This is a genomic window from Rhodococcus sp. H-CA8f (assembly GCF_002501585.1).
Taxonomy (GTDB): domain Bacteria; phylum Actinomycetota; class Actinomycetes; order Mycobacteriales; family Mycobacteriaceae; genus Rhodococcus_F; species Rhodococcus_F erythropolis.
Map to the genome: position 1 here is coordinate 4078261 of NZ_CP023720.1, position 56893 is coordinate 4135153.

The window sequence follows — 56893 nt, forward strand, 5'->3', positions numbered from 1 at the left end:
TCGAGAAGGACCTGGTTGTCGACATGGAACCCTTCTTCGACGCATTCCGCGCCGTGAAGCCGTTCCTCATCACCAGTGGCAACGAGCCCACGCGTGAGCGCATCCAGAGCCAGCACGACCGTGCTCGTTTCGACGACACCACCAAGTGCATCCTCTGCGCATGCTGCACCACGTCGTGCCCCGTGTACTGGAGCGACGGCAGCTACTTCGGTCCCGCTGCCATCGTGAACGCACACCGGTTCATCTTCGACAGCCGTGACGAGGCCGCTTCCGAGCGTCTCGACATCCTGAACGACAAGGACGGCGTGTGGCGTTGCCGCACCACGTTCAACTGCACCGACGCATGCCCCCGCGGCATCCAGGTGACAAAGGCAATTCAGGAAGTCAAGCGAGCTCTGCTCTTCGCTCGATAGTCAGGCCTTCGGCCCTGTGCGCGGTTAGGGAGTCTCCGGACTCCTTAACCGCGCACAGCTATGTCGGGGGCATGTTGAGCGGTGTCACGACTTGAACCGGTGACGTCGTAAAGCCGAAGTGAGCGCCCATGGCGCCGTGTTCTTTCATGACCACCTGACAGGCAGTGCGAACATCCGCCCGCAGATCGTGGTGGAGCACCGCTGATATTCGCCTCTCCCCCAGCAGCTTTCGATTGTCACCGTCGAGATCGTGCGCGATGAAGACACTGCACTCCCGGTTCAGTTCTTCGAACGCGTCGACAGTGGCCAGGTTGCCACCACCGATCGAATACACGGCACGGATCTGCGGATCGGATTCGAGTGCAACTCGCACCAGTTTCCTACTCGTCTGATCCAGACCATCACTGTTCGGAATGTCGATCAACCGTCGATGCGGAGCCGCGACGCGCATGGCGGATCGAAATCCCATCTCCCGTTCTTCCTCCCCGCGAAAGAATCCGCTACTCATGCTGACCAGCACGTTGCCGTCCCGATCCCCCAGCCACTGATCGATCAAGTACGCGGCGGTGGCTCCGGCGGCTCGGTTGTCGATGCCGATGTAGGCGGCTCGCCTGCTACCGGGAACATCGGTCACCAACGTGACGACCGGAATCTTTGCCGCCACCAACCGGTCGATCGCCGCCACGACTTCCGGAGTGTCGGGAGCCTTGACGATGACTCCGTGGGATCCGCGTCGGCGAATCTTGTCGAGCGTCGACGTCATCGCTTCGACCGAACCGGTTTCACGAAAGTGGAACCGGGAACGAACGACAGCAGGCGCAAGGGTCGGCAGTTCAGCCTCGAGCGCGTCACGGACGGCGTCGGAAAACCTTGCGGGGGTTTGCAACACGACGTCGACGATGAACGTGCGACCGACCAGTTTCAGTTGCGAGCGTTGACGTTCCAGGTCCGTGATCGCTTGGCGAACCTCCGATCGTGTGCCCTCCCGAACTCCAGGACGGTCGTTGAGCACCCGGTCGACGGTGGCCTCACTCAGGCCCGACTGCTGAGCGATCTCCCGTACTTTGAATCGATGCGCCACAACTACCTCACGATGATGGATATTTGATGGTTTTTCGCTGTTGCTCGAGGTCTTCGTCACAGCCAGACTAAACCCATGACTTCTCCGCCGGGCGTAACCAGGCCCGCACTCCTCGCCGACACCGTCTTACTGGTCAGTGGCGGCTCGCAAGGCGTCGGCGCCGGCGTCGTACGCGCCGCAGTCCGTGAGGGCGCTCAGGTGGCTTTCACTGGCAGACGCCCGGACGTCGGAAAAGCTCTCGAGGCAGAACTTCCGGGAACCCACTTCATCGAAGCCGATGTGGCGCAGACCGATTCCGCGCTCGCCAGCGTGGCCGAGACGATCTCACATTTCGGCCGTGTGGATGCCCTCGTCAATTCCGCCGGACTCACCTCGCGCGGCACGCTGCTCGACACCACCGAGGAACTCTTCGACCAGCACATCGCGGTGAACCTTCGCGGTCCGTTCTTCACGATGCAGGCAGCCGTCAAGGACATGCGCGAGCGTGCGGTCCCCGGGTCCATCGTCAACATCATCTCCACGTCCGAACTCGGCGGGCAACCGTATCTCGCGCCGTACGTCGCAGCGAAGGCCGGGCTGGCGGGGCTGACCCGCAACGCCGCCCATGCGCATCGCTGGGATCGTATCCGGATCAACGGTCTCGACATCGGGTGGACACAGACCGAGGGAGAAGACCTCACGCAGAGAGCTTTTCACGACGCTGGTGACGACTGGCAGGAACGTGCGGGCAGCACCCTCCCCATGGGCAAGCTCGGACAGGTCGACGAAATCGCCGACTTCGTCGTCTTCCTGCTCTCCGATCGCAGCGGAGTCGTGACAGGCTCGATCATCGACTGGGACCAGAACGTCTTCGGAGGGCTGGACTGATGGGCGCTCGTATCGGAATCATCGGCCTCGGACGAATCGGCAGCTACCACGCCCGAAACCTGCTGACGACGGACGGCGTCGACGCACTGGTTGTCACCGACGTCGACGCACGTCGAACCTCGGACGTGGCAAGCGAACTCGACGTGGAGTCCGCTGCCGATCCCGACGCGCTTTTAGCGTCAGGCATCGACGGCGTTCTGATCGCCGCGTCGTCGAGTTCGCACGCCGACCTGATCGAAGCCGCTGTCCGCCGAGACATCCCGACGTTCTGCGAAAAGCCGGTAGCCGACTCGATCGAATCCTCGGTTCGTGTACTCGCGACTGCCGAGCAGACGTCGGTACCAGTCCAGATCGGATTTCAGCGCCGATTCGACCCGTCATTTGTGGCGGCGTACGACGCAGTTCGATCTGGAGAACTCGGTTGGATCCACACTCTCCGATCGACCACCCTCGACCCCGCTCCCCCGCCGATCTCGTACATCGAACACTCCGGCGGCATCTTCCGCGACTGCTCGATCCACGATTTCGACATCGTCAGGTGGGTCAGCGGCCGCGAAGTCACCACGGTTTTTGCCACCGGCTCGAATCAGGGTGATCGCGGGATCGCCGATGCCGGTGACGTCGACACCGCCGCAACGGTTCTCACTTTCGAAGGCGGAACCATCGCGGTCGTGTCAAATACCCGCTACAACGGCCGCGGCTACGACTGCCGACTCGAGGTACTCGGCTCGGCGGACTCCGTCGTTGCCGGGCTGGACGACCGCTTGCCACTCCGCTCTCTCGACCCCGGAACATCGTTCCCCTCGAAGGAGCCGTACACGTTCTTCATGGACCGCTTCACGTCCGCCTACCGTGCGGAACTCGAAGCATTCCTCGGCGTTGTCGCCGGGCGTCGGGAATCACCGTGCACGCCCACAGATGCGGTCGAGTCGGCCTGGATCTCCGAAGCTGCAACGCACTCTCTGCGCGAGGGTCGGCCCGTCACGATCACCGAAGTCAAAGATCTGTTCCTTCACGACAAGAATGAGGCACACACATGAGCACTCCTCGCATCGCCGGCGCACCGATCTCCTGGGGCGTGTGCGAAGTCCCGGGCTGGGGCTACCAACTCGACCCTGCGCAAGTCCTCCGGGAAATGCGCGAAGTCGGTCTGGCTGCAACGGAAATCGGACCGGAGGGCTTTCTGCCGACAGCACCCGCCGAAATGGCCAAGGTGCTCGCGGATCATGATCTGAGCGCAGTCGGCGGGTTTGCACCAGTACTGCTGCACGATGACGATCATGATCCGGTGCCCGGCATCTCCCCCATCCTCGACGGTTTTGTCGCCTCGGGTGCCGAGGTTTTGGTTCTGGCCGCCGCGACGGGTTCCGACGGCTACGATTCACGCCCAGAACTGGACGAGCAGAGTTGGAAAACCCTGCTGCACAATCTCGATCGCCTCACCGACGCCGCCGCCGAGCGTGGAATCAGGGCAGTTGTCCACCCTCACGTCGGAACGATGATCGAGCAGCGCGACGAGGTCCTGCGAGTGCTCGACGGCTCGGCCATCCCACTGTGCCTGGACACCGGCCACCTGTTGATCGGCGGCACCGATCCGGTCGACCTGGCGCGTCAAGCTCCCGAGCGCATCACCCACGTGCATCTCAAGGACGTCGACGATGCCCTCGCATCACGCGTTCGCAGTGGTGAGCTCACCTACACCGACGGCGTGAAGGCGGGAATGTACCGTCCACTCGGTGGCGGCGACGTCGACATCGCCGGTGTCACAGCCATATTGCAGCGCCACGGTTTCGACGGATGGTACGTGCTCGAGCAGGACACCATTCTGACCGAGGCTCCGTCCGACGAGGGACCGGTGCGTGATGTGCGAGCGAGCGTCGAGTATCTGCGGTCGGTTCTGTGACACCTACCCCGCTGCGGATAGGCATTCTGGGAGCCTCACGCATCGCCGAGAACGCGATGATCAAACCTGCAACGGCCACCGGGCACCGCCTGGTGGCCGTTGCCGCACGCAGCCCCGAGCGGGCCAGAGCCTATGCGGCCCAGCATGGGATCGAACGGGTGGTCGGTTCGTACGCCGAGCTGATCTCGGATCCGGAGGTGGACGTCGTCTACAACGCGCTGCCCAACAGCCTGCACGGACCGTGGAATCTCGCCGCCGTTCAGGCCGGCAAGCACGTGCTGACGGAGAAACCGTTTTCGAGCAACGCGGTGGAAGCGCGTGCTGTAGCCGAGGCAGCGCGCGTGAGCGGAGTGACGCTGCTCGAGGGGTTCCACTACCTCTTTCATCCGGTGAACCGGCGCCTGCTGGATGTGGTTCGGAGCGGCACAGTCGGCGCGGTCACTCGGGTGGAAACCGTACTGCGGATGCCCAAACCATCCGAGAATGACCCGCGGTGGGAGCTCGCCTTGGCAGGCGGGTCACTGATGGACCTGGGCTGCTACGGGTTACATGCTTCCCGGATGCTGAGTGACGTCTGTGGTGGTGCGCCAGTGGTGACCGGGACCCGCCACGAGGAATACGCTTCGGGGGTCGATTCGTGGTTCGACATCGAACTCGAGTATCCCGGCGGAGCGCGGGCATCCGTTGTGACAACGATGTTGGACGAGAAGTACCACTTCACTTTCCGGGTCTTCGGAACCAACGGAGACGTCCTGGTGCACAACTTCCTCCAGCCGGACGTCGACGACCGTGTCTCCGTCACTGTCGATGGGCGCACGAGTATCGAGCATCTGGGCACGAAGTCGTCGTACACCTGTCAACTCGAAGCGTTCGCCGATCATCTGTCCGGGGTCTCGGCGCTGCCGATCGGACCGGGCGACGCGGTAGCCAACATGACGATGATCGACGAGGCGTACATGCATTCCGGCCTCGGGGTTCGGCCGACGACCATCCTCTGACGAAACGACTACAGCCTCGGTTCGATTCGAACCGAGGCTGTAGTCGCGAGGTTTTGATCTAGCGGCGAAGCTCGTGGGTCAGTGTCTCGAGCTCGTCACCGCCCGCCATCTCCTTGGTCAGTTCTTCGAGTGAGATGTCGTCGTACTTGGCGTCGAGCTTCTGCCTGCCTCGGTTGAGGAGCACGAAGTGATCGCCGACCATGTACGCGTGGTGCGGATTGTGCGTGATGAAGATGACGCCGAATCCCTGTTCCTTGGCAGCGGTGATGTAGCGCAACACCATTCCCGACTGCTTGACGCCGAGCGCTGCTGTCGGCTCGTCGAGAATCAGCACGCGGGCACCGAAGAAGATGGCGCGGGCGATGGCAACACACTGACGCTGACCGCCCGAGAGACTACCGATCGGTGCGTCGACGTCAGGCAGTTCGATGCCCATCTTCGACAGTTCCGAAAGAGTCGTCGCGCGCATGGCGTTGGCGTCGAGCGACTTGATCAGACCACCCTTGCGCAGTTCCTGCCCGAGGAAGAAGTTGCGCCACACCGGCATCAACGCAACAACGGCGAGGTCCTGATAGACCGTCGCAATGCCTTTGCCAAGCGCCTCTTTAGGCGAGTGGAACGTTGTCGGTTCGCCGTCGACGAGTAGTTCACCTTCGCTCTGCTGGTGCAGACCGGCGATGATCTTGATCAGCGTGGACTTGCCTGCGCCGTTGTCACCGAGCACACCGGTCACTTCACCCGCGCCGACGCGCAGGTTGATTCCCTTGAGCGCGATGATGTTTCCGTATTGCTTACCGACGTCCTTGAGCTCGATCAGTGGCACGTTGCCGCCCGAGTTCGAGAGAGCGGGAACTTCAGCTGTGGTACTCATGTGTCACCTTTTCGCAGCGTAGTTGCGGAATGCGTTGTTGGCGATGACCGCGAACAGCAGCATGGCGCCGAGGAAGAACTTGAACCAGTCCGGGTTCCAGCCTGCGTAGACGATGCCCTGGTTGGTCATACCGAAGATGAATGCGCCGATCGCAGCGCCGATCGCGGTTCCGTAACCACCGGTGAGCAAACAACCGCCGATGACTGCGGCGATGATGTACAGGAACTCGTTACCGACACCCTGACCGGACTGAACGGTGTTGAACGAGAACAGCAGATGCATGCCCACGAACCAGGCAGCAAAGCCGACGGTCATGAACAGGCCGATCTTGACTGCGGTCACCGGCACACCGATCGCGCGGGCGCTGTCCTGATTGCCGCCGACCGCGAAGATCCAGTTGCCGATCTTGGTCTTGAACAAAACAAATGTTGCAATCGCGGTGAACAGCAGCCACCACATGACCGTGATCTTGACGGACACCCCGAAGACCGAGAACGACGACGCGAATACCTTTTTCGCAGAATCGAATCCGGCCATGTCGGAGACGCTGGGTGTGGCAACCTGACCACTCACGAGCTTGGTGACGGCCAGGTTGATTCCGGTCAGCATCAGGAACGAGCTCAGGGTGATGAGGAAGCTGGGAATCTTCGTCTTCATGACGAGGTAGCCGTTGAAGAATCCGACTGCGAGCGAAACGACGAGCGCCAGAATCGCACCCACCCACAGATTGAGGTGCAGGTTGTAGGCGATCATCGACGCGGCGAGCGAGGACGTGGTGACTGCGACGCCGGCGGAGAGGTCGAACTCGCCGCCGATCATGAGCAGGGCGACCGCGCAAGCCATGATGCCGATCGTGGAGCTGGAGTAGAGCACTGTCGCAAGCGCTTCCGGCGTACGGAACGGTGCCGCGACGATACAGAAGAAGATGAAGATGGCGATGGCGCCGACAAGTGAACCCATCTCCGGGCGGAGCAGTAGGCGCTGAATGCGCTTTTGCTCCTTCACCCGTTCATCGGTCACGACTTTGTGGGCGGCAAGGTCGAGATCTGCCTGAGTGGACATGATTTCCCTTCCGTGCTGGACAGGCGCACGGAGGGCGGACTCTCAGCCCTCCGTGCGCCTGGATCAGCGAGTTCCGTTCTTGGCGTACTCGGCGACCGAGTCGATGTTGGTGTTGTCGATGAACGCGGGTCCGGTCAGGGTCGGCAAGCCGCCACCGATCACGTTGCCGTTGTTGAGGTAAAGCCACAGCGAATCGATGGCGAGGTAGCCCTGCAGGAAGGGTTGCTGGTCCACTGCCCACTGCACGTCACCGGATTTGATGGCGTCGACGAGCGCCGCGTTGGTGTCGAAGGTGACGACCTTCGCCTTGCTGCCCGCATTGCCGACCGACGTCACGGACGTCAAAGCAAATGGAGCACCGAGTGCGAGAACTCGATCGATTGCCGGGTCCTGTTGAAGTTTCGCGGTGATGGTCGATTCCACCGACGGCATGTCCTTGCCGTTGACGTTGAGAATCTCCGTCGTTCCCTTGAACGACTTCTTCACTCCGGCACAACGTGATTCGAGGCTCACGTTGCCCTGCTCCTGAATGACGCACAACACCTTGGTGGCACCTTCGGTGTTGAGTCGCTCGCCGGCAGCTTCACCGGCAATCGACTCGTCCTGACCGAAGTACTCCTTGACGCCCATGTCCTTCCAGGTTTCGAGGCCCGAGTTGAGGGCGACCACCGGAATGCCCGCGGCGGTGGCACTTTGGACCGCGGCAACCATGGCGTCAGGCTTCGCGAGGGTCACGGCAATCCCGTCGACCTTGCTGTCGATCGCACTCTGAACCAAGTTGGCCTGATTCGGCGCCTCGGGATCGGCGGAGTACCGAAGCTCGATGTTGTCCTTGGCCGCTGCGGTTTCGGCTCCCTTGCGCACCAGATCCCAGAACGTGTCACCGGGAACTTCGTGAGTGATCATCGCAATGGTGGCGCGGGGCGTGTCCGCCGTACCCGCGCCCATTCCGGATCCGGAAGAATCCGGCTTTCCGCCGGTGCTTGAACAGGCGGCCAGACCCAAGACCACGACTGAGGCTCCGGCCAGTACGGCAACGCTCTTGCGTCCCGTGAGAAACGACATGTGAACTCCCTCTCGACATCAACCAACGGCCCGCGAACGGATGGTGCTCGGTTGTATGTGAAAGATGTAATACCCGTCACAGTCGAATGTCAATAGTTTGTTCTGACATTAGGACTGCTTATCAAAGACCGAACAAACTGATTGAAGTCGAAACTGCAGGTCAATGCCCTGCGGGTCCAGTTGAACCTCGAACCACCAGTTGTGGCTGCGCGACAATGTCCTTGCCCAATGGCCCACTTCCGCCGTCGAGGCGTTCGGAGATCCGCTCCACCGCGGCGCCGCCCAGAAACGCCGTGTCCTGCCCGACACTGGTCAGATCGATGTGCGCCAAACCTGCCAATGCACTGTTGTCGAATCCGATCACGGAAACGTCGCCAGGCACCGAGATCCCGGCACGCAGGAAGACGTCGAGAACTCCGAGCGCGCAGCGATCGTTGAAAGCGAAGACCGCCCCGGGTAACCCACCCTCGACCATCGACCTGGCGGCAGCTGCGCCGAACTCCTCCGTGAGACCGCCGGGAAGAATTCTCGGCTCCAGACCTGCCGCTCGCATGGCCTTGCGGTAGCCCTGACGCCGTTCCTGGGCGCCAGGGCCTCGCCCGCCGTCGACGTGGGCGATCGAGCGGTGCCCGAGTTCGACAAGGTGATTCACGGCCATCACCGCGCCCGCCTCGTCATCTGTTCGGACAACATCCACGTGCACTGACGACATCTTCCGCGCGATTACGACAACGGGAACCTTGTCGGCCAGGTCGACGATCTCTGCTTCCGGCGCCTGTGAACCCAACAGCAAGATCGCCTCACACCGGTCGTCGAGCAGGGTCCGCGTTGCACGAGAATCCGGCCGTCGCTCCGAGACCGCACTGAGGACGACGTCGTAGCGCGACCGTTCGGCGGCCACATAGATTTCGTCGAGCAGCTCCGCGTGAAATGTTTGCGCCGCAACGTAACTGACACCGATCAGGCGGCTGCGATGTTGGCGCAGCAGTCGCGCCGCGTTGTCGGGTCGATAGCCGAGTTCGTCCGCGGCCGCCTTGACCCGTACCCGCGTCGCATCGCTGGCACCTGGGACATCACGAATGACGATGGACACCAGGGCGCGTGACACACCGGCCAGGTCTGCTACGTCTTGCAAGGTGGGGCGTCGACTGTTCACCTCCACAGACTAGATCGTTCCAGCGAATACGCACCGAAGCATTGACGCGCGCCGCAACCAGCGCTTTACTGGCATGGACTAGAACGATCTAGTTCCTCATTCTCACTCCGAACGGAGCCCCCATGTCTGCCTCTGTTGCAGTCGGTCTCATCGGCGCCGGATGGATCGGCCGCTTCCACGGCGAGTCCGTCGCGCTGCGTATCTCCGGCACCCGTCTCGTCGCCGTCGCCGATCCTGCGCCCGGCGCTGCGGCGTCGTTGATCGAACGTGTCAGTCCCGACGCCCGCGCGTACACCGACGCCCTTGAGCTGATTACCGATCCGACCGTCGAAGCGGTGCTCATCAGCACGCCCGCATCAACTCACACCGATCTCGTGGTGGCCGCCGCGGAGGCCGGCAAACATGTCTTCTGCGAAAAGCCGATGGCCTTGACACTCGAGGACGCCGATCGCGCGATCGGCGCATGTGCCGCGAACAACGTTGCGCTGCAAGTCGGTTTCAACCGGCGCTTCGCCGCCGACTTCACCGCGGCCCACGACGTGATCACCGCCGGCGGGATCGGAACCCCACAGCTACTTCGTTCTCTGACCCGCGACCCAGGAATCACCGCCGACGTCGCCTCCCGAGTCAAGCCGTGGACCATCTTCAACGAGACGCTGATTCATGACTTCGACGCTCTGCTCTGGCTCAACCCCGGGGCACGCGTCGTCGAGGTGTTCGCGCAGGCCGATGCTCTCATCCATCCGCAGTACAAGGAGCAGGGGTACCTCGACACGTCGATGGTTCAGTTGCGCTTCGACAACGGCGCCCTCGCGTCGGCCGAGGCCAACTTCCAAGCCACCTACGGTTACGACGTGCGCGGCGAAGTTTTCGGTTCCGGTGGAATGGTGAGTGCAGGCGAGGTCACGCGGACCGCGATGCGTCATTACAGCTCACCGGGCGTTCTGGCCGACACACCTCGGGTGAACATCGAACTGTTTCACGACGCCTATGTTGCCCAGCTGGTGCACTTCGCAGACTGCATCCTCTCCGGCAGTGCGCCGTCGGTCGACGGTCTCGATGCTCGCAACGCCCTGGAAATCGCACTGGCCGCAAAAGAATCCGTGGAAACCGGACTGCCCGTCTCGTTGCTGGCGGTGCCGCAGTGAGCCCCTTCGACTTGGCGGTCTCTGCCGAGATGACGTTCACCGAACTCCCTGTCGTCGAGCGTGTTCGGCGGATCTCGGAGGCGGGGTTCGCAGCTGAGATCTGGAGTTGGCAAGACAAAGACCTCGAAGCTCTGGTCGCCACCGGAGCTCGGTTCTCCTCGATGACCGGCTATCTCCACGGCGATTTGTTCGACGAAGCCGGCAGCGCCGAACTGGTACGCACAGCGGCGCTATGCCTCGCTCCGGCAGCGAAACTCGGCGTTCCCCGGCTGAACTTCCATACCGGCGAGCTGATCGACGGACAGGCTGCGCGCCCGCAGTATCGAACTACGGGAGCGATGTGGCTGACCGCCCAACGCGCTCTCGAGAAGATCGCGAGACTGGGCGAAGAAGCCGGAGTCGTCTTCTGCCTCGAGAATCTCAATACGATCGTCGATCACCCCGGCGTACCGATGGCCCGCGCCAAAGACACTCTGGCACTGGTGGAATCCGTCTCACACCCCAACCTCAAGATGATGCTCGACCTCTACCACGCACAGATCGGCGAAGGAAACCTCATCGAACTCGTGCGGCGTTGTGGTGACAACATCGGCGAGATTCAGGTGGCCGACGTACCCGGCCGATGCGAACCCGGAACCGGCGAGATCAACTACCCCGCCATCGCACGCGTGCTCGCCGACCAGGGTTACACCGGCACGATCGGTTTGGAGGGCTGGGCATCCGGAGACAGTGACACCGCACTCACTGCTTTCCGGAAGGCCTTTACGCTCTAGCCCTCACCCGGGAACGTGATCCCCACCTGACGCCGGATCTCGTCGAGGATGTCGAGCGTCGCAATGGCCGCGTCGAGCGGATGGACCGGCGACTCGATATCCCCGGCGGTGATCCGCCGCGCCGCCTCGGCCGCCTCGAACGCGAGACCTCCGACGTATCCGTCGACCGGATCGTCGTAGCGCGCAGATCTTCCGTCACCTAGCCGGACAGTGAAGGCCCCGGGCCGGTAGAACGTCGAGTCCAGAACGATCATCCCCTTGTCGCCGCAGATCGAGGCCGTGTTGGGCGTGTCAGCAAGGATCGTGGTGTTCAGACTGGCCTGAGCAATGCCTGCCCAGGACAGAACCGCTGAGATCTGGCCGTTCACCATGTCATTCGCCGGCTCGCCCAGGGCAGCAACCGCAGTAGGAACACCCAATACCCGATACGCGAGACTGACCGGATAGGTCCCGAGGTCGAGAAGTGGCCCACCCGCAAGCACTGGATCGTAGATACGATGATCGGTCTCGAACCGTTCGCCGTGATCGGCCAGAACCGTACGTATGGTTCCCAGCAGTCCAGCCTCGAGGATCTGGTCGATCACGTCGAACTTGGGCAGAAACGACGTCCACATCGCCTCCATGCAAAACAGTCCGAGCGCAGTCGCCCGCTCCTGAATCGCCCGTCCCTGCGCTGCGTTCAAAGCCAGCGGCTTTTCGATCACGACATGCTTGCCGTGATCCAATGCCGCCATCGCGCAATCGAAATGAGCAGTGTGCGGCGTTGCGACATAGACGACGTCCACATCCTCGGAGGCAAGCAAAGCGTCGTAGCTACCGTGAGCGCGTCCGATCCCCCAATTGTCCGCGAAGGCCTGAGCGCGGGTGAGTCCGCGCGAAGCGACGGCCGTGACTTCCTGCGCTGTATTTCTCTGCAGTGACTCCACGAAGCGCTGTGCAATCCAGCCAGGCCCGAGGATCCCCCAGCGCAAAGTCGGAGCGTCGACCGGATCGGGGACCCGGGTGCGAGGGAGTTCCAGAACTGTAGAAGAAGTCATGCCTCGAACTGTAGAGTCGAATCTCGAAATATGTAAGGACATTAGGTTGTCCGTTTCAATCCTCTGGAAGTAGGAACCTCATGTCGATTCGTGTCGGTGTGATCGGAACCGGCGTCATGGGCGCCGACCACGTCCGCAATCTCCACTCCACGGTCTCCGGGGCAACGGTCTCTGTGGTTGCAGACCTCGATCAAGAGCGAGCAAAGTCCGTAGCGTCCGCAGTCGGCGCACGGTGGGTGACCGATCCGTTGAAACTGATCAACGACGCCGGTGTGGACGCCGTAGTCATCGCTTCCCATGATTCAACGCATGCCGACCTCACGCTTGCTGCTGTCGAAGCCGGAATACCGGTTCTGTGTGAAAAGCCCCTCGCAGTGACAGCAGAGGACTGCCGACGCGTCGCTGCGGCCGAGAACCCCGAAAGCCCCCTTGTGAGCGTCGGATTCATGCGCCGCTTCGATCCGGGATACGTGGCGCTGAAGGCCGAAACACATTCCGGCCGTATCGGTGACCCACTGATCGTGCACTGCTCGAGTCGCACTGTCAGCGCCTACCCGGGTGGCAGCTCGGAATCCACGGTGACCAACTCCGCGATTCACGAACTCGACATCGTGCCGTGGATCTTGAACTCCCCCGTCGTCGCAGCCAGCTGGCACTGCGGGCGCTCGAGTTCGCTGGTGACCGATCGCCAGGATCCGCAGATAATCATGCTGCGCACCGCCGGCGGCGTTCTCACCACGGTCGAGGTCTTTCTCAACGCGCGGTACGGCTACGACACTCGGCGCGAGGTCGTGGGCGAAATCGGCGCCGCTCGTCTCGCCGAACCGGTGGTCATCCACACCGACGCGGATCGATCCCACTCGTACGGCTATGCGGCGGATTGGATTCCGCGTTTTGCCGAGTCGTATCGCCGCCAACTTCAAGAGTGGCTCGACGCATTGAGCACCGGAAGACCGTCGACGTTGGCCACAGCCGCGGACGGCCTGCGGGCAAATCTCGTGGCAGCTGCCGTGATCAAGTCGATGCACTCCGCAGGAGCAACTGTCTCGGTCGAGCCCGTGGTGGAAAGTTTCTGAGGTCTTTTTGATGGATTTCAGGGGTAGTTTCGATGGGTTCTCCTTGGCAGTCTTTGAGGTACAGCGCATCTTGAACACCGCAGGAAAGGCCCCGAATGACTCCAGCACTGACCAACCACACCGTGCCGTCCGCAGGTAGGTTGCACCGAGAAGACTGCAACATCGACGACTTCGCCGCTTTGGTCGCGCACGACACCGACCTTGCCGATTACCCGTACGCCGATTCAGTGGCCGACGGGGTTCTTCTGTACCGCTCGGAAGCATTGGTAGAGCAATCGTCGAATCCTGAAACCCGGGCCGAGATCCAAGACGAGATCGCCCGGGCGTTACTCACCGGCCCCGGCATCACAGTCTTTCAAGGCGCATTCGACGCGGAGATACTGGATCGCGCCAGCGCGGTCTTCCGTGAACTCATTGCACGCCAACACGAATCCGGTGCAGCGTCCGGAGATCACTTCGCCAAACCTGGTGCCAATGACCGAATCTGGGGCGCACAACTGAAGTTGGCGCTCGAAGATCCCAAGGCTTACGTCGACTACTTCGCAAACAGCATTGTCGCTTTGGCTTCGGAAGCGTGGCTCGGCCCCATGTATCAGGTGACGTCGGACGTCAACGTCGTCAATCCCGGTGGCGCCGCACAGAATCCACATCGCGACTACCACCTCGGTTTCATGTCGAGCGACGTAGCCGCGAAGTTTCGGGCGCATGTGCACCGCTTGACCCCTGCCCTCACCTTGCAAGGTGCAGTCGCCCACGTGGATATGCCGGCCGAGACGGGGCCGACGAAGTATCTGCCGTACTCGCAGCAATTCGAATCCGGATACCTCGCGTTCGAGCGTCCCGAGTTCAAGGAGTTCTTCGAAGCCAACTACGTCCAATTACCTTTGAAGAAGGGAGATGCCGTCTTCTTCAACCCAGCGCTGTTCCACGCGGCAGGCCACAACAAGTCCGCGGACGTCCTGCGTATGGCAAATCTTCTCCAGGTGTCGTCGGCCTTCGGTCGAGCCCTCGGAACCATCGACCGGGAGGCACTCGTCAACGCGATCTATCCGGCACTGCTCGCTCTCAGCGAGGCGGGGTCCGACGAGGCAGTTCGGTGCGCCGTCGCCGCCTCGGCCGAGGGCTACGCCTTCCCGACCAATCTGGACCGAGACCAACCGATCGACGGCCTCGCGCCTCAGACGCAGGCCGAACTCGTGACGGAAGCGGTTCGCGAGCGGATCTCACCTGATCGACTGGCCGATCTACTGAAGGCACAGTCAGCGAGACGAATGAGCTGAGGGACGGCAGCGCTGAAGAGACTTGGGCCGCTTAATGCCGATCGGTCGGTACGCTCGAAGCATGGGGTGGGACTTGTTAGTGCTGTTCGCCATGATCGGCCCGTTGGCGACGTTCGGGTGGGCGGCTGTTCGGGCGAAGCGCCGCGGACTCGGTGGCTCGTTCGTGGGGCCGTTTCAGGAAATGTTCGATCCTGGTGCGGCGCGAGCACAGACGGTCATCGAACAGATCGCGGAACTGCCGGATCCTGCGGACTCCGGCGACCCGGACAACGATGACGATGTGCCGTACACAGTCACCTATGAGGGTGTTCGGCTCCACATCAATCCCGGTAGGGCTCGGCAGCGTGGAGGCGAAGGGACCGCCAAGCACGCTGACTGAAAGTCGCGCCGGATACAACATGCTGTATGGGTTTTTTCGACGTGCAGTACAGGGATCGCTACTGTTCGAGAATTCGGGTGAGGGAGAACTGGTTCGGTCAGGGCCGGCGCAGTTGATAGGTGACACCGTTTTCCAACTCGTCCGAGCTGAACGACTTCGGGGAAAAGCGGCCCAAGCTCACCTCGTAGTTTTTCTGGTTTGCGGGGACGGCATCAAAATGTGCGGTGTAGGAGCACGTGCTCATTCCGTCAGGAAGTTGATCGATTGCCTCGACCTCGAGTGTCGACCTGACGGACGCAGCGCCACTGCCCCCGAAAATTTGAATCTGGTCGTTCGGAGCGACACGGATCGAGTCGATCACGCACTCTCCAGAGCCGGCCTCGACTTGCTCTGCCTGACCGGTCACCGTCAATGTGGCAGCAAATGTCTTCGGCACATCGACATTGGTCGTGCAGCCCGTGAGTATCAGCACTCCGACGGCGATCAAGGCCGCGGGCGCGATCTGCCCCAATCCTTGTCCCATAAACGGCAACGGTAGTGCACCCGAGGTGTCACGGTGCTCGGTTACCGAAATCGAAGCGTCACGCGCGGTCCCTCGCCGACCGGCCGAACCATGTGGACAGCTGAGTATCCAACTCCGCCTGCGCATCCCCGATCCATGCCACATGACCGTCCGGCCGAAGCAGGACAGCCGGAGCTTCCAATTCAGTGCTTGTGTCAACGATATGGTCGGCGCGATCGCTCCAACCATCGACGGACAGTTGGCCACCCTGGTCGAGAAGAAGTCCGCGGCCGGATCGCATCAGGTCGTACAGGTTGCCGCGCGTCAACGCGATGTTCCGCAGCCGCCGACCGAGTAGGTCGTCGCCTTCGCCGAAATCGTAGCGAATCGAGATCGCAGTGATCTTCTCGGTCAGATAGCGCTTGACGTCTTCGAATTCCATCAGCTCGGAGATCAAGCGCCGCACCGCTTGTGGTCCGGCAGCGGTGGAGATCAACTCGGCCTGGGCGCGCGTGTTGTCCAGCACGTCGACAGCCACCGGACGCCGTTCCGATTCGTACGTGTCGAGCAGGCCCTCCGGTGCCCAGCCGTTGATCTCGGCGGCGAGCTTCCAGCCGAGGTTGAAGGCGTCCTGCACACCGAGATTGAGACCTTGACCGCCCATCGGTGGGTGGATGTGTGCGGCGTCGCCGGCGAGAAACACCCGGTCGCGCCGGTAGTGCTCCGCCAGACGGGTGGCGTCGCCGAAGCGCGAGAGCCACCGCGGCGAGTGCACACCGAAGTCGGTACCGGCAATGGCCAGTAGCTGTTGTTTGATGTCGTCGAGGGTGGTCGGTGTTGCGCGACCGTCGGCAACTTCGGCTGCAGGGACCACGACACGAAAAGCACCATTGCCGGCGGGACCGACTCCGAATCGTTTGTGCGTTTCCCGGATTTCGGCGACAACGGCGGCCAGTTCATCAGCCGGCATGGTCACGTCCATTTCGCCGATCAACGTGTCGGCGCTCGACGGCTCGCCGGGAAACCCGACGTCGATCAGCTTCCGAACAGTGCTGCGGCCGCCGTCGCAGCCCACGAGGTAACGCGCGTGAAGTGTTGTGCCGTCGGACAATTCCGCTGTGACGTTGTCGGTATCTTGACGGATCGCGACGACGCGCTTCCCTCGCTGAATGTCCGCGCCGACTTCGGTGGCATGTTCGGCAAGAATCCTGTCGATCTCGGGCTGAGGTATTCCCAGTACGTACCCGTGCGCAGTATCGAGGTGCGCGGGTGCCGGTTTGCTGATCCCCGCGAAGAATCCACCGAGCGGATACTTGCGGCCGTGCGCGAGGAACTTGTCCAGCAACCCGCGCTGCTCCATGATTTCGATGCTGCGCACATGGATGCCGAGGGCACGGACGAACTGAGTCGGCTCCTCGTCCTTGTCCACGACGACGACATCGACGCCCTGTAGCCGGAGCTCACCTGCCAGCATCAATCCAGTTGGTCCAGCACCGACAATGATGACGTCACTCATGCGATCCCCTCCTTCGGGCAAGGCTTTTGCTTGCTCGCAGCAGACGAGTGTGCACCATCACCGGGGCCTTGCCGCAAGCCCCGGGTCCCGCGTTATGATGAAGGTGGCGGAAGACGCTTCATCATCGGCGCACCAACACCACAGCACCTGTATCGCGTGGGAGCCGCCAACTCTCGATCACCGTCGGCACCAGCATGGCCCCGAGAACACCCAGCGTCAGAGAAAACGGCACTCCGCCGCTCAGATCCTCCGACTCCGCCAACGGTGTGCAGAGCGTGATCACCAACGCGGACAGTGCAATACCTAGACCGGATGCCAACTCTTGCAGCGTTGCATGCAGAGTATTGGCATCGGTCAGCTCACCCGAGTCGACGTCGGCGAACGCCAAGCTGTTGTACGCGGTGAACCCGATGGATCGCAACGCGCCACTGACAAACAGTGCGACAGCGATAACGACGTCCGGTGTCGTCGACGAGATCAGTACCAGCGCACCGAAGCACACCACCGACAGAACTCCGTTTCCCACCAGAACTCGTCTGATCCCGAATCTGCGCATGAGCGGAGTGGTGAGCGGTTTGATCGCGATATTCCCCGCGAACAGAACCATCACCAGCAGACCGGCCTTGAACGCCGACATTCCGAATCCCACTTGGAACAACAACGGCAGCACAAACGGCACGCCCATGATCACGAGCCGGTACAGCGAGCCGCTCGACGCGACGAGCCGAAACGATCGAAGTCGGAGGACGCCGAGCGCGATGAGCGGGTGATCCGACCGGACGAGGTGAATGACGGCCAAGCTCAACAAGATCAGAGCCGCAATGATCCCGAGGCCCACTCGTAGCCAGTCGGTTCCGGCACTGTGCACGCTGTCGAGCGCCACCACAAGCACTGCGACGCCTGCTCCGATCACCACCAATCCCAGCCAGTCAAGGCTCCGTTTCTGCGTTTGCCGAATGTCGGGCACCATGCGCAATGCCAGCAGAAACCCGACGATCCCGATCGGAACGTTGATCAGAAAGATCCAGCGCCACGAAGCGATCGACACGATGGCTCCACCCACAGCGGGCGCAAGAACCGGCGCTGTGAGCGCCGGCCACGTCAAGTAAGCGATAGCCCGTACGAGTTCCGCCTTCGACGTCACCCGCAATACTGCGAGCCGCCCTACCGGCACCATCATGGCGCCGCCTACCCCTTGTAGTGCGCGCATTCCCACCAGCATCGGGAGGGACGTGCTCAGTGCACATCCCACCGACGCCACCGTGAAAACGGCTATGGCAGAGATGAAGACACGTCGCGTTCCGAACCTGTCGGCCATCCATCCGCTCGCCGGGATCAGGACGGCCAACACCAGGAGATACGAAGAAACGGCGACATTGACGTCGACGGCGTCAACTCCGAAGGATTGGGCGATCGACGGCAGTGCGGTTGCGAGAATCGTCGCATCGAGCATCTCCATGAACAGCGCTGCTGCCACCAGCAACGCCAGTCCGCGGGGAAATGTCACTGCACCAGAGCCTTTCGGAGCAATTCTCGATCAGCCGAGAGAAATCCAGCCACCGGAGGAGACCGAGGCAACCATCGCGTCCAGAGCCTGCGCCGACGCGACAGCATCAGCGATGGTCGCGCCCTGCGGCGCTCCGTCCACGATCGAGGAGACGAAATTGCGAGCCTCGATGACCTTCAGGTCGTCATAACCCATGGCGTTGGCCGCGCCGGGTTGGAAGCGTCCGAACTCACCCGACTCGGGGCCGACCAAAACCGTCGTGACGGATTGGTCCTGGTACTTCGAGCCGAGGCTGGTGCCCAGTTCACCCATCCGGCGGTAATCCCAGAACACGGCACCTTTCGTACCGTGAATCTCGAATCCGTAGTTGTTCTGCTCTCCCACGGCGACTCGGCACGCTTCGAGGGTGCAGCGGCCGCCCGAGCCGAGCCGCAGCAGTGCGCTGACGAAGTCTTCGTTCTCGACAGCTCCCATCTCCCCGCCGCTGGCTCGGGCATGTCCACTGGTAGCGGCGGACGGACGCGCACGCTCCGGGATGAAGATCGCAGTATCAGCAACGAGAGCGTCGACGTCACCGAGAAGATGACGAATCAGATCGATGCCGTGCGAAGCCAAGTCGCCCAGGACGCCGGCGCCGCCGCGCTCACGCTCGTATCGCCAACTCAAAGCGCCTTCAGGGTGGGCCGCGTAGTCGCTGAGGAAACGAAACCTCGAGTGCGTGATCGTGCCCAACTCCCCTGAGTCGATCAGGCTCTTTGCCAGGGCTACAGCCGGCGCGTTTCGGTAGTTGAAGCCGACGGTCGACTGCACACCGGCCTTCGAGACTGCTGCGGCAACCGCTTTGGCGTCTTCCGTGGACAATCCGACGGGCTTCTCGATCCAGATGTGTTTGCCGGCTTCTGCCATTGCGACGCCGATTTCACGGTGCAAGAAGTTCGGGGCCGTGATGCTCACCGCGTCGATGGCCGGATCGGCTGCGATATCGCGCCAGTCCTGGGTGAAAGCTTCGAAACCGAATTGGTCCGCTGCTTCCTCCCCTCGGCCAGGCACCTCGTCGGCGACGGCGGCCAGGCGGATCACGGGAAGCTGGGGATAGTGCTGCCGCAGACGCAGATACGCCTGCGTGTGTACGCGGCCCATCCATCCGAATCCGGCAACTGCTACTGAAATGCCTGTCATGAGGCTCCGTTCGGGTCAAATGATCGAAGGATCGCAGAAATGCTGGGATCACAAATCACCCCCACTGACTCGGTCAGGCGGGTACTCGTGTCACCGGGATCGAGGTCTAGCGGTCGACCACGGTGGTGTCGAAGTAGTAACGCGACGCTCGGTAGCAGTGGCTGCCGTACTCGACGGCACTACCTGAATCGTCAAATGCAGTGCGGCTCATGGTCAAGAGGGCAGCACCCACTTTCTCGTCGAGCAATCCTGCCTCTTCGCGAGTCGCCGCCCGAGCGCCGATTCGCTGCCGCGCCACACGGATGTGAACGCCGCGAGTTCGCAAGGTTTGGTACAGCCCTTGCGTCTCCAACTCCTCGGGATCGGGTGCGATGTCCACCGGAATGTAGTTGGTCATCACTGCAAGCGGTTCGCCGTTGGTGCTTCGCAGACGCCTGATGGTGGCCACTTCGGCGTCAGGTTCGAGGTTGAGTTCCGCGGCAACGTCCTCGGCGGGAACTCCCACCGTGAACTCGAGCAGCTTGGTCGTCGGTGCCTGGCCGGCCCTCGCAAGGTCGTCGAACAGGCTGGTGAGCTCGACCGGGCGGTGTACCGGACTTTGCACCACCTGAGTTCCGACTCCCCGCTTACGAACAAGTAGGCCCTTGTCCACCAGTTCCTGGATCGCACGTCGAGTGGTCGGACGTGAGAGATTGAGCCGTTTGGCCAACGCCAGTTCGTTCTCGAAGCGATCACCTGGGGCAAGTTCGCCACCGAGAATAGCGCCCTCGATTGCCTGGGCCAGCTGAAAATACAGCGGCACCGGGCTCGAGCGGTCCAACTCGACGGCGAGTGCTGCGACCACGGTCAACTCCGATCTGTCTTGGGAAGGCGCCGTATCGACGCTACTTCTCTCGGCAGTGTATGCGAACACTAACATTCACTTGACCGCAAGTCATAATGTCCAGACAAACTATTGACAATCGCTGTGTCGCGGCGCACAGTTTCAGTCATACAACGGTGCCCTGCGCGGGCAGCCCACCACGAACTCTCGGGAGTCAGTCTTGACAAGCATCAACACTCACCAGAGCGGGTCACACATCCCTGACGCACCATTCGACGTGCTTGCCATCGGCCGATCGGGGGTGGACATCTACCCACTTCAAACCGGTGTCGGACTCGAAGACGTCGAGACCTTCGGCAAGTTTCTCGGCGGCAGCGCGGCAAACGTCTCGGTGGCGGCTGCACGCCTCGGCCGGCGAGCAGCACTGATCTCCGGCGTAGGCAGCGATCCCTTCGGAAAGTTCGTCACACGCGAGTTGGCACGTCTGGGCGTCGACAACAGGTTTGTCGTCACCAATTCCGAGTACCCGACACCGGTGACGTTCTGCGAGATCTTCCCCCCTGACGACTTCCCGCTGTACTTCTACCGCAAGCCGCATGCGCCCGATCTTCGGATCACCCCGGAAGATATCGACCTCGACGCCGTTCGAACAGCGTCCCTCTACTGGTCGACTGTGACAGGGCTGTCCGAAGAACCGAGTCGCAGTGCACACTTCGCTGCCTGGGAAGCCCGCGAACGACGCCCGCTGACGGTCCTCGATCTGGACTACCGCCCGATGTTCTGGTCGACACCCCAAGAAGCGACCACTCAGGTGCAGCGCGCTCTCGCGCACGTGACGGTAGCCGTCGGAAACCGCGAAGAGTGCGAGATCGCGGTCGGTGAGACCAATCCGAACAAGGCCGCCGACGCGCTTCTCGACCTCGGAGTCGAACTGGCCATCGTGAAGCAGGGCCCGAAGGGTGTCCTCGGCAAAACACGAAAGCAATCGATCACCGTGCCGCCCAACGCCGTCGACGTGGTCAACGGGCTGGGTGCGGGCGACAGCTTCGGCGGATCACTGTGCCACGGACTGTTGGCCGGGTGGCCACTGGAGAAGGTACTGCGCTATGCCAACGCGGCCGGTGCGATAGTCGCATCTCGGCTCGAATGCTCCACTGCGATGCCAACCGCTGAAGAAGTCCACGATCTCGCCGAAGCCACAGCCACGGAGGCAGTCAATGTCTGACAAGCTCGCCGCCCGCCCCCTCGCCACCACCTACGCCGACGTGACGGAACTGCGTGCGAGCGATCCGCAGATCATCGAAAAGGCCTGGGCAGCACGCACTCCTCGCGCCACCGTTCGAGGCAACGGACGACTGATGATCGTCGCTGCCGATCACCCAGCGCGTGGGGCACTCTCTGTCGGCGGCAAGCCGACAGCGATGAACAGTCGTACCGATCTGCTCGACAGATTACGCACGGCGCTCGACAATCCCGGAGTCGACGGCGTTCTCGGTACCGCGGACATTCTCGACGATCTGCTCCTCCTCGGGGCCCTCGAGGACAAGGTCGTCTTCTCGTCGATGAACCGCGGCGGCCTGGCAGGTGCGAGCTTCGAACTCGACGACCGCATGACCGGATATACCGCCGCGGGCACCGCGAAGTTCGGAATGAACGGCGGAAAGATGCTGCTGCGCATCGCCCTCGACGACGCGGGCACCCTGCCCACCATGACGGCATGTGCCGAAGCCGTTGACGAACTGGCCGCGGCCGGACTGATCGCGATGCTCGAGCCGTTTCTCTCCAGCCGCGTGAACGGCAAGGTCGTCAACGATCTCAGCCCCGACGCCGTCATCAAGTCCATCCACATCTCCCAAGGTCTCGGCTCCACCTCGGCGTACACGTGGATGAAACTACCGGTCGTCGACGAGATGGAACGCGTCATGGATGCGACCACCCTCCCGACGCTCCTCCTGGGCGGCGATCCGCAGATCGCGCCGGAAGAAACGTACGCAAAGTGGGACGCTGCCCTTCAGCTGCCGTCCGTGCGCGGATTGATAGTCGGGCGCGCGCTGCTCTACCCACCGGACGGCGACGTGACCGCGGCCGTCGACACCGCAGTCAAGCTCGTCCACTAGAACCGACCTGGCAGGAGCAAGATGTTCAGCAAGTACTACGTCCCCGCCGGATCGTCCGCCGACGGTGATTTCACGACAGTGGTCACGCCGGAGTCCGCGGGTTGGACCGAATCCAGCTTGTGGACACTCGAACTCGCCCCTGGCGCGAGCGTCCGCTTGCAGTCCGGCGAGAACGAGATAGTCGTCGTTCCACTGTCGGGTTCGGCCGTGATCGTTGCCGAGGGGACGGAGATCGCCCTGACCGGCCGCGCGTCGGTCTTCGACGGACCGAGCGACTTCGCCTACGTAGGACGCGATTCCGACTACACAGTGGCCAGCGCAGGTGGAGGCCGCTTCGCCCTGTGCGGAGCGCGCGCCGGAGCCAAGCTGCCCCATCGCTACGGCCCGGTGTCGGGAGTTGCCGTCGAACTCCGAGGTGCCGGTAACTGCAGCCGGCAGGTTCACAACTTCGCCACCGCAGACACCTTCGAGGCCGACTCCATCATCGCGTGTGAGGTCATCACGCCCGGTGGAAACTGGTCGTCGTACCCCAGCCACAAGCACGATGAAGACAGCGACGTCGAATCGGCTCTGGAGGAGATCTACTACTTCGAGATCGACCGAAGCCCCACCGGGACCGAAGGTTTCGGCTACCACCGCGTGTACGGAACCGCCGAGAGACCTATCGAGGTGCTCGAGGAAGTCCGCTCCGGCGACGTCGTCCTCGTGCCGCACGGCTATCACGGCCCGTCCATCGCAGCGCCGGGCCACCACATGTACTACCTCAACGTCATGGCAGGTTCGGGCGAGATCCGGGCGTGGAACATCTGTGACGATCCGCAACACACCTGGCTGCGTGGAAGCTGGGATCACCAGGACATCGACCCTCGACTGCCGTTGCAGTCCCACAACTGACGGAAGTGAAAGCTGTGGCACCCACCAACAACGCAACCGGCAATCGTCTACCTCGCGACGAGCCGACCGTATACCTCACCGTTTCTCAAGCTGTCGTCCGCTTCCTCGCCAACCAGTACACCGAACGCGACGGCCAGCGCACCAAGCTGTTTGCCGGCTGCTTCGGAATCTTCGGGCACGGCAACGTCGCCGGACTGGGGCAGGCACTCTTGCAGGCCGAGATCCAGGATCTCGACGCCGGCCGTGAGCCGACACTCCCCTACGTGCTCGGCCGCAATGAACAGGCGATGGTGCACTCGGCTGTCGCGCACGCCCGCATGAAGGACCGCCTGCAGACGTGGGCAGTCTCGTCCAGCGTCGGCCCCGGTGCCACCAATATGATCACCGGCGCGGCGCTGGCCACCATCAACCGTCTACCTGTATTACTACTTCCCGCAGACACTTTCGCGACCCGCGCCAGTGCCCCCGTCTTGCAGGAACTCGAACTCCCGTCGAGCGGCGACGTCACAGTCAACGACGCTTTCAAGCCGGTCTCACGATACTTCGATCGGGTATGGCGCCCGGAGCAGTTGCCGAGCGCTCTGCTCGCCGGGATGCGCGTTCTCACTGATCCCGTCGAGACCGGCGCAGTCACCATCGCCATCCCGCAGGACGTGCAGGCCGAGGCTTTCGACTGGCCCGAGTCCTTCTTCGCCGAACGGGTGTGGCACGTGGCCCGCCCGCTCCCCGAGCGATCGGTGATCGAACGCGCCGCCGCGATCATCCGCTCGGCTCGCAAGCCACTGATCGTCGCCGGCGGCGGAGTGATCTACAGCCAGGCCACCGACTCTCTGGCAGCGTTCTGCGCGCAGACCGGAATCCCCGTGGGGCAGAGCCAGGCCGGCAAGGGTTCATTGGTCTACGACCATCCACAATCCGTCGGGGCGGTGGGGTCCACCGGCAGTACGGCTGCAAACGCACTGGCTACCGAGGCGGACGTCGTCATCGGAATCGGCACGCGGTACAGCGATTTCACGAGCGCGTCCCGCACCGCATTCACCAATCCCGACGTTCGCTTCGTCAACATCAACGTCGCTTCACTGGACTCCGTGAAGCAGGGCGGAGTCAGTGTTGTCGCCGACGCACGTGAGGCACTCGACGCGCTGGCACTTGCCCTGAACGACTACCGGGTGGACGACGAATACGCGTCCAGGATCGGTGAACTCGCTCGCGATTGGGATGCGATCGTCGAATCCGTCTACAACCCAGCCGAACCCGCTGCCGACGGGTCACTGAATCAGAATCAGGTGATCGGCCTGGTCAACACTCTGTCCGATCCACGTGACGTCGTCGTGTGCGCTGCCGGGTCCATGCCGGGTGACCTCCACAAGCTGTGGCGAACCCGTGATCCCAAGGGGTATCACGTCGAATACGGGTACTCGTGCATGGGATACGAAGTTGCCGGCGGTCTTGGCGTCCGCATGGCGTGCCCCGATCGCGACGTGTTCGTGATGGTCGGCGACGGTTCCTATCTGATGATGGCCACCGAATTGGTCACCGCCGTACAGGAACGCCTCAAGGTCATCGTCGTCCTGGTGCAGAATCACGGATTTGCCTCCATCGGTTCGCTGTCCGAGTCGCTGGGTTCCCAGCGCTTCGGCACGCAGTACCGCTACCGCTCGAATGACGGACGTCTCGACGGAGGTGTTCTCCCGGTCGATCTGGCCGCGAACGCCGCCAGCCTCGGTGTCGACGTCATCCGCGCCAACACCGCCGCCGAGTTCGCCGACGCGATCAAAGTCGCCAAAGCAAGCGACACCAGCACGGTCATCCACGTCGAAACCGATCCGCTGATCGGCGCCCCGGACAGCGAATCCTGGTGGGATGTACCGGTATCGGCTACCTCCGAACTGGAATCGACCAAGAACGCCCGGACAACCTACGAGTCCTGGAAGAAGATCCAGCGACCGTACCTCCGTCCATCCGAATGAAAATTCCGCACGACCACGCCCCAAGAAACTTGCCCTCGAAAGGAATCTAGACATGAGCGCGATTCGCGTCGGATCAGCCCCCGACTCCTGGGGTGTGTGGTTTCCGGACGACCCTCAGCAGACCCCGTACACACGATTCCTCGACGAGGTGTCCGCGTCGGGATACGAATGGATCGAACTCGGCCCCTTCGGATACCTTCCGACCGAACCAGCCAAGTTGACTGACGAACTCGGAGCACGCGGCCTGAGGCTTTCGGCCGGTACCGTTTTCGAACACCTGCACCAGGACGATTCCTGGGATGCCGTCTGGAATCAGATCAAGGACGTCGCCAAGTTGACCGCAGCCGTCGGCGGCAAGCACGTAGTGGTCATACCCGAGATGTGGCGCGATCCTTCCACCGGAGTGGTACTCGAGGATCGAAATCTGACTCCCGAGCAGTGGCGCAAGAAGACCGACGGCATGAACGCTCTCGGCAAGGCGATGCTCGAGGAGTACGGCGTCATGGCGCAGTACCACCCTCATGCCGACAGCCATGTCGACATCGAGGACAACGTCTACAAGTTCCTCGAAGGTACAGACGAGCGTTTCGTGAACCTGTGCCTCGATACCGGCCACATCAGCTACTGCGGCGGCGACAATCTCGCCATCATCAACAAGCATCCGGAGCGCATCGGGTACCTGCACCTCAAGCAGGTGGATCCGGCGATCGTCGCCAAGGTGGAGGCGGAGGACCTGCCGTTCGGCGAAGCCGTCAAACTCGGCGCGATGATCGAACCACCGCGTGGAATCCCGGACATGCCGCCGCTTCTGGAGGCCATCGAGAAGCTCGGCATCGACGTGTTCGCGATCGTCGAGCAGGACATGTATCCCTGCCATCCCGACACACCGCTGCCCATCGCACAGCGCACTCAGAAATACCTGTCCACCTGTGGCGTCCCCGCCGTCCGTTTCAGCTGAGCAACACAATCGAGGAGTACCACCGCATGTCTGACAACCAGGATCTCCGGATCGCAGTGCTCGGCGTCGGCATCATGGGGGCCGATCACGTCGACCGCATCACCAACAAAATCGGCGGTGCCCGAGTCACTGTCGTCAACGACTACTCTCTTGCCCGCGCCGAGGAAATCGCAGCATTGACGCCGGGGTCACGCGTCGTCGTCGATCCGTTCGATGCCATCGCAGCCGAGGACGTCGACGCCGTTGTGCTCGCAACCCCGGGCCCGACCCATGAGAAGCAGGTACTTGCCTGCCTCGAAGCAGGCAAGCCGGTTCTCTGCGAGAAGCCGCTGACCACCGACGCAGACAGTTCGCTGGCGATCGTCAAAGCCGAAGCAGCGCTGGGAAAGAAACTGATCCAGGTTGGTTTCATGCGCCGGTTCGACCACGAATACACCCAGCTCAAGGATTTGATCGACAGCGGCGATCTCGGTCGCCCTCTCGTTGTGCACTGCGCGCACCGCAATCCTGCGGTTCCGAACGGCTTCGACAGCGCGATGATCGTCAAGGACTCACTCGTCCACGAGGTCGACGTGACGCGATTCCTGCTCGACGAAGAGATCACCTCGGTGCAGATAATTCGGCCGTCTGCGAATTCGCTTGCTCCCGAGGGCATTCAAGACCCACAGATCGCGATATTCGAGACCGAGTCCGGTAGACACGTCGACGCCGAGGTGTTTGTCACCACCGGAGTTGCCTACGAAGTGCGCACCGAAGTTGTCGGCGAACTCGGAAGCGCGATGATCGGACTCGACGTGGGACTGATCCGAAAGACCAAGCCCGGCAACTGGGGTGGGCAGATCACCCCAGGATTCCGCGAACGCTTCGGGCAGGCATACGACACCGAGTTCGCCCGGTGGATCAAGGCAGTGAAGACGGGCGCCGGCACCGGCAACTACATCGACGGACCAGGTGCCTGGGACGGGTACGCCGCGGCCGCTGTCTGCGCCGCTGGCGTGAAGTCTCTGGAGACGGGTCAACGCGTCGTCGTGGACATGGTTGCGCGCGACTCTGTGGCCGGAGCGTAGCGATGAAGGTCGCACTCGATCCCACTCCGTTCCATCACGATTACTCGCTGCTGGAGCTTCCCCGAGTTGTTGCCGATCTCGGGTACGAGTACCTGCAGCTCACACCGCACGTCGACATGATCCCGTTCTTCAATCACCCGAAAGCCGACGACGCGCTCGTCGCCGAGTTCCGGAAGGCCTGCGCGAGTGCGGGAGTCGGCATCGCGTCGGTGCTCCCGGTCCTTCGGTGGTCCGGCCCGGACGAGGACGCTCGCGAAGCAGCAGTGCGTTACTGGAAGCGGGCCATCCAGATCACGGTCGATCTCGGTGTCAACGTCATGAACACCGAATTCTCCGGCCGCCCCGAGAAGGCCGAAGAGTCCGAGCGTGCGTTCTATCGTTCGATGGAGGAACTGCTTCCGATCATCGAACGCGAGGGGATCGACGTCCTGATCGACCCGCACCCGGACGATTTCGTCGAAGACGGACTTGCCGCGATCCGCACGATCCGTGGCGTGAACTCCAAGAACCTCGGCATGGTGATCGTGGCGTGCCACCAATTCCACATGGGTGGGGACCTTCCCGCCATCATGGAGGCCGCCGGCGACATGGTCCGTCTCGTACATGTGGCAGACACCATGGATCATCACCGTTCCCACGGACTTCGCTACATCACCAATCCGCCAGGCAATGCCGTTCGAGTGCATCAACACCTCAAAATGGGGGACGGAGACGTCAACTGGGACGAATTCTTCGGCGGCCTCGGCAAACTCGGCTTCTACGATCGTGACAACACCGTGATGGTGTCGAGCGTCTTCGCCGAGAACGAAAACGCACACGAGGTTTCCCGGTACCAGCGCGAGACGATGAACGACTATGTCGCCAAGTACACCTCCCCGAACTCCTGAGCCACCAGACCACTAGGAAATACCATGACCAGCACTGATACTCGTGTCATCGCGCACTGGTTGGACGGCAAGTCGTTCGCCGGAACATCCGAGAACACCGCCCCCGTCACCAACCCCGCCACCGGACAGATCACCGGCCGACTCGCCCTGGCGAACCTCGAGGACGCTCGCACCGTCATCGACGCTGCTGCGGCGGCCTTCCCCGCCTGGCGTGACACCTCCCTGGCCCGGCGCACACAGATACTGTTCAGCTTCCGCGAACTCCTCAACGCTCGCAAAGGTGAACTCGCCGAGATCATCACAGCCGAGCACGGCAAGGTTCTCTCCGACGCCCTCGGCGAAATCAGCCGCGGACAAGAAGTAGTCGAATTCGCCTGCGGAATACCGCATCTCCTCAAGGGCGGATACACCGAGAATGCATCGACCAAGGTCGACGTCTACTCCATCCGCCAACCCCTCGGCCCCGTAGGCATCATCTCCCCCTTCAACTTTCCCGCGATGGTCCCGATGTGGTTCTTCCCGGTCGCCATCGCCGCCGGGAACACCGTGATTCTCAAACCCTCGGAGAAGGACCCCACCGCGGCGATCTGGCTCGCCGAACTCTGGGCCGAAGCCGGTCTGCCCCCCGGCGTCTTCAACGTCCTCCAAGGTGACAAGCTCGCCGTCGACGAACTTCTGGAAAACAAAGCAGTCAAAGCGATTTCGTTTGTCGGATCCACCCCCATCGCCCAGTACGTCTATGCCACCGGCACCGCCAACGGCAAACGCGTGCAAGCACTCGGCGGCGCCAAGAACCACGCCATCGTTCTGCCGGACGCCGACCTCGACCTCGCCGCCGACGCAATGGTCAACGCGGGATTCGGCTCCGCGGGCGAACGATGCATGGCGATCTCCGCCCTGGTCGCAGTCGGCGACATCGCCGACGAACTGGTCGCCAAGATCGTCGAGCGCACCACTCCCCTCGTCACCGGTGACGGCACCAAGAACTCCGACATGGGTCCGCTCGTCACCAAGGCCCACCGCGACAAGGTCGCCTCATACGTCGATGCAGGCGAGAAGGGCGGCGCCACCATCGTGGTCGACGGACGTACAGTCCAGGCCGATGGTGGACCGGACGGCTTCTGGCTTGGACCCACCCTCATCGACCACGTCACCACCGACATGTCGATCTACACCGACGAAATCTTCGGGCCTGTTCTCTCCGTCGTGCGCGTCGATACCTACGACCAAGCCCTCGAACTGATCAACAACAACCCGTACGGAAACGGCACCGCCATCTTCACCAACGACGGCGGCGCTGCCCGACGCTTCCAGAACGAGGTGGAGGTCGGCATGATCGGCATCAACGTCCCCATCCCGGTTCCCATGGCCTACTACAGCTTCGGCGGCTGGAAGAACAGCCTCTTCGGTGACACCCACGCTCACGGGACAGAAGGTGTTCATTTCTTCACGCGAGGTAAAGCCGTCACCAGTCGCTGGCTCGACCCCAGCCACGGCGGCATCAACCTCGGCTTCCCCGAGAACAGTTAGCCGGCAAAACATCTGTGGCCGAGACTCTCGAAGAGGCTCGGCCACAGATGTTTTCGAGAGTTCTACGCGACCGTGGGGTGGTACGTCAGCACCTGAACTCCGGATTCGTACCGACGATCGTCCTTCAACTCGAGGTCGATCTTGTCGGCCGATTCGGGGAACACTCTCCCGCCGGACCCGAGAATGACCGGGAAGACCATCAGTCGTAGCTCGTCGACCAGACCGGCCAGCAACAACGCGTGGACGAGCGTCCGACTTCCCGCGACCAGGATTTCGCCGTCGATCTGTTCCTTAAGCTTCGGAACGGATTCCTCGATGGGACCGTCGAGCGCCGTCGAGTTGTTCCATTCGAGCGGCTCCGTCGAACTCGTGACGACGTACTTGGGCATCTCGTTCATCTTGTCCGCAAAGCCTTGGTCGTCCTCGCGCTCAGGCCAGGCACCGGCGAAGCTCTCGTAGGTCCGTCGACCGAGTAGAAGCACGTCCGCGGCGAGGGTTTCATCGAGTTTGAACTTCATCTGATCGCCCTCCTGGTACGGAAAGACCCATCCAGTGTGCGCATAACCCGGTTCGCCACCGGGCGCTTCCATGACCATGTCCAAAGACACGAATTCTGTCACCACGATCTTGCCCATACCGATCCCCTGTCGTCAGTGCGTGTGCGCCATTCGAGTAGTCGACTACCCCACTGTTACAGACTCTGCGTGGTGGTGGAACTCATCAGCGGCGATCGTCCACTATGACCGATGTACAAACCGAATCGCCTGTTTTCGATCCCTCTGCTTGCGTGGCGATTCGGACGTTCCCTCAGGTTCGCATACCCTCGTATATCGATGATGTGGCGTCGAAAGTGTGCAGTGGCAGTGGCCGGAACAGTGCTCTCAGGGAGCATTGCGTTTACCGGTGTCGTAGGGACCTCGGGAGTGGCCGGCGCCCAACCGGCCCCGCCGCCGCCCACCACCACCACCGAGGCACCGTTCACAACACCCAACACCGACAGCTGCCCGTTCACGAGTAGCCCGGCGCCGGCGATCGATCTCTCCGAAGCACCCGCGCCCGGATCCACGGCCCCGACTGCCGTCCCGATTCCGGAAAGCCCCGTCGGTGGAGACAAGCTCGGCGAGTGTGGCGTCGTACTTCCTGACGGCGCTCCCCCGCTCCCGGCCGACATCGCGGCATCCGGATGGGTACTCGCGGACGCCGAAACCGGTGAGGTCCTCGCCGCGAAAGATCCGCACGGTCGCTACCGACCGGCCAGCACCATCAAGATGCTGTTGGCTCTCGTCGCGCTCGACGAACTCGATCTCGACACCGAAATCACCGCAACTGCCGAAGACGCGGACGCTGAAGGTAGCGCTGTCGGCATCGGCAAGGGCGGCAAGTACACCAACCGGCAACTGATGCAGGGTCTGGTCATGGCATCGGGAAACGATGCCGCGCACGCTCTTGCCCGCCAACTCGGCGGTGACGCCGCAGCCGTGTCGAAAATGAACGCACTCGCGGCCGAACTCGGCGCCCTCGACACCCGCACGGCAACTCCATCCGGACTCGACGGCCCAGGGATGAGCAGCTCACCGTACGACCTGGCCGTAATCTTCCATACAGCCCTCCAGAATCCGACGTTTGCCGGACTGATCCATACCGAAACCGTCGAGTTTCCCGGCTTCCCCAAAGATCCGACGATTCCTGACGATCAGGACCGCCCCGGATTCACTCTCGCGAACGACAATCAGTTGCTCTACAACTACGACGGCGCATTGGGCGGCAAGACCGGCTTCACCGACGACGCCCGCCACACGTACGTCGGTGCTGCGGAGCGCAACGGCCGGAAACTACTGGTGACATTGATGGGCGGCGAAGCCAAGCCGATCCGTCCGTGGGAGCAGGCTGCCCGTCTACTCGACTACGGATATGCACTCCCCGCGAGCACAACCGTCGGCTCGTTGACGGACCGATCGACCGACGATGCCACGCCCGATGTCACTCGCACACCGTCTGCCGCTGCACCAGGCTCGATTTCGGCAGCACCCACCGCTACCGACACCGAGTCGGACACCACTGACCGCATCCTCATCGGTGCTGTCGGCGGAGTTGTGGTGATCGCGCTGGTGGCGGGAGCCGTTGCCCTGAACCGTCGAAGGCGCTAGCGCGGCCGACGGCGCATGAAGCCCGAAAGACCCAGGCCGGCAACCGCACCCGTGGCGATCAACGCAGCCACGCGAGACGGTGAAGCTCCGTCACTGACAACGATTCGCGGCGAGATCACGGCCGGATCCGGCGGCGGAACGAAGGCGAGAGCCATACTTTCCTTTGTCGTCGCCGCCCACGCCGTGCAGAACAGCAGCATCCTCGACGCAGTGAACACGAACACGAGCAAACCGATGATCGGGCCGAATGCCACGCCCGCCGGGCCACTGGTGACGGCCGCGAGGTAGATCGCACCTACCTGCTTGAAGATTTCGAACACGACCGCGGCGATAAGCGCTGCCTGCGCGGCGCTGCGCAGCGTGACAGGCTCGCGCGGTAGCCGGGCAATCACCCACAGGAACACCGCCCACGTCGCCAGGAGTGAGAGCAACAGTGAAACGACTCTGAGCCCCACGCCGACACCGGTGATGTTCTCGAGGTTGAGCCATTTCACGATCTGAGTCGCAACCGGCCCGCTGCTCAGCGCCGACATTCCCAGTGAGACGACCATGGCGAGAGCCAGACCGATGAGGGCCCCTGCGTCACCGAGTTTGGTACGAACGAAACCCTTCGGCTCGCGCTTGCTCTCCCACATCGCCGTCAGCGCGTCGCGAACATTTGCCATCCAACCGAGACCCGCGTACGCGGCACCCAGGAGACCGAAGATTCCGACGCTCGCGCGCGAGTCGATAGCCGAATCGATCAGCGTGTTGATGGTGTCACCCAAGCTGCCCGGAATGCTCTTGGTGATCTGCTCCTGAATCGACTCCAGGTACTCGGGATGCCCGGCCAATACGAAACCGGCCACTGCAAACGCGACCATCATGATCGGAATCAATGCGAGAACACTGAAGTACGTGATTCCCGCAGCGTAGTAATCGCCCTTTTGCTCTTGGAAACGTCCTGCGGCGCGAACCAGATGATCGAGCCAGGGTCGCGCTGCTCGTTGCTTCTCGAGAAAGCTCGGTGCGTCGTCGTCCGTGTCAGCCATTGCCGTCCCCCTCATGTTCGGTCAGGCGTCGTGAGTCCGAATTCGCGTAAGTCAGCCCTTCGGTGCCAGGAATCCGACCTTGTCATAGACAGCGGCGAGAGTGCGTGAAGACACCTCACGGGCGCGGTGCGCTCCAGCCGCGATGATGCGATCCAGCTCTGCCTCGTCGGCAAGGTAACCGTCGACCTTCGCCTTGAGTGGGGTGACGAACTCGGTCAGCACATCAGCGGTATCGGTCTTGAGGTCGCCGTACCCCTTGCCCTCGTAACCGGCCACCAGAGTCTCGATCGGTACTCCCGAGAGAGCCGACTGAATGGTGAGCAGGTTGCTGACGCCCGGCTTGGCCTGCGGGTCGAAACGAATCTCGCGCTCGTTGTCGGTGACGGCCGACTTGATCTTCTTTGCCGACACCTTCGGATCGTCGAGCAGATTGATCAGTCCGGCCGCACTGGCGGCGGACTTGCTCATCTTCGCGGTCGGATCCTGCAGGTCGTAGATCTTTGCCGTGCCCTTGATGATCTGCGGCTCGGGAACGACGAACGCCTTGCCGTAGCGGGTGTTGAACCGGCCGGCCAGATCGCGTGCGAGTTCGAGGTGCTGACGCTGATCCTCACCCACCGGAACTCGCTGCGGGCGGTACAGAAGGATGTCCGCGGCCATCAGAACCGGATACGTGAACAAACCGACACTGGCGTTGTCGCTGCCTTGCTTGGCGGACTTGTCCTTGAACTGCGTCATACGGCTGGCTTCACCGAAACCGGTGATGCAGTTCAGGACCCACGCCAACTGTGCGTGCTCGGGAACCTGACTCTGTACGAACAGCGTCGCCCGATCCGGATCGATACCCACCGCAAGGAGCTGAGCCACCGCAACCTTGGTGCGACGACGCAATTCCTTCGGGTCCTGCGTCACCGTGATGGCATGAAGATCCGGAATGAAGTAGAAAGCGTCGAAATCGTCCTGCAACGGAACCCACTGCTGCAGCGCACCCAGGTAGTTGCCGAGGTGGAAAGAATCCGACGTCGGCTGGATTCCGGAAAGCACGCGAGGCTTTGCGGTGGGCTTCTGTTCTGCAGGGGTCGACATGGTTCCGATCTTTTCACGAGTGGAAATCAGTGCAGTGGCGTGGTGCCCGGGTAGTCGAGTTCGACGAGGTCTTCACCGTGGGCGGTGAGGTCCTCCGCACCGAACTGGTAGACGGTCCGGAAAACGACGGGTTCCCATTCTTCGGTGTAGAAGTCCATCGTTTCGCGGAACCACTCCAACTGATCCTGTTGCTCGGACAGTAGAGAACCCGCACCTCGGATCACAACTACATATCCGGCGCCAAGTCCGAGTACGCCGTCGAGATCGCGCATGACATCGTCGAAAGCGTCTTTGTTGCGCCCGAAGTGGGACGGAAACTGGAAGGCTGCCGCGAACTCGTCGAAGACCTGCGCCGTTGTTCGCATGTTCTCTCCGCGAACCACCCGAACGACAAAATTCTCGCCACGGAGTTCACGTGCAAGATCATCCGCAACGGCCGGGTCGCCCTGCAGGGCCACCGAAGCCACATCGGAAGACGGATCCAGCCACTGCGCCACGCTGACCGTAGACGAGTCCGACATCAGCGAATCCTCACAAACGTGTCGTAGTGATCGAGGGTGTACCACGCCGAACCGTCGTTACCGGTGACGATTCGCTCGGCATCACGACCTTGGCCGTTTTTCTTCGCGTTGACGTCCCATTCCTGATAGACGACACGTCCGCCACCGGCACCGACAGCGGGCAGACGCCCTTCGCTGTTGCGGAAGGTGATGCCGCCCTTGGTGCCCGGCGCATTGGCGGAATCCGGCCACCGCCCGGCGTCGATCTCCACGAGCGTGGCGAGAACGCGCGCCGGCGCATCGCTGTTCGTCTGCTGCGTTGTCTTGACGGCGGAGCTGGAGGGCGCGGAGCTCGAGGGCACGGAGCTCGAGGGCACGGAACTCGACGGCGCGGCCTTGGTGGTAGCACCCGGCTTGGCTTGAACAGTCGAGGACTGGGCACTCGAGGACTTCGTAACCGACGACGCCGAACTGTCGGAGTCACGTGAAGAAAGGGTTACCGCCAGTACGAGCGCCACCACAGCCACCACGACGGTGATGATGGCGTTGCGCGTCTTTGCGCTCGGCATTTTCAGACCTTCAGACACGAGCGCTCCTACCGGTACGAGACAGTGACAGGTGCGTGATCCGACCAACGGAGGTCGTAGGACTCAGCGCGTTCCACGAGCGCAACCTTGGCCCGCTCGGCGTATCCGCGGGTGGCAACCTGGTAGTCGATACGCCAACCCGAATCGTTGTCGAATGCCTTGCCGCGGTACGACCACCACGAGTACGGACCGTCGACACCCGGATGGAGGGTGCGGAAGACATCGACCCACGCGGAATCTTCGGCGAACAGCAGATCCATCCAGGCGCGCTCCTCGGGGAGGAATCCCGAAGACTTCTTGTTGGTCTTCCAGTTCTTGAGGTCGAGTTCGGTGTGCGCGATGTTCCAATCGCCGCTGACCACCACGTGACGATCGGCAGCCTCGGCCGCCGCAGCGGTGGAGGCGAGGTGAACTGCGAAGGACGCCATGAACCGCTCCTTCTCCTCCTGCTTCGGCGTGAGCGCCTCACCGGAGGGCAGGTACAGGCTCGCGACGGTCAGATCCGCGAAGTCGGCTTCGATGTATCGACCGGCGTCGAGAAACTCGTCGTCGCCGTGACCGATCCGCACCGCGTCAGGTTCCGTGCGTGAAAGCACAGCGACTCCGTTGCGTCCCTTCGCGGACGGCTCGGCGGAGACGAGGAACCATCCGTTGCCGAGCGCTGGTTCGAGAGTCTCGCGAAGCTGATCGTCCGACGCACGCGTTTCCTGAAGGCAGATGAAATCCGCCGACGTCTTCTCCAGCCAATCGAGCATGCCCTTGCGGGCAGCTGCTCGAACGCCGTTGACGTTCACGGACGTGATGGTGTGGGGCGCAAGAATGTGGGAGTCAGCAGTTTGTGGCACGGCAAGCACCGTAGCCGATTCCACCGACGCGGATGGGCGCCCAGGTCAGCGCACGGCCCTACGCTGCAGAATCACCGCAACCGCCAGCACGACGAGACCCGCGACGGCCAGCAGCGACCCAACCGCTGCCGGTGCGGTATACCCGTAACCGGCAGCGATGACGACGCCGCCGATCCACGCTCCGAAGGCATTGGCGATGTTCAGCGCGGCGTGATTGAGAGACGCAGCCAAGGTCTGAGCGTCCTCGGCGACATCCATCAACCGTGTCTGAAGGCCAGGAACCATCGAGGACCCGGCAAGCCCGATGAGGAAGACGAAGACAAGCGCCGTGTACGGATTGCGCACGGCGATCACGAAGACCGCGAGGATCACCACGAGGGATCCCATCGACAGGAACAAACCCTTCATCAGTGCGCGATCCGCGAGGTATCCACCGACGAAGTTGCCGGCGACCATGCCCAGTCCGTAAAGCATGAGCGCCAGAGGAATGAACGAAGCACCGAGACCGGACACGTCGGTGAGCGTCGTACTGATGTAGGTGTAGACGGCAAACATCCCGCCGAATCCGACCATTCCCACGATCAGGGTCATCCACACCTGAACGCGGCCCAGCGCCCCGAGTTCGGTGATCGGATTCGTCACCGGCATACCGTCCAACCGCGGAATCCAGACGAACAGCGAAGCAACGGTTGCCACCCCGATCACGGCGACCAAGGCGAAGGCGCTGCGCCAGCCGAGTGCCTGGCCGATCCAGGCCGCGACCGGCACCCCGATCACATTGGCCACGGACAGACCCATCATCACCATCGCCACGGCCTTCGCGCGTTTACCTGGTTCGGCCAAATGAGCGGCGACCAGTGCGGCGACTCCGAAGTACGCGCCGTGCGGCAATCCGGCGACGAATCGAGCCATCATCAGCGTCGTGTACGAGGGCGCAAAGACCGAAGCGGCATTGCCGACGGTGAATGCGACCATGAGTGCGATCAACAGGGTGCGGCGCGGTACCCGTGCGGTGAGAGCAGCGATCAGCGGAGCACCGACGACAACCCCGAGCGCGTACGCCGAGATCACGTGACCCGCGATGGGTTCCGAGACGCCGAGCCCGGATGCCATTTCCGGGAGCAATCCCATGGCGACGAACTCGGTTGTGCCGATACCGAAACCGCCGAGGGCAAGAGCGAGCATCGCTGGACCTCTGGCGGAACGAACCCCGGGTGTCGAGGTGTCAGAACGGGAGAGGGTAGACGAAGTCACTGATCAATTGTGGTCTCACACCTGGTTGAACTTCCAAGTGAGAGCGGGTGAGTTCACTCACGTGAGACCGCGAACACAAATGGGACGCCCGGTTTCCCGGACGTCCCATCAGAAGGTGAAACAGTGAATCTACTTCGCGGCCATGGCCTTCTGCAGGTTCACGTCGAGTGCGCCGAGGAACTCCTCGGTGGTCAGGTAGCCCTGATCGCCGCCGACCAGCATCGAGAGGTCCTTGGTCATCTGGCCGCTTTCGACGGTCTTGATGACAACGTCTTCGAGCGCCTGCGCGAAGCCGATGACCTCAGGGGTGCTGTCGAGCTTGCCACGATGCTCGAGCCCGCGGGTCCACGCGAAGATGGACGCGATCGGGTTGGTCGAGGTGGGCTTGCCCTGCTGGTGCTGACGGTAGTGACGCGTCACGGTGCCGTGAGCAGCCTCTGCCTCACAGGTCCTTCCGTCCGGTGTCAGCAGAACCGACGTCATGAGGCCGAGCGAGCCGAAGCCCTGGGCCACGGTGTCGGACTGGACGTCGCCGTCGTAGTTCTTGCATGCCCAGACGTATCCACCCTCCCACTTGAGTGCGGAAGCGACCATGTCGTCGATGAGGCGGTGCTCGTAGGTCAGACCTGCGGCATCGAACTCAGCCTTGAACTCGGTCTCGTAGACGTGCTGGAAGATGTCCTTGAAGGCACCGTCGTACGCCTTGAGAATGGTGTTCTTGGTGGACAGGTACACCGGGTAGTTCTGCTGCAGTCCGTAGGTGAGCGACGCGCGAGCGAAGTCACGGATGGACGTGGTGAAGTTGTACTGCCCCTGGACGACGCCGCCCTCTTCGGGGAAGTTGACCAGTTCGTGCTCGATCGGTGCGCTGCCGTCCTCAGGCGTGTAGGTGATCATCACCTTGCCGGGGCCGGGGACCTTGAAGTCTGTGGCGCGGTACTGGTCGCCGAATGCGTGACGGCCGATGATGATCGGCTTGGTCCAGCCCGGAACGAGTCGCGGAACGTTGGAGATGATGATCGGTGCGCGGAAGATCGTGCCGCCGAGAATGTTGCGGATCGTTCCGTTCGGGGAACGCCACATCTTCTTGAGACCGAATTCCTCGACACGTGCCTCGTCCGGCGTGATCGTGGCGCATTTGACGCCGACGCCGTGCTTCTGGATCGCGTGCGCTGCGTCGATGGTGACCTGGTCGTCGGTCTCGTCGCGGTACTCGATACCGAGGTCGTAGTACTCGAGGTTCACATCGAGATACGGATGGATCAACTTGTCTTTGATGAACTGCCAGATAATGCGCGTCATCTCATCGCCGTCGAGTTCGACGACGGTGCCCTCAACCTTGATTTTGGACATGGGTGCTTCGCGTCCTCCTAGGAAGTTTCCCTGGTTACACGGTTGCGGTCACACTTTGTGAGTGGGTCCGCGAACGGTTCGATTATCAAACCTAGACGGTGTGGACTGATCTCGGGAGATGAGTCCCAAACAAGACAAGCGTACTGCTAACCCGTGAGGCCGCAACCGGCAGGTCCACCCATCGGTCTCTACTCGCGAGTAACTTTTGCCTGCTAGTGGGCTGCGTCGCTCTGTCTCGCGTGCGGTTGCGGCTCACAATTCGCCCCGCGTCAGGACTGCGCTCACTTCCCGGTAGAATCCGACTTGGTCATGAGTGCCAGCGTCAAGCCCCGGCTCGCTGGACGGCAACCCTCCAACCGCGGTGGGGTGCCCCGGGTGATGACCAGGTTTCCCGACGTGGATCTGCTCACGCAGTTCCACCGCAATTCGGGTGACAAGCGCGGGTCCGACAGGGACGGACCCCAGACCGGGCCGAGCCCCACGGAGGTAACTCAGTATGTGTCGCACTTGTAGATAGACCCCAGCACGGGGCGGCGATCCTTCGCCCCCGTCCGACATCTATCCGTCAGACCACTGGAGTGAACAAATCATGACCGACAACACAGCCGACGGCGCAGCAACTTCTGATCCGACCGCGAACTGGTCGTTCGAGACCAAGCAGGTGCACGCCGGGCAGACAGCGGACACCGCCACCAATGCGCGCGCTCTGCCGATCTACCAGACCACCAGCTACGTTTTCGACAGCACCGATCACGCTGCGGCACTGTTCGGCCTCGCCGAGCCTGGCAACATCTACACGCGGATCATGAATCCCACACAGGACGCCGTCGAGCAGCGCATCGCTGCCCTCGAAGGCGGAGTCGCCGCACTCCTCCTCTCCTCGGGTCAGGCTGCCGAAACCATCGCGATCCTCAACATCGCCGAAGCCGGCGACCACATCGTCTCGAGCCCGTACCTGTACGGCGGCACGTACAACCTCTTGCATTACACCCTTCGCAAGCTGGGCATCGAAGTCACCTTCGTCGAAGATCCCGACGATCTCGATCAGTGGCGCGAAGCCATTCGCCCGAACACGAAGGCGTTCTACGGCGAGACGATCGCCAATCCCAAGAACCACATCCTCGACCTGCCCGGCATCTCGTCGCTGGCCCACGAGAACGGTCTTCCGTTGATCGTGGACAACACTGTCGCGACGCCGTACCTGCTCCGCCCACTCGAACACGGCGCCGACATCGTCGTTCACTCCGCCACCAAATACCTTGGCGGACACGGCACCGCGATCGCCGGCGTCATCGTCGACGGCGGCACCTTCGACTGGACGCAGGGTCGCCACACCAACTTCACGACCCCTGACCCCAGCTACCACGGCGTCACCTTCGCAGACCTCGGCGCGCCGGCATTCGCACTCAAGGCGCGCGTCCAACTGCTGCGCGATCTCGGCTCCGCCGTGGCGCCGTTCAACGCGTTCCTCATCGCGCAGGGCATCGAAACCTTGAGCCTGCGCATCGAGCGCCACGTGTCCAATGCACAGAAGGTCGCCGAATTCCTCGACGGCCACGGAGAGGTGGCCTCCGTTTCCTACGCGGGACTCCCCACCTCGCCATGGTTCGAACGCGGAAAGCAGCTGACGCCCAAGGGAACCGGCGCCATCGTCACCTTCGAGCTGCCCGGAGGTATCGATGCGGGCAAGACGTTCGTCAACGCCCTGACGCTGCACAGCCACGTCGCCAACATCGGTGACGTTCGCTCACTCGTCATCCACCCCGCCTCGACGACACACTCGCAGCTCACCCCCGAAGAGCAGCTCGCCTCCGGTGTCACGCCCGGACTCGTCCGCCTCGCGGTCGGTATCGAAGGAATCGACGACATCCTCGCCGATATCACCGTCGGCCTGGCTGCGGTGGCAAACTCGTGACCGTGAACGAATTGGAGCCCAGGATCGACCTCCTTCCCCCGCCCGACGGCCAGGTGGGGTTCGTCGACATCGGTCCCCTGGAACTCGAGAGCGGCGCGGTACTCCCATCGGTTTCGCTCGCCGTTCAGCGGTGGGGTGAGCTGTCCCCGAACCGCGACAACGTCGTACTCGTCGAGCACGCACTGACCGGAGACTCACACGTCACCGGACCGATCTCCGCAAATCAGCCCTCCCCCGGCTGGTGGAACGGGATGGTTGGGCCGGGCGAACCGATCGACACCGGCGAATGGTGCGTCATCGCAACCAATGTCCTCGGCGGTTGTCGCGGCACGACCGGTCCCAGTTCACTGGCCGACGACGGCAAGCCGTGGGGCAGCAGGTTCCCCGAGATCTCCATCCGGGATCAGATCGCGGCGGAGAAGAAGCTCGTCGATCTCCTCGGGATCGGCCAGTTGGCCTCGGTAGTCGGCGGATCCATGGGCGGCATGCGCACCCTCGAATGGGCAGTTACCTACCCGGACAGCATTCGCTCCGCGTTGGTTCTCGCAACCGGTTCACGAGCCACTGCAGATCAGATCGGCACCCAGACGACGCAGATCGCTGCCATCGTCTCCGATCCGGATTGGCAGGGCGGTGACTACCACGGAACGGGGCGGGTACCTCGCGCCGGACTCGGCATCGCCCGTCGCATCGCGCACCTGACGTACCGCACCGAGTCCGAACTCGATGCGCGCTTCGAGAACTCCGCCCAGAACGACGAAAATCCTTGGAACGGTGGACGATACGCCGTCCAGAGTTACCTGGAACATCAGGCAGACAAGCTGGTCGACCGCTTCGACCCGAGCACGTACGTCCTCCTGACCGAGGCCATGAACCGGCACGACATCGGTCGTGGACGCGGCGGCGTTGCAGCGGCGCTGGCATCGATCACGGCGCCGGTCGTCGTGGGCGGCGTGGACTCGGATCGGCTGTATCCCCTTCGTTTGCAGGAGGAGATCGCGGACGGCATTTCGACGTGCACTGGCCTCGAGATTCTCAAGTCCAGAGACGGCCATGACGGCTTCCTGACGGAGGCGGACGCTGTCGCCGGACTGCTTCGCCGAACGATGGAGTTCGCACGCACGGCCCGCTGATCCCGCACAGAGGCACAATTTCAGGATCCGTCAATGTCGGGAAAACCACAGCTGATCTGCAGGTTTTCCCGACATTTTCATTGGCATACCTGAGCCGGCGCGGCTAGCATCGGCGAACGTGAATCAGCCATGCTCGACGCGCCTGCAGGCTACGTACATTCCCGAGCACATGTCCTTTGCGTTCTGGGGTGATACAGACCCGGCAGCGCGACTGTCGGTGCTGGGGATGCCGACGGGATCGCCGGGCATCTGCCGGCTGGCGATCCCGGCCGACGAGTCGATCACACCGACCGACGTCGCAGCGCAACTGCTCGACCTCGCCACCGCGATCGACGCCATGCACACCCTCGATGCACGTCGCGACGACCTCGGACCGTCGTTGCTCGCATGGAAGCGCGTCATCGACACCGGGGCACATGACATTCCGACTGCAGCGCATGCCGCGATCGAGCGCGACGACACGAAAATCAGAAGCGCCCGGTCCACGGTGCGGTTGTTCACGGAAGCGCGCGCAGCCGTGGAGAGTCTTCGCCGAGCAAAGATTCAGGCGACATTGCGCCCGTATCAAGTGCACGGAGTTGCCTGGCTGACTGCACTGTCGGGTTCGGGCGGTGGAATCCTCGCCGACGAGATGGGTTTGGGCAAGACACTGCAAGCGATTTCGATGATCGCGATCCGCGCCGACGACGGTCCACACCTGGTTGTGTGTCCCACCTCGGTCATCGGAAACTGGCGCCGCGAGATCGAGCGATTCGCTCCGCATCTGCCACTGCACGTTCATCACGGGACCGCTCGCGCACTTCCCACTCGTGTTCCTGCCGGCGCCACGGTGCTGACCAGCTACAGCGTCTTGCGTTCCGACGCAGACCAATTGGCCCCGATCCATTGGAGTTCAGTGGTCTTCGACGAGGCACAGCAGATCAAGAACCCCTCTTCGCTGGCAGCCAAAGCAGCAATGCAGTTGTCGGCCGACGTCAAGGTAGCGATGACCGGCACGCCGGTGGAGAACCGTCTCGAAGAATTGTGGTCACTCTTTCGCGTCGCCAATCCCGAAGTCCTCGGAACTCGCGCACGGTTTCGTCAACGCTTTGCCGTACCGATCGAATCCGGTCGATCGGCCACCGCGGCGACCAGGCTTGCCGCGGTCATCGATCCGTTCATTCTGCGCAGAACCAAAGACACAGTGGCCAAGGATCTTCCGCCCAAGCAATTTTCCACCGTCTCGTGCACTCTGACGTCGGAACAGGCGCGCATCTATCGGTCTGCAGTTGCAGATGCTTTCGACACCGGTTTGGGTACGGGAATTGCCCGGCGCGGCAACATCCTTGCGCTGCTGACCACTCTCAAGCAGGTATGCAATCATCCGGCGCAGGTCACCGGCGATACGGACGACCTCTACGGAAGATCCGGAAAGCTCGACCGCGCAACGGAAATGATTGCCGAGATCGTCGACGACGGCGATCGCGCGCTGATATTCACGCAATACCGGACGATGGGCGAGATGCTCTCACGGCACCTGGGCTCCGAGTTGGGAATCGGCGCAATCCCCTTCCTTCACGGCGGCCTGAACACCGACAAGCGCGACGCGATGGTCGACGCATTCCAGAACGACACGGATTCACCACCGGTTCTGATTCTGAGCTTGCGCGCCGCCGGCTTCGGCCTCAACCTCACGCGAGCAAGTCACGTCGTGCACTACGACCGGTGGTGGAACCCAGCCGTCGAGGACCAAGCAACCGACCGGGCACACCGCATCGGCCAGAAGCGCACCGTCAACGTCCACACCTTGGTGACGGGCGGTACCGTCGAGGATCACATCGCAGCGATGCACGAGTCCAAACGAGCTGTGGCCGATGCTGTTTCCGGGAACGTCGAGGCCGCCCTGGCCGATCTACCCGACACCGAACTGCGTGAACTCCTCGAACTCGACGGCGCGGTGATCATCTGATGGCCAACGAATTCGGTGTCACCGCTTGGGGTCGAGCATGGCTGCGCACGGTGGAGCGGACTGCGGCATCCGGTCCGAACCCGTCCCTGCCGACGGCTCGTACCCTCGCACGCAACGGTTCCGTGGAGTTCACCGTGGTCTCATCGGGGACCGTCGTCGCGGAGGTGAGCACCAAAGCAAAAACCTCGTCGGTGACAATTTCTGTCCCGCTCTGGACCAAATCCGAAATCGCCGCAGTGAAGAGCCTTCTCCGTTCGGCGGGAAAGGCCAACAGATCCGTCTCCACCGGCGAACTGCCGGACAGCATCGTCACCGAACTGCAGGCTCGAAATATCGCAGTAGCCGTTGATCTTTCGGAGTGCACTGCCAGCTGCGACTGCTCAGGTCGACGCTCGCCGTGCGTTCACCATCTCGCCGCGATCTACGCCCTGGCCGGGCGAATCGACGAGGAACCTGCACTTGCGGTGACGCTGCGAAGTACACCGGTCAAGGCTGGAAAGAAGTCGACATCCACAGATTCACCGGAGTGGATCCCCTTGAGTGATATCGACATTCGCTCGTTCTACGGGCACTGATCTTCTCAGTCGGTGCCGAGCGGATCGATGGTCAGGGCGAGCGTCGCGATCAACACACCCATCACACCCATCGCCGCAGTGTCGAAGACCCTTCCGCGCACCGCGAGCAACCCCACACGATTCTCGGGAACGAACCACCGAGCGGCAGCTCCGATGATGACGGCAACACCGAAGACGAGGGCGCCGCGACGCCACCGGTCGGCCAGCACGAGAACCACGGCCGCCGCGATCACGGCGAGGACCGCGAGCATGGGCAGATTCTTCTTCGCGAGGCCGACCAGTGAGGACATCGGACTCAGACTCCGGCCAGAACCCGCTCGGCGCGCTCGACCACGTTGGTGATCAGGAACGCGCGGGTCAGCGGTCCGACACCACCGGGATTGGGTGAGACGAAGCCGGCGACCTCGTTCACGTCGGCTGCCACGTCGCCGCGCAGGCCGTCGTCGGTGCGACTGACGCCGACGTCGAGGACCGCTGCTCCGGGCTTGACCATGTCTGCGGTGATGAGGCCGGGAACGCCGGCGGCAGCGACGATGATGTCGGCGCGGCGAACCTCGGCCGCGAGATCGCGGGTACCGGTGTGGCAGAGCGTGACCGTCGCGTTCTCGCTACGACGCGTCAGCAGCAATCCGATCGGACGACCGACCGTGACGCCGCGTCCGACAACCACCACGTGTGCACCGGCAATCGGGACCTCGTAGCGACGCAGAAGGTGGAGGATTCCACGTGGGGTGCACGGCAGCGGGGCTTCCTTGCCCAACACCAGTCGACCGAGGTTGACCGGATGCAAGCCGTCGGCATCCTTGTCGGGGTCGATACGCTCGAGGGCCGCGTTCTCGTCGAGGTGCTTGGGGAGCGGCAACTGCACGATGTAGCCCGTGCACTCGGGATTGGCATTGAGCTCGTCGATCGTCGCGTTGAGCTGTTCCTGCGTGATGTCGGCAGGCAGATCGCGTCGCAAAGAATTGATACCGACCTTGGCGCAGTCGTTGTGCTTGCCGCGCACGTAAGCCGCGGATCCCGGGTCGTCGCCCACCAGGATGGTGCCCAAGCCGGGTGTGATGCCCTCTGCCTTCAGAGCGCTCACCCGCACCTTCAGGTCTTCGAAGATTTCGTCGCGGGTAGCTTTGCCGTCGAGGATCGTTGCAGTCACGGCGACCATTGTTCCAGGTTAGGGTCGATGAGTGACAACGGCTCCGGAACTACGCGGCCCGAGGGTGCTCCTCTCCCCCGTCGCGCCCGATCATCACGCCCGTCTGCGGGCAATTCACCTGCACCCGGACGTCGTGCAGTGGTGGCAAAATCCCGACGACGACTGGCCTGCAGCGCCGGAGGCCGGCACCACGCGCTACAGCATCTTCTACGGCGACCGCCTGATCGGCTTCATCCAGTGGTACGAGGCGGAGGACAACCCCGACTTCCGCCACGCCGGGCTCGACTTGTTCCTCGATCCCGACTTTCACAGCCAAGGGTTCGGTCGCGAATCGATTCGGGTGCTGTGTGCCCACCTGATCGACGACCTCGCATTCCACCGTCTGGTCATCGACCCGGAAGTCGACAACTCCGTCGCCATCGCTTGCTACCGATCGGTGGGGTTCAAAGACGTCGGGGTGATGCGCGAGTACTCGCGAGATCGCCATGGTGTGTGGAAGGACGGACTGCTGATGGATCTGCTCGCACGGGAATTCATCCGCTGATCACAAGGTACGACCCGAAGGGACAGTCATCATGTTGCTGGACAAGGAATTCACGGCCACCTTGCAGAAGAGTGACGCCAAGGGTGGGTGGACCTACGTGATCTGGCCGGAGTCCGCCGAGTTCTTCGGCACCCGCGGCCTGGTCAAGGTACGCGGGACGATCGACGGACATCCGTTCCAGAGTTCGTTCATGGCGCTGGGAGACGGCAACCACAAGCTGCCGGTCAAAGCCGATCTTCGCAAGGCCATCGGCAAGGAGACCGGCGAGATGGTGACAGTGCGCCTCGAGGAGCGCGTGGAGAGCTAGGCGCCTCTACTTCATGTCTACGACAAGACCGTGCGCCGACGCATAAGCCACCGCCTGCATCAACTCGATCTGCGCGTTTCCGACGGATGCGGACGTCCACAGGCTCGGATCGATCCGCGCGCCGCGCAGATCTGCACCTTCGAGTTTGAGTCCACCCGTACGAGCACCGGACAGATCCGCCGACGCCAGCACCGCGCCCCGCATGTCGGCCCGAACCAGGTTCGCTTCACGGAATCGGCATGAGGTGAAGTCGATCTTCCTCAGGTCCGCCCCACCGAGTGAGGTCAACGAGAAGTCGACTTCGTCGAGCGTCAACGGCCGGATACGGCAACCGTCGAACGTCGACCCGAGCAGACTGCAGTTTCGGAACGTACTGTGCCACAGGCTGGTCCGAGCAAAATTGCAGGAGCGAAACGCCGTTCCCGTGTGCACGGACTCCCCCAGATCGGTGCCGGTGAAATCACAATCCGTGAACACCACCGACTCCGTCGTGAGTCCGGTGAGGTCGGCATCTCGGAAATTGCAATTGGTGAAAGTGCGCTGACGCCACTTCTGCCCGGCCAGCCGCGCGTCTGAATAGTCTTCGCCGACGACGTCGTCGGATTCTTCGGGGAGCATGCCGTCCATACTGCCCCGCCGCACCGACACCGCTTCGATCGCCTAGGTCTCGCAGGCCACGCCGTCACCGTCACGATCAAGCTTGGACGAATAGCCGGGATCGCCGCGGTAGATCGGGGCAGCACCAGCCGCTCGCACCGCTGAGCAGTTGGCGTAATACACCCCTGCATCAGGCACCTTTGCCGGCGGCGGAACGTACGCGGGTTCCGTTGTCTTCGGCGGCGTGTACGCCGGCGCGGGCGGAACGTACGGCGTAGTCGTGATCTCCGGCACCTGCGGAACCAGCGGCACGATTGCCACGGTTGTCGTCGTTGGTGGCGGCACGATCGTTGTCGTCGTCGGCAAGAGGGACGACGTCGTGGTCTTCGTCGTCGACGGGACCGTGCTTTTGGTTGTCGTCGCCGCCGCTGTCGTAGAAGAGGCCACAGCAGGCGTCGTTGATTCTTCCGACTTGCCCGCGCCCGTCGCCGCGGCGATGGCAACCAGCCCCACGACTGCTGCGCCGGCGATCCACGGCCACTTACGCCGCGTCTTGCCTTCCTCGGCGTTTGCGTCCGGCACCGGCGATCCGGGAGCACCGAAGACCTGGGTGGGAGTGCCGAAGGCTTGAGTGGGTGCGTCGACGCCCTTGGGCCGTGTCTGTGCAGTCCACTGCTGACCGTCCCAGTAACGGTCGATCGTGGGGTCGAAGGGGTCGGGGTTCCAACCGGCGGGAGGGTTCATCAAAATGTCCGTTCTGCGAAGAGTGCCGGAAATAGATTCGCACGGACTGGCCGGTTTGTTACCAATTCGCCCACACTTCCCGACCGGTCTTCTCACGGACGCGGGCACCGATACGACGCCCGGTACAGTTCCTCGAGTGTTCCGAGTGATGTTCCACGAGCCCCGCATCCCACCCAACACCGGAAACGCGATCCGCATGGTCGCGGGCACCGGTTGCGAACTCCACCTGGTCGGGCCTCTCGGGTTCGACTTGTCGGAGCCGAAACTCAAGCGCGCAGGCTTGGATTACCACGATCTGGCGACTGTCACGGTCCACGAGAACCTTGCTGCGGCGTGGGAAGCCGTCACGCCCGCGCGCGTGTTCGCCTTCACCGCGCACGCGACCACGTCCTATGCCGATATCGCCTACCAACCCGGCGACGTCCTGCTGTTCGGGCCCGAGCCCACCGGACTGTCCGAAGAGGTATTGGCGGACGAACACATCACCGAGCGCCTGCGTATCCCGATGCTTCCCGGACGCCGGTCCCTCAACCTGTCCAACGCTGCCGCCCTCGTGACGTACGAGGCGTGGCGTCAGCACGGGTTCAAGGGCGCCGTCTGATCGACGTCAGTAGACGTCTCGGACGTACCGCTTCTCGGCCGAGAGAGCCTTCACGTACGCCTCCGCACTACGAGGTGCCAGTTTTCCGTGTTGAGCGACCACCCCGTTGAGGGCACTGTCGACGTCCTTGGCCATCCGGTTGGCATCGCCGCAGACGTAGAAGTGGGCGCCCTTCTGCAACCACTCCCACAGCAGCGCACCGCGCTCACGCATCCGGTCCTGTACGTAGACCTTGTCGGCTTGATCCCGGGAAAATGCGAGGTCGAGTTCGGTGAGGAATCCGTCTTTCCGCAATTCTTCGATTTCTTCGCGGTAGTAGAAGTCGGTCGCGGCGTGCTGCTCCCCGAAGAACAGCCAGTTCGGGCCCGTGTGCCCCAATGCCCGACGCTCATGCAGGAAGGCACGGAACGGCGCGATGCCGGTTCCCGGACCGACCATGATCATCGGGGTTTCGGGATCGGACGGTGGCCGGAAATGGGTCGACTTCTGCACGAAGATGCCGATGTCATCATCGTGGGCGTGGTCTGCGAGGTAGGTCGAGCACACCCCACGCCGTGGGACACCCGCGACGTTGTAGCGCACCGCGGACACCGTCAGCTGCACTTCGCGTGGGTTCTCCTTCGGACTGGAAGATATCGAATACAGCCGCGGCTGAAGCGGTTTGAGGAGGGAGAGCCATTCGTCCGTCGAGGCACGAACGGGTGACTGCGCAAGTACGTCGACGGACTGTCGTCCCCACGACCAGTCTTTGAGCGTGGAGATGTTCTCCGGCTTCATCAACTCGGCGAGGTCCGCGTCGCGAGTTCGTTGATGCACGAACCGAATCATCTCGCTCGAGATTCGAGTGATCTCCAGGCGTTCGGTGAGCGCGGCACGCAGGGTCATATCGCCGTACTGCCCCAGTTCGACGACCTCCTCGCCGTCGAGGCCGGTGAGGGTGAGCCACTCGTCGACAAACGGAGAGCTGTTTCGGGGCCAGACTCCGAGAGCGTCGCCGGCTTCGTAACGGACCGTGTCGTCCGGAAGGTGAAAGCCCAACTGCCGCACGTCTTTGGAAGAGCCTGGCCGGTTGAGCACGACATTGCGCGTCAAGGCTGTGGTCAGCGGCGCCTTCTTGTTGTACTGCAGCGGCGCCGACATCGCCGGTGAAATCGGCGTGGCCGCAACGGTTGTCCCAGAATTCTTCTTTGCAACGACGACGTCGGCCGTCTCACCAGCCGCCGAGCGCTGAAGTTCAGCCGTGACAGAGTCCAGCCAACCAGCAGCGGTGTCCTCGAAATCGGGCTCGCAGTCGGCGCGATCGACGATACGACTGGCCCCCAGTTCAGCAAGGCGGGCGTCAAGCTTTCGTCCATGCCCACAGAAGTCGTCATAGTTCGAGTCACCGAAAGCGATGACTGCATACCGTGTCTCGGCCATGCGGGGCGCCGTGTCAGCAGCCAACGCATCCCAGAAACCGCTGCCGTTGTCCGGGGATTCGCCGTCACCGGAGGTACTGGTGATCAACAGCACCTCTCGGGTGGCCGCCAGGTCGGCGGCCGGGAACTCGTCCATTGCATGCATCACCACGGGCAAGCCAACTTCTCCAAGGCGAGCAGCGCAGGCGGCGGCAAATTCTTCCGCGTTTCCGGTCTGCGATGCCCAGAGCACCACGATCGGCGCGCGTTCTGTCGCAATGCCCGGAGCCGAGGACAACGCGGGCCCGTCGGTGTCAGGGAGCGAGGTTCGCGAGTACAGGCCGGCCAATACCCCGTCGACCCACATCCGCTTTTCGGCATCGAACGGCGCCGTCGACGGCAACGTCGGGACCCCGGCAGTGCGATCGGCGTCCGCACGCAACGCGGCGAGAAGACCGGCCAGGTAGCTCTGCTGGAGCGCATCGAATACCACTGCAGGTGTTCCTGTTTGACCGATGACATCCGCGAGGACATCGGTTCGCGACAAAGCCCGATCAGCTGGCGCGGAAGCCACCAGCGGCGCCTCGGCGAGCACTGTTTCAGGTGTGTTCACGGCGACCTTCGTCATAGTGACAGCACAGGCTTTGAACTCCGGTTGCTGCGAGGCTGGATCGATGGCGTCGTTGGTGACAGCGTTGATGGACAGATATTCGCCGAAGGCGTCGTTCCAGTGAAATGGGGCAAAGCAGTTCCCCGGACGCACTCGGTCGGTGATGACGGCCGGTAGCACAGCGCGACCGCGGCGTGAGGCAACCTCGATCGCATCCTGGTCGACGACGCCGAGCCTGGCGGCGTCGTCGGGATGGATCTCGACGAAGGGACCTGGGTTGAGTTTGTTCAGCTTGGCGACCTTGCCTGTCTTGGTCATGGTGTGCCACTGGTGCGCGAGACGACCGGTGTTGAGCAGGAATGGATAGTCGTCGTCGGGCATTTCGGCGGGAAGCATGTGCGGCCGTGCGAAGAACATCGCACGGCCAGTGGCGGTGGGAAATGCGAGCCGCGGAGTGCTGCCGTCCTCGCGGATCAGGAGCCTTTGACTGACACCGTCATTGACGTATCGGATGGGATGACGGTCCTGATCACTGTCTGGCGGGCACGGCCACTGGATTGATGTCTTGCGGAGGCGCTCGTAGGTGACGCCGCGTAAGTCGTAGCCGGTCTTCGGATTCCAGAACTGCTTGATCTCTTCGAACACCTCTTCGGCACAGGTGTAGGTGAACGCCTCGACATACCCCATCTCGCAGGCGATCCGGGCGATGATCTGCCAATCAGGCAGCGCCTGCCCGACCGGATCCAGTGCCTGCTGAAAGAGCGTCAGGTTGCGTTCGGAATTGATCATCACTCCGTCGGACTCTGTCCACAGTGAGGCGGGCAGCAGAACATCGGCGTATTCGTTGGTCTCGGTGCCCAGGAACGCATCCTGGGTGATGACGAGGTCAGCCTTCTCCAAGCCGTCGATAACGGTCTTTCGGTTGGCTACCGTTGCAACGGGATTGGTGCAGATGATCCAGCATGCCTTGATGTCACCCGCCGCCATGCGGGAGAACATGTCGATGGTGCCACCGCCGATGTCGGTGCGCAGCGAGCCTTGCGGGATCCCCCACCTCTCCTCTACGAATTCGCGATCGGCGTCGACCATCACTGCACGCTGGCCGGGCAAACCTGGACCCATGTAGCCCATTTCACGCCCACCCATGGCGTTCGGCTGCCCGGTCAGCGAGAACGGACCGCTGCCGGGCTTGCAGATCGCACCGGTCGCAAGGTGAAGGTTGCAGATGGCGTTGGTGTTCCACGTGCCGTGGGTGCTCTGGTTCAAACCCATTGTCCAACAGCTCATCCAGTTTGCAGCCTCACCGATCCACTGCGCTGCAGTGCGGATGTCGGCTTCGGGGATACCGGTGATCTCACTGACCTTCTCCGGGGTGTACTCCGCGAGGAAACTGGGCATCACCTCCCAGCCTTCGGTGAAGTCGGCGATGAAGTCAGGGTCGGTGTGGCCGTTCACGACGAGCAGGTGGAGTAGTCCGTTGAGTAGCGCGAGATCGGTGCCGGGAGCGATCTGCAGGAACAAGTTCGCCTTGTCGGCGGTGGCACTGCGTCGAGGGTCGACGACGATCAACTTCGCGCCTGCCTTGATCCGCTCCTGCATCCGCAGAAAGAGGATCGGATGGCAGTCCGCCATGTTCGCGCCGGTCACGAAGAACACGTCGGCGTGTTCGAAGTCCTGATAGGAACCGGGCGGTCCGTCGGCCCCGAGAGACTGTTTGTAGCCGGTGCCGGCACTCGCCATGCACAACCGGGAATTCGATTCGATCTGATTGGTCCCGATGAATCCCTTGGCCAGCTTGTTCGACAAGTACTGGGCTTCGAGAGACATCTGCCCGGACACGTACAACGCAAATGCGTCGGGGCCGTGCTCGTCGATGATTGCCCGTAGACGCTGGGCGGTGTCAGTGATGACGGCGTCCATGTCCGCGGCTTCGATCGCATCCCCTCGGCGCGGACGGCGATATGCAGAGTCCATTCGCCCTGGACCTGCGAGCATGTCTGCGGTCGTGGCCCCTTTGGTGCACAGACGCCCGAAGTTGGTGGGATGTGTCTTCAGACCGGAAGACTTCGCAGCCTTCCGGCGTCCCGTCTCCGGATCGGTGATGATGTCGAGGACAAGACCACAGCCGACCCCGCAGTACGCGCAGAGTGTGTCGACACTGGTGGTGGTGAGTTGAGCGCCCATCGATTCATGCATCCCTTCGACCGAGGATCAAGGTCGACTTCTATCTTCGGATGCAGTTGTTTCGGGAGTTCATGCTCGATGTTGCGTATCAATCACTCTTTCCTCACCGCGCCCTTCGGACCGATGTGCGGTCCCGGAACCGGCGGTCGTCGACGGGCAGCGATACGCGAATGCCCAGTTCTACGCCCTGCCGCCGAATCGAGCAATGTAGTGCCAGACCCTTTTGACGTCCTGCGGATCGAAGGACGCGCTCCGTGCGAGCCCCAGTACGGCAGGCGTCAGTCGCCTGCCGCGGGCAATTTCTCGGGCAAGGTCGACGACGGTCGCTCCCCGGTATTCGGGATGTTCGGCTATCGCTTCGACATCGACCGCGTAACCGTCGTGCCACAGGACCGGGCACGTGAGTGAGTGGGCGATCTCTTCGATCCGTGTGCCGCGGTAACTCGGGTCCAGGACGAGTGCCTCGACGTCCGTTCCGATGTCGACGACGCCGTGGACGTGCGCCTCGATGTAGTGGTCGAGCGGATCGTCGAACTCGGCGACTCTGGCGGCGCCGACCAAGCTCATCGCTTCGGCCGTTCCGAAGAGATCAGGCTCGAAGACGCTGTCCGGAAAGCAGAAGGTGGTGCGGTCGAGTGTGTGCTCGGCAAGCCGGAAGTAGGACGAGCCGAACCGAGGGGATGCCCCGTACGGATCGGCGGAGAAGTTCAACGATCCGTACTTCGGCCGTTCCGACGGCTCTCGCTCGTCGTAAGCCCCGCCGAATATCCGACTCTCCCAACGCCAACGGTCGCCGCCGTGATGCGCCGTCAGTCCGCCGTTGCTGGTACGAGTCTCGAACTGGGTCACGTAGGTGCCTCGACGTGCGATCGAGGCCAGTGTCAGACCACGTTCAGACGGGAGGTCCGGATGAAAGTGCAACGTCACCCGGTGATTTCGATCCACCTGGTCGCCCTTCGAGAGACCGCGCACGTGCGCAATCGCGGCAGACGAGGGAGTGGAATCAACAGGCATTCGTCCATTATCCGGATACGGAAGCAGCGCCGGTGAAGAAGTCGACCAGTGAATACGGTGCGCCTTCACCGAGGCAGAGATCAAGGATCACGTGCGAGTCAGCGGCCTCGGATGCACTGCGCACGAACATCGCTTCCTCGTAGCCGCTCAGTGCCGCTTCGATGTCGTCCGGGTGCGCGGCGATCGCCCTTCCCAGTTCGGCGCCGTCGAACATGGCCAAGTTCGCACCCTCACCGGACGGAGCCATCAGATGTGCCGCGTCACCGAGGAGCGTGACCCCAGGCACGCGATCCCATCGGTGCTCGTCGGGAAGTGCATGGATCGCGCGCGGAATCGGAGCGGTTTCGCCGTCTGTGATCAGCGCAGTGAGTTCCGTTGCCCAACCGTCGAACTCGGCCGCGACCCGCGCTGTCGCAGCAGCGCCGTCGGTGAAATCGATACCGGCAAACCACTCCGCCGTACGGTTCAACTGGACGTAGGTGTGCACGATATCTCCCGCCTCTCGATGCGCGGCGATCGCTTTTCCTGGTGCGGGCGCGTACATCGCCCCGTCACCGACTGCCTCGGCTGCAGCCGAATGCTTCTCGTCGACGTCGTACAGATACGTCTCGACGAACGTCGTGCCGACGTATTCGGGCTTCGCATCGGAGAGCAACGGGCGGATCTTCGACCAGGCACCGTCGGCGCCGACGAGGAGGTCGGTAGTCACCGTCGAACCGTCGGCAAAGGTCAGTTCGTGTCGGCCGTCAGCGCGCTCGTCGGCGGTGTTCCGTGAGCCGAGCGAGCGGACACTGTCGACCTTGCGTCCCCATTCGATCATGCCGTCCGGAAGGGATTCGAGCAGGATCCGTCGGAGGTCTCCGCGCAGCACTTCAGGACGGACTCCCGTGCCGTCATCGGGTTCGTCGAGGAGTACAGCGGCGTGTTGATCGAGTACGCGCGACGCGGCACCGCCCTCGTGGATGATCGCGCGGAACTCGTCGATGAGGCCGGCAGCATCGAGCGCCGCCTGACCGTTGTGTTCATGGATGTCGAGTTGGCCGCCCTGCGTGCGAGCTTCTGCCGACGGTTCCGCCTCGTAGATCTTCGACGGAATTCCGTGAACGTGGAGGACGCGCGCGAGGGTCAGACCGCCGAGGCCCGCCCCGATGATCGTTATCGAGTTGCTCATGTTTGTTTCCTTTCAGCCTTCTATTGGAACGTCGTTCCAGTGACCATCTTGGAACGGCGTTCCAGATATGTCAAGATGGTGCGCATGGCGACCAGGAATCAGCGGACCGAACGACGTACGGACGCGCTCTCGAAGGAGCGAATCGTCGAGGCTGCGATCGAGATCCTCGACGACGAGGGCGAAGCTGCGCTGACATTTCGCGCACTCTCCGCACGCCTGGCAACAGGTAGCGGGGCGATTTACTGGCACGTCGCCAACAAGAGCGAACTGCTCGCCGCGGCGACCGACGACGTCATCGCCCGCGTGACCACCGAAGGAACCGAAAGCGCAACCCCACGGGAGGCGATCCGGATCATCACTCTCGGTGTGTTCGACGCGATCGACGCGCACCCGTGGGTCGGCACCCAACTCTCTCGCGAGCCGTGGCAATCAGCGGTGATGCAGATCTTCGAGAGTCTGGGAGGGCAACTCCAAGCACTCGGCGTTCCCCAACCGGCACAGTTCGATTGCGCGTCCGCACTCCTGAACTACGTGCTCGGCCTCGCCGGACAGTATGCCGCGGGCGCCCGCCTCCTCCCCCGCGAGACAGATCGGTCCGCCTTCCTCGCCACCGTCGCGCAGCGGTGGGAAGAACTCGATTCCGCGAAGTACCCGTTCCTCAATCAGGTGACGGCGCAATTGCGCGACCACGACGACCGAGAACAGTTTCTGGCAGGCATCGATCTCATCCTCGCGGGGATCGACACCGTCCGATAGCAGCCGTTCCCGTCAGCCGCAGCCGTCAACGCGAGTGAACAGCGGTGTTGGAGCCGAGCGCTATGTCGAGGAAATCTCTTGCCGCACCGCGCAATCCGCGATCGGGATCCCAGACGGCTTGGAGTCGCCTCGGCATCCGCAAGCCGTCGACGTTGACCGCGACCAGTCGGCCGTCCGTCAGGTCGGCAGCAACGGCCAACGACGACAGAACGGCGGGCGCGTTGCCTGCCACCACCGCAGCCTTGACTGCGGTGCACGAGGTGAGCTCGAGCAAAGGCGGCACACAATCGGGAACAGCATTCTCGAGCGTCAGACGCGTCCCTGACCCTGACTCGCGCTGAATCAGCGGCGTGCGTGCGAGGTCCGCAACCGGAACAGGCACACCATTGGCCCAGTCGTGTCCCGGCGGCACAACCACGACGAGGTGATCACGCGCCACCTCGCACGACGCGAGCGCCGACGGCACATCCGGACCTTCGACGAATCCGATATCGGCCTGGCCTGCCTGCACTTGAGCAGAGACATCCGAGGAATTGTGCAAGCTCACCGACGCCACGACGTTGGGGAACTTGTGCCGCATCGCGACCGTCCATCCGGGAACCAGATACTCGGCGATGGTCATGCTGGCGGCAACTGTGACGGCAGCGTCGCGTTCACCGCGAAGTGCGGCAACTCCCGATGCCATTTCCTCGGCACTGACGAGGATGTGACTTGCCCACTCGAGAATCAGACCGCCCTCGGCGGTGGGACGAACACCGGTCGCCGCTCGATCGAAAACCTTGATTCCGAGCTGCCGTTCGACCGAACGCACCCGGGCGCTGACCGCTTGCTGACTGAGTCCGTGCTCCCGGCCGGCAGCGCCCATGCTGCCTAGACGCCCTACGGAAAGCAGGACGTCGAGGGCACTGAGTTCCGGCACCCGAGGAGACAACGACATAGACCAAGATTAGACCCACAAGGCGAGATTGTGGGCATTCAAGGACAACCGGCCTACCGGTACGAACCGGATGAGACGACAGTGAAATACATGACCACCACAACGAGTCCCACCTTCGCCCACATCACCCCGAACTGGTTCGCGGCAGCGATGGGAACGGGAATCGTCTCGGTGGCCGCAGCTTCGCTCGAACCGGAGATCGAAGGCTTGAAGCTGGTCTCGGAAATCTTCTGGGTTCTGGCGGTTCTCGTACTGTGCGCCTTGATCGGCGCATTTGCCACCCATTGGTCACAACATCGATGTCAGGCCCTCGCCTACCTGCACAGTCCCGCGATGTTCCCGTTCTACGGAGCCGTCGCCATGGCCCTGCTGACCGTGGGATCGGCAACCGGCATCACCGGGCCGGACTTCCTCGGCCACGACGTGGCGATCACCGTCTCGCTGA

General features: G+C 62.6%; 55 protein-coding genes and 1 riboswitch (2 of these 56 running past the window's edge). Of the genes, 28 read left to right on the forward strand and 27 right to left on the reverse strand.

Going from position 1 to position 56893, the window contains the following annotated elements:
- A protein-coding gene (locus tag CPI83_RS19010; protein WP_003940925.1) for a succinate dehydrogenase iron-sulfur subunit crosses the window boundary here: on the forward strand, positions 1-413 show its 3' portion. Its footprint begins 355 nt before the window's first position; 413 of the gene's 768 nt are visible here — the last part of the coding sequence; the start codon falls outside the window, past its left edge; its stop codon occupies positions 411-413.
- Positions 414-471: 58 nt separating this feature from the next.
- On the opposite strand, the gene CPI83_RS19015 is transcribed toward CPI83_RS19010, so the two are convergent.
- Complete coding sequence (locus CPI83_RS19015; protein WP_097387561.1) at positions 472-1494, reverse strand: LacI family DNA-binding transcriptional regulator; 1023 nt, start codon at positions 1492-1494, stop codon at positions 472-474.
- Between the two features lie 75 nt (positions 1495-1569).
- Here CPI83_RS19015 and CPI83_RS19020 point away from each other — a divergent pair, with 75 nt between their 5' ends.
- Genes CPI83_RS19020 through CPI83_RS19035 form a run of 4 tightly spaced genes read left to right on the forward strand, consistent with a single transcriptional unit; the run spans position 1570 to position 5262 of the window.
- Entirely contained in the window at positions 1570-2361 is a 792-nt protein-coding gene (locus tag CPI83_RS19020; RefSeq protein ID WP_097387562.1) for an SDR family oxidoreductase, read from the forward strand.
- Positions 2361-3401: a Gfo/Idh/MocA family oxidoreductase gene (locus CPI83_RS19025; protein ID WP_097387563.1), complete on the forward strand. Its 1041-nt coding sequence runs from the start codon at positions 2361-2363 to the stop codon at positions 3399-3401. Before CPI83_RS19020 ends, CPI83_RS19025 begins: the two co-directional genes overlap by 1 nt.
- Positions 3398-4264: a TIM barrel protein gene (locus CPI83_RS19030; RefSeq protein WP_029254998.1), complete on the forward strand. Its 867-nt coding sequence runs from the start codon at positions 3398-3400 to the stop codon at positions 4262-4264. Before CPI83_RS19025 ends, CPI83_RS19030 begins: the two co-directional genes overlap by 4 nt.
- A complete protein-coding gene (locus CPI83_RS19035; protein WP_097387564.1) occupies positions 4261-5262 on the forward strand; it encodes a Gfo/Idh/MocA family oxidoreductase in 1002 nt (333 codons plus the stop codon). Before CPI83_RS19030 ends, CPI83_RS19035 begins: the two co-directional genes overlap by 4 nt.
- Before the next feature lie 58 nt (positions 5263-5320).
- On the opposite strand, the gene CPI83_RS19040 is transcribed toward CPI83_RS19035, so the two are convergent.
- The 4 genes from CPI83_RS19040 to CPI83_RS19055 all read right to left on the reverse strand — a co-directional run bounded on the left by CPI83_RS19040 (position 5321) and on the right by CPI83_RS19055 (position 9416).
- Positions 5321-6133 carry an ATP-binding cassette domain-containing protein gene (locus CPI83_RS19040; protein ID WP_007727336.1) on the reverse strand — a complete coding sequence of 271 codons (813 nt, stop codon included), beginning with the start codon at positions 6131-6133 and terminating at the stop codon, positions 5321-5323.
- 3 nt (positions 6134-6136) lie between these two features.
- On the reverse strand, positions 6137-7195 hold the full coding sequence (locus CPI83_RS19045; RefSeq protein ID WP_097387565.1) for an ABC transporter permease: 1059 nt from the start codon (positions 7193-7195) through the stop codon (positions 6137-6139).
- A 63-nt stretch (positions 7196-7258) separates the two neighbouring features.
- Positions 7259-8260, reverse strand: coding sequence for a substrate-binding domain-containing protein (locus CPI83_RS19050; RefSeq protein WP_007727338.1), 1002 nt, complete (start codon positions 8258-8260; stop codon positions 7259-7261).
- A 160-nt stretch (positions 8261-8420) separates the two neighbouring features.
- Positions 8421-9416, reverse strand: coding sequence for a LacI family DNA-binding transcriptional regulator (locus CPI83_RS19055; RefSeq protein WP_223258044.1), 996 nt, complete (start codon positions 9414-9416; stop codon positions 8421-8423).
- Between the two features lie 122 nt (positions 9417-9538).
- Here CPI83_RS19055 and CPI83_RS19060 point away from each other — a divergent pair, with 122 nt between their 5' ends.
- Positions 9539-10564: a Gfo/Idh/MocA family oxidoreductase gene (locus CPI83_RS19060; RefSeq protein WP_097387566.1), complete on the forward strand. Its 1026-nt coding sequence runs from the start codon at positions 9539-9541 to the stop codon at positions 10562-10564.
- Positions 10561-11337, forward strand: coding sequence for a TIM barrel protein (locus CPI83_RS19065; protein ID WP_020907010.1), 777 nt, complete (start codon positions 10561-10563; stop codon positions 11335-11337). Before CPI83_RS19060 ends, CPI83_RS19065 begins: the two co-directional genes overlap by 4 nt.
- On the opposite strand, the gene CPI83_RS19070 is transcribed toward CPI83_RS19065, so the two are convergent.
- The gene (locus CPI83_RS19070; RefSeq protein ID WP_097387567.1) at positions 11334-12374 is read right to left on the reverse strand and encodes a Gfo/Idh/MocA family oxidoreductase; all 1041 of its coding nucleotides are present in this window, start codon (positions 12372-12374) and stop codon (positions 11334-11336) included. The two genes, CPI83_RS19065 and CPI83_RS19070, sit on opposite strands and share 4 nt — an antisense overlap.
- 80 nt (positions 12375-12454) lie before the next feature.
- Between CPI83_RS19070 and CPI83_RS19075 the strand changes: the two genes are divergently transcribed.
- The 3 genes from CPI83_RS19075 to CPI83_RS19085 all read left to right on the forward strand — a co-directional run bounded on the left by CPI83_RS19075 (position 12455) and on the right by CPI83_RS19085 (position 15109).
- Positions 12455-13450: a Gfo/Idh/MocA family oxidoreductase gene (locus CPI83_RS19075; RefSeq protein WP_097387568.1), complete on the forward strand. Its 996-nt coding sequence runs from the start codon at positions 12455-12457 to the stop codon at positions 13448-13450.
- 95 nt (positions 13451-13545) lie between these two features.
- Positions 13546-14730 carry a phytanoyl-CoA dioxygenase family protein gene (locus CPI83_RS19080; protein WP_097387569.1) on the forward strand — a complete coding sequence of 395 codons (1185 nt, stop codon included), beginning with the start codon at positions 13546-13548 and terminating at the stop codon, positions 14728-14730.
- A 61-nt stretch (positions 14731-14791) separates the two neighbouring features.
- Entirely contained in the window at positions 14792-15109 is a 318-nt protein-coding gene (locus tag CPI83_RS19085) for a hypothetical protein (RefSeq protein WP_037119347.1), read from the forward strand.
- A gap of 97 nt (positions 15110-15206) precedes the next feature.
- Here CPI83_RS19085 and CPI83_RS19090 read toward each other — a convergent pair whose 3' ends face one another.
- The 5 genes from CPI83_RS19090 to CPI83_RS19110 form a co-directional block, all read right to left on the reverse strand.
- On the reverse strand, positions 15207-15632 hold the full coding sequence (locus tag CPI83_RS19090; protein WP_029254990.1) for a hypothetical protein: 426 nt from the start codon (positions 15630-15632) through the stop codon (positions 15207-15209).
- A gap of 58 nt (positions 15633-15690) precedes the next feature.
- The gene (gene iri / locus CPI83_RS19095) at positions 15691-17127 is read right to left on the reverse strand and encodes a rifampin monooxygenase Iri (RefSeq protein WP_097387570.1); all 1437 of its coding nucleotides are present in this window, start codon (positions 17125-17127) and stop codon (positions 15691-15693) included.
- A gap of 121 nt (positions 17128-17248) precedes the next feature.
- Positions 17249-18634 (reverse strand): MFS transporter, encoded by a 1386-nt coding sequence (locus CPI83_RS19100; RefSeq protein WP_080945648.1) that lies wholly within the window; start codon positions 18632-18634, stop codon positions 17249-17251.
- A 30-nt stretch (positions 18635-18664) separates the two neighbouring features.
- Complete coding sequence (locus CPI83_RS19105; RefSeq protein WP_046378299.1) at positions 18665-19813, reverse strand: Gfo/Idh/MocA family oxidoreductase; 1149 nt, start codon at positions 19811-19813, stop codon at positions 18665-18667.
- A 106-nt stretch (positions 19814-19919) separates the two neighbouring features.
- Positions 19920-20657, reverse strand: coding sequence for a GntR family transcriptional regulator (locus CPI83_RS19110; RefSeq protein ID WP_003941006.1), 738 nt, complete (start codon positions 20655-20657; stop codon positions 19920-19922).
- A gap of 199 nt (positions 20658-20856) precedes the next feature.
- Here CPI83_RS19110 and iolC point away from each other — a divergent pair, with 199 nt between their 5' ends.
- From iolC to CPI83_RS19150, 8 genes are read left to right on the forward strand one after another with little or no spacing between them, the layout of a single operon-like run.
- Positions 20857-21861, forward strand: a complete 1005-nt coding sequence (gene iolC, locus CPI83_RS19115) for a 5-dehydro-2-deoxygluconokinase (RefSeq protein ID WP_172933431.1) — start codon at positions 20857-20859, stop codon at positions 21859-21861.
- On the forward strand, positions 21854-22753 hold the full coding sequence (locus CPI83_RS19120; RefSeq protein WP_020969139.1) for a hypothetical protein: 900 nt from the start codon (positions 21854-21856) through the stop codon (positions 22751-22753). Before iolC ends, CPI83_RS19120 begins: the two co-directional genes overlap by 8 nt.
- Positions 22754-22774: 21 nt before the next feature.
- Positions 22775-23647 carry a 5-deoxy-glucuronate isomerase gene (iolB, locus tag CPI83_RS19125; protein ID WP_097387571.1) on the forward strand — a complete coding sequence of 291 codons (873 nt, stop codon included), beginning with the start codon at positions 22775-22777 and terminating at the stop codon, positions 23645-23647.
- A gap of 14 nt (positions 23648-23661) precedes the next feature.
- Entirely contained in the window at positions 23662-25617 is a 1956-nt protein-coding gene (iolD, locus tag CPI83_RS19130) for a 3D-(3,5/4)-trihydroxycyclohexane-1,2-dione acylhydrolase (decyclizing) (RefSeq protein ID WP_097388213.1), read from the forward strand.
- 52 nt (positions 25618-25669) lie between these two features.
- Complete coding sequence (locus CPI83_RS19135; RefSeq protein ID WP_097387572.1) at positions 25670-26575, forward strand: sugar phosphate isomerase/epimerase; 906 nt, start codon at positions 25670-25672, stop codon at positions 26573-26575.
- A gap of 26 nt (positions 26576-26601) precedes the next feature.
- A complete protein-coding gene (locus tag CPI83_RS19140; protein WP_019747669.1) occupies positions 26602-27642 on the forward strand; it encodes a Gfo/Idh/MocA family oxidoreductase in 1041 nt (346 codons plus the stop codon).
- 2 nt (positions 27643-27644) lie between these two features.
- Positions 27645-28529, forward strand: a complete 885-nt coding sequence (locus CPI83_RS19145; RefSeq protein WP_097387573.1) for a sugar phosphate isomerase/epimerase — start codon at positions 27645-27647, stop codon at positions 28527-28529.
- Between the two features lie 24 nt (positions 28530-28553).
- Entirely contained in the window at positions 28554-30059 is a 1506-nt protein-coding gene (locus CPI83_RS19150; protein WP_097387574.1) for a CoA-acylating methylmalonate-semialdehyde dehydrogenase, read from the forward strand.
- Positions 30060-30121: 62 nt separating this feature from the next.
- On the opposite strand, the gene CPI83_RS19155 is transcribed toward CPI83_RS19150, so the two are convergent.
- Positions 30122-30694, reverse strand: coding sequence for a dihydrofolate reductase family protein (locus CPI83_RS19155; protein WP_019747666.1), 573 nt, complete (start codon positions 30692-30694; stop codon positions 30122-30124).
- 198 nt (positions 30695-30892) lie between these two features.
- Here CPI83_RS19155 and CPI83_RS19160 point away from each other — a divergent pair, with 198 nt between their 5' ends.
- Positions 30893-32206 carry a D-alanyl-D-alanine carboxypeptidase family protein gene (locus CPI83_RS19160; protein WP_029254980.1) on the forward strand — a complete coding sequence of 438 codons (1314 nt, stop codon included), beginning with the start codon at positions 30893-30895 and terminating at the stop codon, positions 32204-32206.
- Here the strand turns inward: CPI83_RS19160 and yhjD are convergent.
- From yhjD to CPI83_RS19195, 7 genes are all read right to left on the reverse strand, one after another.
- Positions 32203-33237: an inner membrane protein YhjD gene (gene yhjD, locus CPI83_RS19165; protein ID WP_020969131.1), complete on the reverse strand. Its 1035-nt coding sequence runs from the start codon at positions 33235-33237 to the stop codon at positions 32203-32205. The two genes, CPI83_RS19160 and yhjD, sit on opposite strands and share 4 nt — an antisense overlap.
- 51 nt (positions 33238-33288) lie before the next feature.
- Positions 33289-34323 (reverse strand): tryptophan--tRNA ligase, encoded by a 1035-nt coding sequence (trpS, locus tag CPI83_RS19170; protein WP_003941025.1) that lies wholly within the window; start codon positions 34321-34323, stop codon positions 33289-33291.
- Between the two features lie 26 nt (positions 34324-34349).
- Positions 34350-34844, reverse strand: a complete 495-nt coding sequence (locus CPI83_RS19175) for a barstar family protein (protein WP_020969130.1) — start codon at positions 34842-34844, stop codon at positions 34350-34352.
- Positions 34844-35392 carry a ribonuclease domain-containing protein gene (locus tag CPI83_RS19180; RefSeq protein ID WP_097387575.1) on the reverse strand — a complete coding sequence of 183 codons (549 nt, stop codon included), beginning with the start codon at positions 35390-35392 and terminating at the stop codon, positions 34844-34846. Before CPI83_RS19180 ends, CPI83_RS19175 begins: the two co-directional genes overlap by 1 nt.
- A gap of 26 nt (positions 35393-35418) precedes the next feature.
- The gene (locus tag CPI83_RS19185; protein ID WP_020969128.1) at positions 35419-36264 is read right to left on the reverse strand and encodes an exodeoxyribonuclease III; all 846 of its coding nucleotides are present in this window, start codon (positions 36262-36264) and stop codon (positions 35419-35421) included.
- Between the two features lie 36 nt (positions 36265-36300).
- The gene (locus CPI83_RS19190) at positions 36301-37440 is read right to left on the reverse strand and encodes an MFS transporter (protein WP_020969127.1); all 1140 of its coding nucleotides are present in this window, start codon (positions 37438-37440) and stop codon (positions 36301-36303) included.
- 198 nt (positions 37441-37638) lie between these two features.
- On the reverse strand, positions 37639-38862 hold the full coding sequence (locus CPI83_RS19195; protein WP_019747659.1) for an NADP-dependent isocitrate dehydrogenase: 1224 nt from the start codon (positions 38860-38862) through the stop codon (positions 37639-37641).
- A gap of 305 nt (positions 38863-39167) precedes the next feature.
- Positions 39168-39308, forward strand: a riboswitch (SAM riboswitch).
- A 143-nt stretch (positions 39309-39451) separates the two neighbouring features.
- Here CPI83_RS19195 and CPI83_RS19200 point away from each other — a divergent pair.
- The 4 genes from CPI83_RS19200 to CPI83_RS19215 all read left to right on the forward strand — a co-directional run bounded on the left by CPI83_RS19200 (position 39452) and on the right by CPI83_RS19215 (position 44433).
- On the forward strand, positions 39452-40777 hold the full coding sequence (locus CPI83_RS19200) for a bifunctional o-acetylhomoserine/o-acetylserine sulfhydrylase (protein WP_097387576.1): 1326 nt from the start codon (positions 39452-39454) through the stop codon (positions 40775-40777).
- Positions 40774-41910, forward strand: coding sequence for a homoserine O-acetyltransferase (locus tag CPI83_RS19205; protein WP_097387577.1), 1137 nt, complete (start codon positions 40774-40776; stop codon positions 41908-41910). Before CPI83_RS19200 ends, CPI83_RS19205 begins: the two co-directional genes overlap by 4 nt.
- A 118-nt stretch (positions 41911-42028) precedes the next feature.
- Positions 42029-43858, forward strand: a complete 1830-nt coding sequence (locus tag CPI83_RS19210) for a DEAD/DEAH box helicase (RefSeq protein ID WP_232816773.1) — start codon at positions 42029-42031, stop codon at positions 43856-43858.
- Positions 43858-44433, forward strand: coding sequence for a hypothetical protein (locus CPI83_RS19215; RefSeq protein ID WP_097387579.1), 576 nt, complete (start codon positions 43858-43860; stop codon positions 44431-44433). The genes CPI83_RS19210 and CPI83_RS19215 overlap by 1 nt, the downstream gene beginning before the upstream one ends.
- 5 nt (positions 44434-44438) lie before the next feature.
- Here CPI83_RS19215 and CPI83_RS19220 read toward each other — a convergent pair whose 3' ends face one another.
- Both CPI83_RS19220 and CPI83_RS19225 read right to left on the reverse strand, forming a co-directional pair.
- The gene (locus CPI83_RS19220; protein WP_003940740.1) at positions 44439-44723 is read right to left on the reverse strand and encodes a DUF3017 domain-containing protein; all 285 of its coding nucleotides are present in this window, start codon (positions 44721-44723) and stop codon (positions 44439-44441) included.
- 5 nt (positions 44724-44728) lie between these two features.
- Complete coding sequence (locus CPI83_RS19225) at positions 44729-45586, reverse strand: bifunctional methylenetetrahydrofolate dehydrogenase/methenyltetrahydrofolate cyclohydrolase (protein ID WP_007727401.1); 858 nt, start codon at positions 45584-45586, stop codon at positions 44729-44731.
- 31 nt (positions 45587-45617) lie between these two features.
- Here CPI83_RS19225 and CPI83_RS19230 point away from each other — a divergent pair, with 31 nt between their 5' ends.
- Together CPI83_RS19230 and CPI83_RS19235 are read left to right on the forward strand one after the other, a co-directional pair.
- Entirely contained in the window at positions 45618-46130 is a 513-nt protein-coding gene (locus tag CPI83_RS19230) for a GNAT family protein (RefSeq protein WP_069145850.1), read from the forward strand.
- A gap of 31 nt (positions 46131-46161) precedes the next feature.
- Positions 46162-46437 carry a DUF1905 domain-containing protein gene (locus CPI83_RS19235; RefSeq protein ID WP_020969121.1) on the forward strand — a complete coding sequence of 92 codons (276 nt, stop codon included), beginning with the start codon at positions 46162-46164 and terminating at the stop codon, positions 46435-46437.
- Between the two features lie 6 nt (positions 46438-46443).
- Here the strand turns inward: CPI83_RS19235 and CPI83_RS19240 are convergent, their stop codons facing one another.
- On the reverse strand, positions 46444-47064 hold the full coding sequence (locus tag CPI83_RS19240; RefSeq protein WP_003940770.1) for a pentapeptide repeat-containing protein: 621 nt from the start codon (positions 47062-47064) through the stop codon (positions 46444-46446).
- A 33-nt stretch (positions 47065-47097) separates the two neighbouring features.
- A complete protein-coding gene (locus CPI83_RS19245) occupies positions 47098-47778 on the reverse strand; it encodes an excalibur calcium-binding domain-containing protein (RefSeq protein ID WP_021343637.1) in 681 nt (226 codons plus the stop codon).
- A 136-nt stretch (positions 47779-47914) separates the two neighbouring features.
- Here CPI83_RS19245 and CPI83_RS19250 point away from each other — a divergent pair, with 136 nt between their 5' ends.
- Positions 47915-48379 carry a tRNA (cytidine(34)-2'-O)-methyltransferase gene (locus CPI83_RS19250; protein ID WP_019747649.1) on the forward strand — a complete coding sequence of 155 codons (465 nt, stop codon included), beginning with the start codon at positions 47915-47917 and terminating at the stop codon, positions 48377-48379.
- A 6-nt stretch (positions 48380-48385) separates the two neighbouring features.
- Here the strand turns inward: CPI83_RS19250 and CPI83_RS19255 are convergent, their stop codons facing one another.
- The 3 genes from CPI83_RS19255 to CPI83_RS19265 form a co-directional block, all read right to left on the reverse strand.
- A complete protein-coding gene (locus tag CPI83_RS19255; RefSeq protein ID WP_097387580.1) occupies positions 48386-52570 on the reverse strand; it encodes a bifunctional nitrate reductase/sulfite reductase flavoprotein subunit alpha in 4185 nt (1394 codons plus the stop codon).
- A gap of 180 nt (positions 52571-52750) precedes the next feature.
- Positions 52751-53584, reverse strand: coding sequence for a DUF3626 domain-containing protein (locus tag CPI83_RS19260; RefSeq protein WP_069145849.1), 834 nt, complete (start codon positions 53582-53584; stop codon positions 52751-52753).
- A 7-nt stretch (positions 53585-53591) separates the two neighbouring features.
- Positions 53592-54755 (reverse strand): NAD(P)/FAD-dependent oxidoreductase, encoded by a 1164-nt coding sequence (locus CPI83_RS19265; protein WP_069145848.1) that lies wholly within the window; start codon positions 54753-54755, stop codon positions 53592-53594.
- Between the two features lie 75 nt (positions 54756-54830).
- On the opposite strand from CPI83_RS19265, the gene CPI83_RS19270 reads away from it, so the two are divergent.
- A complete protein-coding gene (locus CPI83_RS19270; RefSeq protein ID WP_020906975.1) occupies positions 54831-55511 on the forward strand; it encodes a TetR family transcriptional regulator in 681 nt (226 codons plus the stop codon).
- Between the two features lie 25 nt (positions 55512-55536).
- Here the strand turns inward: CPI83_RS19270 and CPI83_RS19275 are convergent, their stop codons facing one another.
- The gene (locus CPI83_RS19275; protein ID WP_019747644.1) at positions 55537-56448 is read right to left on the reverse strand and encodes a LysR family transcriptional regulator; all 912 of its coding nucleotides are present in this window, start codon (positions 56446-56448) and stop codon (positions 55537-55539) included.
- A gap of 90 nt (positions 56449-56538) precedes the next feature.
- Between CPI83_RS19275 and CPI83_RS19280 the strand changes: the two genes are divergently transcribed.
- Positions 56539-56893, forward strand: the 5' end (the start) of a protein-coding gene (locus CPI83_RS19280) for a TDT family transporter (RefSeq protein WP_044480105.1). 731 nt of this gene lie beyond the right edge of the window; only the first 355 of its 1086 coding nucleotides appear in the window; it begins with the start codon at positions 56539-56541; the stop codon falls past the right edge of the window.

What these genes read in the sequence shown, in the direction of transcription:
- CPI83_RS19020 (WP_097387562.1), top strand. Translation starts at nt 1,570, where the DNA reads ATGACTTCTCCGCCGGGCGTAACCAGGCCCGCACTCCTCGCCGACACC.
- CPI83_RS19025 (WP_097387563.1), top strand. Translation starts at nt 2,361, where the DNA reads ATGGGCGCTCGTATCGGAATCATCGGCCTCGGACGAATCGGCAGCTAC.
- CPI83_RS19030 (WP_029254998.1), top strand. Translation starts at nt 3,398, where the DNA reads ATGAGCACTCCTCGCATCGCCGGCGCACCGATCTCCTGGGGCGTGTGC.
- CPI83_RS19040 (WP_007727336.1), bottom strand. Translation starts at nt 6,133, where the DNA reads ATGAGTACCACAGCTGAAGTTCCCGCTCTCTCGAACTCGGGCGGCAAC.
- CPI83_RS19045 (WP_097387565.1), bottom strand. Translation starts at nt 7,195, where the DNA reads ATGTCCACTCAGGCAGATCTCGACCTTGCCGCCCACAAAGTCGTGACC.
- CPI83_RS19050 (WP_007727338.1), bottom strand. Translation starts at nt 8,260, where the DNA reads ATGTCGTTTCTCACGGGACGCAAGAGCGTTGCCGTACTGGCCGGAGCC.
- CPI83_RS19060 (WP_097387566.1), top strand. Translation starts at nt 9,539, where the DNA reads ATGTCTGCCTCTGTTGCAGTCGGTCTCATCGGCGCCGGATGGATCGGC.
- CPI83_RS19070 (WP_097387567.1), bottom strand. Translation starts at nt 12,374, where the DNA reads ATGACTTCTTCTACAGTTCTGGAACTCCCTCGCACCCGGGTCCCCGAT.
- CPI83_RS19075 (WP_097387568.1), top strand. Translation starts at nt 12,455, where the DNA reads ATGTCGATTCGTGTCGGTGTGATCGGAACCGGCGTCATGGGCGCCGAC.
- CPI83_RS19080 (WP_097387569.1), top strand. Translation starts at nt 13,546, where the DNA reads ATGACTCCAGCACTGACCAACCACACCGTGCCGTCCGCAGGTAGGTTG.
- CPI83_RS19085 (WP_037119347.1), top strand. Translation starts at nt 14,792, where the DNA reads ATGGGGTGGGACTTGTTAGTGCTGTTCGCCATGATCGGCCCGTTGGCG.
- CPI83_RS19090 (WP_029254990.1), bottom strand. Translation starts at nt 15,632, where the DNA reads ATGGGACAAGGATTGGGGCAGATCGCGCCCGCGGCCTTGATCGCCGTC.
- iri (WP_097387570.1), bottom strand. Translation starts at nt 17,127, where the DNA reads ATGAGTGACGTCATCATTGTCGGTGCTGGACCAACTGGATTGATGCTG.
- CPI83_RS19105 (WP_046378299.1), bottom strand. Translation starts at nt 19,813, where the DNA reads ATGACAGGCATTTCAGTAGCAGTTGCCGGATTCGGATGGATGGGCCGC.
- CPI83_RS19120 (WP_020969139.1), top strand. Translation starts at nt 21,854, where the DNA reads ATGTCTGACAAGCTCGCCGCCCGCCCCCTCGCCACCACCTACGCCGAC.
- iolB (WP_097387571.1), top strand. Translation starts at nt 22,775, where the DNA reads ATGTTCAGCAAGTACTACGTCCCCGCCGGATCGTCCGCCGACGGTGAT.
- CPI83_RS19135 (WP_097387572.1), top strand. Translation starts at nt 25,670, where the DNA reads ATGAGCGCGATTCGCGTCGGATCAGCCCCCGACTCCTGGGGTGTGTGG.
- CPI83_RS19140 (WP_019747669.1), top strand. Translation starts at nt 26,602, where the DNA reads ATGTCTGACAACCAGGATCTCCGGATCGCAGTGCTCGGCGTCGGCATC.
- CPI83_RS19145 (WP_097387573.1), top strand. Translation starts at nt 27,645, where the DNA reads ATGAAGGTCGCACTCGATCCCACTCCGTTCCATCACGATTACTCGCTG.
- CPI83_RS19150 (WP_097387574.1), top strand. Translation starts at nt 28,554, where the DNA reads ATGACCAGCACTGATACTCGTGTCATCGCGCACTGGTTGGACGGCAAG.
- CPI83_RS19155 (WP_019747666.1), bottom strand. Translation starts at nt 30,694, where the DNA reads ATGGGCAAGATCGTGGTGACAGAATTCGTGTCTTTGGACATGGTCATG.
- CPI83_RS19160 (WP_029254980.1), top strand. Translation starts at nt 30,893, where the DNA reads ATGATGTGGCGTCGAAAGTGTGCAGTGGCAGTGGCCGGAACAGTGCTC.
- yhjD (WP_020969131.1), bottom strand. Translation starts at nt 33,237, where the DNA reads ATGGCTGACACGGACGACGACGCACCGAGCTTTCTCGAGAAGCAACGA.
- trpS (WP_003941025.1), bottom strand. Translation starts at nt 34,323, where the DNA reads ATGTCGACCCCTGCAGAACAGAAGCCCACCGCAAAGCCTCGCGTGCTT.
- CPI83_RS19175 (WP_020969130.1), bottom strand. Translation starts at nt 34,844, where the DNA reads ATGTCGGACTCGTCTACGGTCAGCGTGGCGCAGTGGCTGGATCCGTCT.
- CPI83_RS19180 (WP_097387575.1), bottom strand. Translation starts at nt 35,392, where the DNA reads ATGCCGAGCGCAAAGACGCGCAACGCCATCATCACCGTCGTGGTGGCT.
- CPI83_RS19190 (WP_020969127.1), bottom strand. Translation starts at nt 37,440, where the DNA reads ATGCTCGCTCTTGCCCTCGGCGGTTTCGGTATCGGCACAACCGAGTTC.
- CPI83_RS19195 (WP_019747659.1), bottom strand. Translation starts at nt 38,862, where the DNA reads ATGTCCAAAATCAAGGTTGAGGGCACCGTCGTCGAACTCGACGGCGAT.
- CPI83_RS19200 (WP_097387576.1), top strand. Translation starts at nt 39,452, where the DNA reads ATGACCGACAACACAGCCGACGGCGCAGCAACTTCTGATCCGACCGCG.
- CPI83_RS19215 (WP_097387579.1), top strand. Translation starts at nt 43,858, where the DNA reads ATGGCCAACGAATTCGGTGTCACCGCTTGGGGTCGAGCATGGCTGCGC.
- CPI83_RS19220 (WP_003940740.1), bottom strand. Translation starts at nt 44,723, where the DNA reads ATGTCCTCACTGGTCGGCCTCGCGAAGAAGAATCTGCCCATGCTCGCG.
- CPI83_RS19235 (WP_020969121.1), top strand. Translation starts at nt 46,162, where the DNA reads ATGTTGCTGGACAAGGAATTCACGGCCACCTTGCAGAAGAGTGACGCC.
- CPI83_RS19240 (WP_003940770.1), bottom strand. Translation starts at nt 47,064, where the DNA reads ATGGACGGCATGCTCCCCGAAGAATCCGACGACGTCGTCGGCGAAGAC.
- CPI83_RS19245 (WP_021343637.1), bottom strand. Translation starts at nt 47,778, where the DNA reads ATGAACCCTCCCGCCGGTTGGAACCCCGACCCCTTCGACCCCACGATC.
- CPI83_RS19255 (WP_097387580.1), bottom strand. Translation starts at nt 52,570, where the DNA reads ATGGGCGCTCAACTCACCACCACCAGTGTCGACACACTCTGCGCGTAC.
- CPI83_RS19260 (WP_069145849.1), bottom strand. Translation starts at nt 53,584, where the DNA reads ATGCCTGTTGATTCCACTCCCTCGTCTGCCGCGATTGCGCACGTGCGC.
- CPI83_RS19265 (WP_069145848.1), bottom strand. Translation starts at nt 54,755, where the DNA reads ATGAGCAACTCGATAACGATCATCGGGGCGGGCCTCGGCGGTCTGACC.
- CPI83_RS19270 (WP_020906975.1), top strand. Translation starts at nt 54,831, where the DNA reads ATGGTGCGCATGGCGACCAGGAATCAGCGGACCGAACGACGTACGGAC.
- CPI83_RS19275 (WP_019747644.1), bottom strand. Translation starts at nt 56,448, where the DNA reads ATGTCGTTGTCTCCTCGGGTGCCGGAACTCAGTGCCCTCGACGTCCTG.